This is a genomic window from Nostoc sp. UIC 10607 (assembly GCF_047228265.1).
GTDB lineage: Bacteria > Cyanobacteriota > Cyanobacteriia > Cyanobacteriales > Nostocaceae > Nostoc > Nostoc foliaceum_A.
Genome location: NZ_JBIQNW010000003.1, coordinates 1 through 57,671 on the forward strand (window position 1 = coordinate 1; position 57,671 = coordinate 57,671).

Below are 57,671 nucleotides of genomic sequence, written 5' to 3' on the forward strand. Positions count from 1 at the left end.
TGTACCGTATTTGCTGTGCTGTTTCTTAAACCCTTTGCCAGCAAGTCTTTCAAGACTTAACGGGAAAAGTCAGATCCTACCAGAGGTTCAAAAACGGAGTGGTCACAGTGTTCTGTCATACCACCACTTGGACAATAATGGCAGAGTAAGGCACAATTCCATCCTGGAAGAATGCGATCGCCAAGTCGATTAACCCTCGCATCCCAATGTCCTTTCTTGATTTTCGCATTAGGCTTTAGTAGTATTACCTCGTATCCAAACCATTTGTGAGTTCGATCAAAAGCAACCCGACTAGAAGACATTGACTTCATGGCAAATTGATGATTAGTCCAATCATGAAGACTTTGAAGGTCACGACGAACGTATCCAATAGTTTTAGTTGTAACTAAATTCATTATTAACTCCTAAATTTTTAAACTCTGAAAATCAAACTAATTACACCTACCTTTCACGCGAAGCGTTTGAAAAAAATATTTAAAGTTTATTCCACTCCACGACTATTGGAGTACAACTCTTTAATTTTTTTCTTCATTCCCAGGCGTTAGCCTATTCTTTCTCTAACCTAAAAAGCACAAAAAAATAAAAACCAGTCACCCAACAAGGGGATGACTGGTTAAATTGCCTTTACTTGAAGCGAGTAAATAGCTTCGATGATTTAGTTGTAAAATCTCAAAATAGATTGGGAAAAATAACAATGATTAATCCAAAGCCTATTCGCACAGTTCGTCGGGGAAGAATATTCTCTGATATTCAGTGGTCAGAATAAAAAAAATCTCAATGGAAAGCTCAACAAGAGGCTTTTTACCAACGTGGTAAAGTTATTTTTGACCGAGTTAAACCAGAGTTAATCAAAAATCACTACAACTGGTATATGGCTGTTGAACCTGAGAGTGGAGACTATTTCATTGATACAGATGAATTAGCTGCTATAAATAAAACTCACCAGCACCACCCGAATGCTCCGGTGTTTATATTTCGGATTAATGAAACAGGAATAAGTAGCAAAATATGATTCAAGGTAGCTTTGGTGATGAAGAACAGCTATTTTTTGAAATAGATTTTCGAGTTATTGAAACGAATAATTAAATTTTAGCTAGCCAGATAAAAAGCTTCTGCAACCGCTTTTGGTAATTCAATCAACACAAAATAATTACTAGGATATAAATAGTCTTCGCCTGATTCATCAATAACTCTAATCATTTGGTGCTTAACAGCATCAGAATCAGGAACAGTCTGGTAAATTTTCCGAATTTCTAAAGAAGCAGGATAATCTTTGTTGTTAATGCAAACAACATATTGAGTTTCTGTGTTCGCTGACTCCATAACGACTCCTATAGAAAACGTTTTATTTTGATTTCTTTCTTACCAATTCCGTGGGCTTCATACCATTCATACCAGTGTAACTCAGCTTCATAAATACTTCTGTCGTCTAAGCTAATGGTTGCAAAGCCTTTAAGTTTCCGCTACCGTCCTGAACCATAAGTTTTACGCAAGCGTTCTACTTCACGAATGGAGTTACCAACAGCAATTATTTCAATATTGGTGATGTCTCCGATAATTTCAAAATTCAAGTAAGCATTACTCCTAGTAAATATTGCAAAGAACTTTTAACCACAACCCACCGCCAATCTTTGACTAACCAATTCAGCCGCTAAATGTATTGCTGCTTTCATACTCGTAGCATCAGCAATTCCCTTACCCGCAATATCAAACGCTGTTCCATGATCCGGTGAAGTCCTAACGAAAGGAAGGCCAATAGAAGTATTAACTGCCCGATCAAACGCCATCAGCTTCACAGGAATTAAGCCTTGGTCGTGGTAAAGTGCCAAGTAGCCATCAGCAGGATTTTGTACTAAAGAATTTCCATACCAAGCTTGACCAGGTTTAACCCACATCGTATCTGGTGGTATTGGCCCATCTAGCCGTAATTGTGGTCTTTTTTGCCGCTCTTGCTCTAACCAGGGAATTAACCAATCTTGTTCTTCATGTCCCAATTGCCCCTGTTCGCCACTGTGGGGATTCAAACCTGCGATCGCAATTCTCCCATTTTCTATGCCAAAATCTTTCTCCAAGCACTCCACCAGCAAATCCAGTTTTTGTGTCAACAACTGCGGTGTCAATGTATCGGCTACTTGACGTAATGGAATATGTGTGGTGGCAAGTAAAGCGCGGAGTGTCCAATTAGTATGGGGCGATCGCGCTACAAATAACATCCCAAAACGGTCAACACCTGACTTGTGCGCCAAAAGTTCCGTTTGCCCTGGATAATTATACCCTGCGGCTTTCCAAGCAGATTTAGCGATCGGCCCTGTGACAATAGCATCAAATTTACCAGCAAGTGTTTGAGCGATCGCACATTCCATATACGCAAAACTAGCCGCACCACTCGCCGCATTACCTATTCCAGCGATAATTTGACCTTGAATTTCTCTATCCCACTGCACATCAATCACTGACAACTCGTCTGGACTTGCTAAAGATGCTAAATTCTCGATTAAATTCAATTGTTGATAAGTCTTTAGTAGCAAATCCCGGTTACCCACAACTGTTACGTCGTATTTTTTACTAATTTCCGGATCTGCTAAAGCTTTCAAAATTACTTCCGGTCCAATCCCCGCAGGATCTCCCAACGTCAGCGCCAAACACGGGCGATTCTTTTTGCTAAAATTCACTAAGTCAGCTTGATTATTTTGATACATAAAATTTATTCATAATTATTAGCATCAAATTTTTCCCCATTTCCCCATCTTCCCCGCTCCACAGTAGGGATTGCCCCCCAAACCAGTAGGGATTACTTGCTAAACTAGTTTAAAATTATTTACACAGGTCTAATCCTACAGCAACTATTGAAAAGCTTCTGCTAGACCTAGTTTACACACACTAATTTGCATAAGGAGAATCACACCAATGGGCGGCGAAATTTTGAATGCAGCTCTATTGTCCTTCGGTTTAATCTTCGTGGGCTGGGGCTTAGGCGCTTTGTTACTGAAAATTCAAGGCGGAGAAGAGTAATCCCTACGGTAATAGGCTATTGAGAGGGAAGAGGTTTTCCTCTGCCTTGAAAAGTTCTGTTCGTCCCAAGTCGGCGTTCATACTTTTCGCTAACTGGGAAAAAAGCTTGTCCGTTTACCGGACAGCCATTTTCCCATGAGTCTCTCCAAAAAAATTCATTTTCTTAGAAAAAATGTAAAGTTTTGTTTGCATAGGTTATTCTGATAACATTCTTTTCATAAAACATTAAAATTTATTACAACCCTCATGACATTATTAATCGTCGGTGCCACTGGCACCTTAGGAAGACAAGTGGCTCGTCGTGCAATCGATGAGGGATATAAAGTACGCTGTCTTGTTCGGAGCAGTAAAAAAGCAGCTTTTCTCAAAGAATGGGGTGCGGAACTCGTACCGGGAAATTTGCGTTATCCCGATACACTAGCCGAAGCATTAGAAGGTGTAACTCAAGTTATTGATGCGTCAACATCTCGCCCTACAGATTCACTGAGTATCAAACAAGTGGATTGGGACGGCAAAGTAGCATTGATTCAAGCAGCAAAAGCAGCGGGTGTAGAGCGTTTTATCTTCTTTTCAATTTTAGATGCTGATAAATACCCAGAAGTGCCGCTCATGGAAATTAAGCGGTGTACAGAACTCTTCCTGGCTGAGTCTGGCTTGAATTACACCATCTTGCGGCTAGCTGGATTTATGCAAGGATTAATTGGCCAGTATGGAATTCCTATTTTGGAAGGACAGCCAGTTTGGGTGACTGGTAATTCTTCTCCCATTGCCTACATGGACACTCAGGACATTGCTAAATTTGCAATTCGTGCATTGAGTGTACCAGAAACAGAAAACCAAGCTTTTCCTGTAGTAGGTACTCGTGCATGGAGTGCAGAAGAAATCATCAACCTGTGCGAACGCTTATCTGGAAAAGACGCGAGGGTAACGCGGATGCCAATAAACTTGCTTCGTGCTGTTCGGGGCTTAATGCGGTTCTTTCAGTGGGGATGGAACGTAGCGGACAGGCTAGCGTTTACAGAAGTATTAGCCAGTGGTAAACAGTTAAATGCTTCAATGGATGAAGTCTATACAGTCTTTGGTTTAGATCAGCAACAAACCACAACCCTAGAAAACTATCTACAAGAGTACTTCAGCCGAATTATGAAGAAGCTCAAAGAGGTAGATTACCAGAAAAATAAAAATAAAAAACAGAAACCTAAAAAAACTCCTTTTAAACAGTCTTCAAAAGCCAATAGTCAATAGTCATTACAAAACAGATATTAGTAGTTAACGGATTGCTGAAGTCCCCACTTTCTCTGCGTTCGCGCAGCGTGTCGCAGACAGACGCTAACGCGAACAATGTACTCATAAGCTAGGGATTGTGATGGTAGGGTCGGTTTAGTATCTTGACCATCAATGCCATAAGCGAAAACCAACCTGATCAGGTATGTGTTGCAACAGGAAGATTTGGGCCTTGGAAACCAGGACTCCTGACAAGAGGAGGGAATGTCAGATCAATAGAACTACGGAGACAAGAGAGGCTATTTCCGGTGAATTGGGAAGCCCCGTCCGTTGAGAGATTGGGGTAGTTCACACTCTAGACTCTGGATATTTGACTCTAGATTAATGACTACATGACCAAAATGTGTAAGGATTACATAATACAAAGCACCGCCTAAACTTGGATATTTAAGTGTGCCGAAAGCAGGCATTATCTACAATGACGTTAAACCGATAGCGGGTCGTGTCGCTATCGAGTTGAAAGACAAGCTAACCGCTGCCGGTTGGGATGTGTGTATCACATCAAGTATCGGTGGAATATTGGGCTACTCTAACCCAGAGAGTCCTGTATGCCACACCCCCATTGACGGTCTAACGCCCCCTGGTTTTGACTCAGATATGGAGTTTGCAGTGGTGTTAGGGGGAGACGGCACTGTTTTAGCAGCGTCTCGTCAGGTAGCCCCCTGTGGTATTCCACTGCTAACAGTGAACACCGGACACATGGGATTTTTGACGGAAACCTTCCTAAATCAATTGCCCCAAGCACTAGAACAGCTGATGGCGGGTGAGTATGAAATTGAAGAACGAGTCATGCTCACCGTCAAAGTGTTTCGGGGAGAAGCAGTGCTGTGGGAAGCCCTCTGCTTGAATGAAATGGTTCTGCACCGAGAACCTTTGACCTCTATGTGCCATTTTGAAATTGCCATAGGGCGTCACGCACCAGTAGATATTGCGGCAGATGGTGTGATTGTTTCTACGCCTACTGGTTCTACAGCTTACTCATTGAGTGCTGGTGGCCCAGTAGTGACTCCTGGCGTACCTGTTTTACAGCTAGTACCCATTTGTCCCCATTCTCTAGCTTCTAGAGCATTGGTATTTCCCGATACTGAATCGGTCAACATCTACCCAGTCAACATTCCTCGGCTGGTGATGGTAGTCGATGGAAATGGAGGGTGCTATGTTCTACCAGAAGATAGAGTATATATGGAGCGATCGCAATATAGTGCCCGATTTATTCGCCTGCAACCACCTGAGTTTTTCCGAATTTTGCGAGAAAAATTAGGTTGGGGTTTGCCACATATTGCTAAACCAACTTCGGTAGAATTGCCGTAGTTAGTAGAAGGCAGGAGGCAGGATAGTGCAGCGGTAGCGAGTCCGCGTACCCTTACAGGGATCTTGCTACGCGCAGCGTCTCGTAGAGAGCGTCGGCAGAAGGCAGAAGGCAAGAGTTCCTGAATTTTGAATTGATTTCTCCCCTCTACCCAGTTTGGTGATTTCCTTCCAGAATTACTGGTGTAGGGATGGTATTTGGATTTAGTTATTAAGATTGCATCTGAGAATTAGATGGCTGATGCCTGAACGTGCTAAAAGATCCTTAGCAGCACGTCAAATCAGGATTGCTCCATCACTAAAAACTCGTAATTGCACTTTTAACTGATGTAAAGATTTTCGCTGGAATATCTTTACAATCCCAAATCCAATATCCCAAATTGTTATGACAGTTGCTCAAAGTCCCTGTGTTTTGGTGATTGAAACCGATGAGAGCCTAGCAAATCAGCTTTCTTGTGATTTGCAAGAAGCCGGCTATGAATCAATTTTGGCTCATGATGCGACCAGTGGTTTACAACACTGTCGCGATCGCCAGCCTGCTTTAATTGTTTTAGACCGGATGCTAGCAGGAGAATCAGGACTCTCATTGTGCAAAAATCTGAGAGGCACTGGTATGCGATCGCCTGTATTGATTTTAATGGCAAGGGATACAGTCGATGATCGTGTAGCTTGTCTAGAAGCTGGAGCGGATGATTACATCCTCAAGCCTTACCGCTCAGAAGACTTTTTGAAGTTAATTCGCCTCTACTTAAAACCCGATGTGGATACCACGGAGCAATTACGCTTTGGGGATCTGATTTTAGACATAGCAACTCGCCGTGCCATACACAACGGACGGGCAATTGACTTGACAATGAAGGAATTTGAACTATTAAAATTCTTAATGGAACATCCCCGTGAGGTGTTAACCCGCGAACAAATTTTAGAAAATGTTTGGGGTTATGACTTCCTGGGTGAATCGAATGTAATTGAAGTGTACATCCGCTATCTGCGCCTAAAAATTGAAGATGAAGGTCAAAAGCGCCTCATTCAAACAGTGCGAGGCGTAGGATACGTTTTGAGAGAATCTTAGTACAGTAAGGCGGAAGTTTGCCTATTTTTAACAAGGGAATTTTGCCCCTTGTCTAATTGGGGTTGAAAACAGCTATGTATTACGGTACGAATAAAAGCCGTGGGTTTTCTAGCTTAAATTCTGTAAAATTAAAATCTAAATTACAAAATCAGAAATAACTATGAGTCGTAGGCTAAGTTTGCTCTTAATGTTGCTGAGTATTTTTCTGATGGGCTGTTCCGCGCCAACAACAGCTAAACCTCCCAGCCTCATATCTGGTTCTCAAAATCCAGCACCAGAGAGTTTAGGTCAAAAACTACCAATTTCTGCTAAAGCCATTGTTCCTAATGGCACAACAATTCAGTTAGAAGTGGCGCAGACGCCACAACAGCAAGCGATGGGGTTGATGTATCGACCAGCTTTGCCAGATGACCGGGGGATGCTGTTTGGGTTCCCTTCACCACAACCAGTTAGTTTCTGGATGAAGAATGTACCTGTGCCCTTAGATATGGTATTTTTACATAACGGTGTAGTTAAATATATTCAAGCTGCTGCACCTCCTTGTGCAAGTGAGCCTTGTCCGACCTATGGTCCCAATACACCAATCGATAAGGTGATTGAACTTCGCTCTGGAAGAGCTGCCGAATTGAAGTTGAAAGTGGGCGATATAGTCAAAATTGAGTTTTGAGGCTCTGGTACTTGTGGGGATAAATATCTGGGTGGTTACTCTGTTAAGAACCTAGACTGTCTAAGTATGTGTTTTTTTTGTAAAAAATGTCACTTTATGTGGTAAAACAGTCACTTGTAACGCTACTATTTGAAAACTGTGGTAATAATGTAAAATTCTACTGTCTCTAACCTGAAATCGCGGTCTTAAGGTTTGGCAAAAATATTCCCTTGGGCGTAAGTGTAAATAGTCGTCAATAAGAGAGTATAGGCTATGGAATCTTTGTTACTACATGTGTGATTAAATAAAGCACAAAAGTAAACAAGATGAAACCAATTTAACTAGGTAAAAATACTGCTTGAAAATAGAGCAGGTGATCTGTACGAAAATTCTGATTTCTCAGACCTTCTATGAGAAGCCTCTCTTGAAGGCAAATCAAAAAAAACTGTGCTGGGGTATATAGCCGAGAACGGCACAGTGACAGATGAAATACTGGCTACTGGCTACCTAGCAATGGTGAACTAATATATGACAATACATTCTGCACAAGGAGGTGAGATACAAATGTCACCATCAAAATATTCTCGACTGATTCATTTTTTGCAAGAAGATTTGGCAATTTCTACGGCATCGCTGGCAGTGGCGCTTCGTCATCGGGAGCAAGACCCAGGGCCTTTGGCAATGATTCTTTGGCAGTATGGGTTAATTACTTTAGAGCAGTTAGAACAGATTTATGATTGGCTGGAAACGGCATAGGTCGTACCAATTTTGGATTTTGGATTTTGCATTAAAAGTCTCTACCAAAAGGCTATTCTCAGAATCTCAAATAATACTATTTATATCAATTTAGTTAGTATCATACTAAGTTGCCAAAATTAGTCTTGTTTTGTGTCAAAGAAGCTATCCGACTGTCTCCAGAGCAAATAATACTATTTAGAGCAACTTAATATAATTTAGGAGAATTGGGGCATGTCACATCCACTCTACCTTGTGAAAAGGTTGATTTATAGATTTATTACTTTGGCGGTTTCTACTCATTTATATACAAATTAAAAGAGCGAGTTGATAATTTAACTCGCTCTTTTAATTTGTCTTTTGCAAATGACCAATAACCAATGACTATTGTGTAAACACTCTAACTGCTGCCGCTATACCAGATCCAGGCGTGAAGTCTTCGTAGCCAAGTTCTTTTAGGGTAACTTCTAAAGATGCTATACAGCTAAGAATATCGCGATCGCTCACAAAACCCAAGTGACCAATGCGGAATATTTTGTTACTCAAATGATCTTGACCACCTGCCAGGGCAATATCAAAGCGTTTTTTCATCAATGACCGAATCTTATCCGATTCAATTCCCTGTGGTGCTACAGCCGTAATCGCCGGACTGGCGGAACTATCTGCTGCAAACAGGGGTAAATTTAACCCTTGAATGGCGGCACGGGTAGCATTCTTAAGCCGTTCGTGTCGAGCAAATATTGACTCCAAACCTTCCTCTTTCATGATTCGTAACGTGGTGTGCAGCGCTACAATCAAGTTCACAGGCGGAGTAAATGGAGTTGTATTCTTGGCTGTGGCTTTGCGATATTTGCCTAAATCCAAATAATATTTCGGTAGCTTTGCAGTTTTGTATGCTTCCCAAGCTTTGGGGCTGACAGAGACAAAACCCAATCCCGGTGGAATCATATAACCTTTTTGGGAACCGGAGGCGACTATATCCAAGCCCCAAGCATCCACGGGTAGATTGAACGCACCCAAGCTGGTTACGGCATCAACGATTATTAAAGCTTCACCGTGTTCTTTAACGTGGCGGTTGATGGTTTCTAGGTCATTCAACACACCTGTAGAGGTTTCGCTGTGGGTGATGATTACGGCTTTGATTTGCTTTTGGGTATCTGCTTGGAGTTTTTCAGCAAATACTGCGGGGTCTAAGGGTTTTCCCCATTCCACCTTAACTTCTTCTACATTTAAACCGTAGGCTTGACCAACTTCTACCCAGCGTTCGCCAAATTTACCATTAGAACCAACTAAAATGCGATCGCCTGGAGAGAGAAAATTAATTATTCCAGCTTCTACAGCACCCGTACCACTGACATTCAGTGTCAGTACATCACTTTGAGTTTGATGCAGCCACTTGAGGTTTTCCGTCACCTCTGCCAATATATTGCTAAATTCACTGGTACGGTGTCCAATCGGATGCTTGGCTAATGCCAGTAAGGCAGCTTCTGGCACTGGGGTTGGGCCTGGAATCATTAGCATCAGCTTATCGTTCATGTGTCTATCCTAAAAGTCAAATAAAAGTCAAAATTGTGTGAAGTTGGTTTATTCTGGTAGCAAATTCTAGATATTTATCTAAAAATTACACCCAGATTGTCACCAGACTTGTTGTATATTTTCCAAATCCATAGGAAAAGTATCGTGGGAGTTAATGAACGGTCAGCTTGACCTTTGCAATTTATACGAGACTCCAACTTAAATAAAACCTCTGTTCCAGGCAATCTTACCACACACCTAGACGCAAGATTAAGGCTTGTGCTCGTAGGGAAGTGGCTATTTTAGCTAAGGGTGAAAGGTCTATCTAGATGAGGCACAGGTATGATAAATTCTTAAATCTTACCCATAATCTGCCTCTATTGTTTTTATAGAAACAAGCGAAATTGTTCTGAATATAGCGGGAATCGTTGGTGAAAAAGCTGTGTTTTGCTTCAACGGAGGAAGTAACCGCCTATACTATGCGGAAGGTTTGGATGTCACCGTTTGCTAAGAGATAGAAGATACCTAACCCAAACTTTTCAATCTGCTTCGGTCGATAATTTTTTCTTAAGTTGCCATCCTCTAAATAATACTAAAGAATACCTTTATCCATTGAGGAGGTGATGAATTATTTTAGTCTAAATCGCTTCTATGGCGATATCCAAGGCATCTTTCACTTACTTAATGACAATTATCTACTGATGGTTTACAGTGCATTTTCGCCAAAATTGAAATATTTATGCTACTAATTGCTGCACATTTTGAAACTGCACTCAGCCGTAGGCAATGGCTAATAAACCATAAGTTTTTATACTATACTTACAAAATCGCTACAATCATGCTTAGTCTTTTTAGTTACCATTCATGGTGAGTCGTTTTTAACTAGTGTCAGTTCATAAACTGTCACTCACCAGATCCCCGATTTTCTTGCAAAAGAGATATTCTTAGTTAGTGCAAGGAGTGATACCATTTCACAACATGTTTGTCACAAGTTATCCCCGCAATACTCCCTGCCAAGGGAGTGTTGCAGATTTCAAATGTTGCATCAAACGAGTGAGTTGGTATAAGCTTTTACGGGGAAGCGCTTGAGTGAGCAAAACTCTCAAGCGCTTTTTCGTGTATAAATAAAACAGTATTACTCTCTGGACAATAATACAGTTGTTTTTAAATACACATACACTAAAGAAAAAAAACTATTGTTACAATACTTTTTGCAACACATGCTTCATGGCTTTAGCATCAGTGCCGTCATAAATGCGAGCCTATAATTAAAGGTTTGCATGTGTGAGGAGTTAGGACTTTAGTCTTCAAATGAAGGCTGGAGCCGCTCTCTATGAGATGCTATGCATAGCTTTCTTCCCCAAATGGAAAGGGGTAGACTATAAAACAATACGGTTGAGTTAAGCATTTGCTTCTTCTCTCTGCGTGCTCTGCGCCTTGGCGGTTCGTTAAAAAATTGACTTTAATAACAGAGTTTTAGCCTTAACTGAACTGTATTACACTATAAAACTCATCTCAAAATTTTTACATTACTTAACCTACTTTGATTTATTCTCGCCTACTTACTTAGTTGCTAAAGAGCGGATTAAAAGGATAATCCTCCCTTAAGCAACTTGCGTAGGGCTAGAGGGAATAGACGTTTCAGATTTTCAGTACGTCATATCAGACTGTGTTCTCTCCCCTCTACTATTAGCTGACTACAAAATTCACTAACTTCCCAGGTACCACAATTACCTTTTTAATCTCTTTGCCTTCAATGTAACGTTGGGTAATCTCTGACTCACGGGCGTATTTCTCCAACGCTGCTTTATCTGCTTGTGCTGGTACTTGAATCGCACCGCGAGTTTTGCCCATAATTTGAATCACTAAAGTGATTTCATCAGCTATCAAAGCAGCCGAGTCAAATGACGGCCAAGTTTGAGTGTGAACTGAATCACTTTCACCCAATAAATGCCACAATTCATCAGCAATATGTGGTGCAAATGGTGCTAGCAATACCACCAAAGTCCGAATACCCTCTGCGTAAATTGGTGAATTTTTCCCGTCGGCATCATTTAGGGCATTACTTAACTTCATCAATTCTGAAATAGCTGTGTTGAATTGATATTCGTCGTCTACATCTTCCGTAACTGCTTGAATAGCTGTGTGAATCGCCCGCCGCAATTCCTTTTCTGCCTTAGTTAAATCAGCGAGTTGGGCTTTCTTACGGGATACCCCAGCAGCAACATAATCTGTTACCAAACGCCAAAGCCGATTTAAAAAGCGGGATTGTCCTTCCACATCGGCTTCATCCCATTCCAAGTCTTTTTCTGGCGGCGCTTTGAACAAGATGAACATTCGCGCTGTATCTACACCGTATTTAGCAATTACATCTTCTGGTGCTACACCGTTACCCTTTGATTTAGACATAGTGGCGTAGAGACGTTGTAATGGTTCGCCTGTCTGAGGGTCACGGGGGTCGGCTGAATTTACTAAATTAGAAGGAATCCATTTATCTTTACCACCCTTATTCGGATTTAGGTAAGTTAAACCCTGTACCATACCTTGAGTTAACAAGCGTTGAAATGGTTCATCAAAGTTTAACAAGCCTCTGTCCCGCAAAACCTTAGTAAAGAACCGCGAATACAACAAATGTAAAATCGCGTGTTCAATCCCACCTACATACTGATCAACTGGCATCCAGTCGTTTATTTTACTGGAATCGAAAACCTGTTGTTCATTCTTCGCGTCAGGAAACCGCAAGAAATACCACGAGGAATCAATAAAAGTATCCATCGTGTCAGTTTCCCGCTTCGCTGGAGTGCCACAAGTCGGACAAGGCACATTTACCCAGCTTTCCAACTGAGTCAAAGGTGAACCGCCACGTCCAGTAAATTCCACCTCTTCTGGCAACTGTACTGGCAAATCTTTATCAGGAACTGGTACTATCCCACAGTTAGGACAGTGAATTACAGGTATCGGTGCGCCCCAATACCGCTGCCGTGAAATTAACCAATCCCGCAAGCGATATTGCACCCGCACTTTACCAAAACCTTGTTGTTCGGCGTATTCAATTATTGCTTGTTTAGCATCTGTGGAAGTCATACCAGTAAAAGACCCAGAATTAATTAAAATTCCTGGTTCAGTGTATGCCTGATTGTATTCAATTTGGATGAGTTGTGTAACTTCATCAATCTCTGATGTTGGAGTTAAGTCAAAACCTGCAACATCATCTGGAGAAACAATGACAAAATCAACTGGCAAATCGTAATTTTTGGCAAACTTAAAATCCCGGACATCGTGTGCTGGTACACCCATCACTGCCCCAGTACCATACTCATACAGTACATAGTCAGCAATCCAAATGGGCACTTCTTCCCCTGTAAATGGGTTAATTGCCACTCCACCTGTGGGGATACCCCGCTTAGGTTTGTCTTCAGCAGTACGTTCCAACTCACTTTGATTGGAAACCTCTTTAATAAAAACTTCTACCGACGCTTGTTGTTCTTTTGTGGTGACGCGCTTTGTTAAGGGATGTTCTGGCGCTAAAACTAGGTAGCTGACACCATAAACGGTATCTGGGCGCGTGGTATACACGGCGATTTTTTCATCTATCCCAATTATGGGAAATTCCAAGTAAGCGCCTGTGGATTTGCCAATCCAGTTTGCCTGCATCAATTTGACGCGTTCCGGCCAACCTGTCAACTTATTCAAGTCATTGAGTAATTCTTCAGCGTAGTCGGTAATCTTGAAAAACCACTGCCGCAACAATTTGCGCTCAACTATTGCCCCACTGCGCCAAGAACGTCCTTCGTTATCGACTTGCTCATTTGCCAATACAGTTTGGTCAATTGGGTCCCAGTTCACTGCTGCTTCTTTTTGGTAAGCCAACCCCGCTTGCAAAAACTGCAAGAAAATCCATTGTGTCCACTTGTAATAATCTGGTGAACAGGTAGCAAGTTCACATTCCCAATCAATGGATAAACCAAGACGCTGCAATTGCTGCCGCATCTGGGCCATATTCTGATAAGTCCACTTTGCTGGCGGTACACCACGGTCAATGGCGGCGTTTTCTGCTGGCAAGCCAAAGGCATCCCAACCCATTGGGTGTATTACCCGATACCCTTGCATTCGCTTGAGACGGGCAATCACGTCCGTAATAGTATAATTACGGACGTGACCCATGTGTAGGCTGCCCGATGGATAAGGGAACATGGATAAAGCATAAAATTTTGGCTTTTTGCTAGCTGTAGGTGTCTTATCTAAGCCAAGTTCTACCCATGTTTTTTGCCATTTTTCCTCAATTGCTGCTGGGTTATATCGGGAATCCACCAAAAATTCTCCTACTGGGTCTGTCTAGGTTAACCTGTTAGGTCAACCTATATTGTAGGTCAACTACTCACAGATTTATATATAAGTAAGTGCGAGGGAGCATCAGCCTGATTAGGCGCAAACTGCGAGCCTTTCAGGTATAGCAAGAGTCATTTGATGAAGGTTTATATGGCTGAGTTAGATATAAAATTTTCTGGTTTAGTGCCGGTTTTTGTCTACGGCACACTGAAACCAGGTGAAGCTAACTATAAAAAATATTGTGATGGCAAAGTAGTTGATGTCAAATTAGCTCTTGTACAAGGTAAATTGTTTGCTATGCCAATGGGCTACCCAGCAATGACGCTAGGGGATGGACAAGTTCACGGTTATTTACTCTCTTTTCCCAACCCAAGGATTTTAAATGAGCTAGATGTGCTGGAAGATTACCAGCCCAATAGACAACCAGTAGAAAACCTCTATAATCGACAAATTATCGAGGTTTATGAGCCACAGTCGCTCTCTCTGGGTTGGGCTTGGGTTTATTTAATGACTTTAGACCGAGTTGACCAATTAGGGGGCTTCCTCCAACCTGACGGCTGGTGGAGTGGCTGTGGTTTAACCACAAAGTACAGCTATGATCTGTGAACTGTTAACTATGCGATTAGTTTATGTCCTGTTTGGAGTCGTGCCGTTGCGGCTGTACCGGATAGATTGAATTTTTTGGAGAAGCTACTGCTGCTTTAGGAATTTCAATTACCGGGTTATTTAGTCCCACCATCAGAGTGGAAGGTGGAATTATAGACGCTGAGGACGTTTGGATCGGTTCTTTTTGTGGTCGTTGTGCCAGTTGTGTCGGACTCGAACCAATAGGTAATAAACCTGATACTGCACCGATTACACAAGCAGCAACAGCTGTACCTCCGACCATCCAGTTTAAACGGGAACGGCGGCGCAAACGTGCCAATACTTGCTGAACTGTTTCTTCTGGTGACTGTTGGGCTGTTGGCACTGGGAGAGTCCGTAAGCCTTGGCGCAGTTTTAACAGTCGGGCATACAAGCATTGAACTGAGACATCATTTGCCAGCCATTCTTCTACTTGCTTGCGTTCGGGGGCTGTGACTTCACCATCGAGGTAAGCACTCAATAACTCGAAGCGATCGCGCTTCACCATATCCATAAGACCCGTTGATTCATTGGTATGCTTGGCCATTCCATCTGACAAATCTTGAGGAAGTTGCAAAGGAGAACGGTCGTAAAACTGAGAATCAGTAGTCATCTTAACATTATTACCAATTCATACACGGGTAAACTGGGCGGGAAATTCGGATAAATTAGCCAATTTTCCTCCTTAGGGCAGAAGCGATCTACATCTTTCTGGGAATTCTTAATCAATGCTTAAATTCTGCCATTGGACAGAGGCAAGATACTGTAAATTAGGAGTCTAGATAATTCTGCAAGTGAGCTTGCAGTCTCGATCTAGCTCTGGCTATTCTTGACTTCACAGTTCCTAAGGAAACTCCAGTGATTTCGGCAATTTCTTCATATGCCATGCCTTCGATTTCTCTGAGGACAATGGTAGTACGAAAGACTTCTGGTAAATCCGCGATCGCTTCCCGCAGTTGCTCATAAAATTCTCGAGTTGTCAGCTCTTCTTCAGGTCCTGGGGTATCGCCAGCGATTTCCCAATCCATCTCGCCATCTTCTAACGAGCGGGGAGCATCTAGTGACAAAGGACTCATAACCCGCTTGCGTTTCCGCAACTCATCGTAAAACAAGTTGGTGGCAATGCGGCTTAACCAGCCCCGAAATTTAGCAGGCTCTTGTAATCGGTTAATATTCCGATACACTCGAATCCAAACTTCTTGAGCCAAATCGGCTCTGTCAGCCCAATCTGGAGCTAGGTGATATAGAACTCTATCAACTTGACTTTGATAGCGGCGTAATAGTTCTGCAAACGCAACACGATCTGGTCGCAGTCCCGCTTGACAGCGCAAAATTAAATCGTGATTAGGGAGTTTGTCAACTTGCACTGATGCTTCTGGATACTTTGCATCAACCGTTGACCAGGATACAGTAATCGACTGACTCATAGATCGTACTGGCTCTAAATCATCCCTATCTATTAGACCTGCTAATGGGACAGAAGTTCCATGCTAAGGTGACGGATTTATGACTGGAACACTGAGGCATATAATTTTGGATACATTTATAGCAATAAGGGGAGCCACTTTTTCCTTATACTGTTCGCATAGTTGCCCTTGCACCCATCAACGAATAAAGGCGCAGCAATATGCACATTTTGGTACTTTTCGCAACTGAGTATATACGCTTGATAAAGATAATTAAATCTGGTTATAAGGATGAAGATAAAAATTTTGTAATTCTAACTTCTTGATACCTTTAAAATTCAGGTAATAATTTCTGGAAGTTGGGTTGCTGTGGTTACTATAATGGTGATTTATTTTTTTGATTTTGTTACCAGAATAGTTACTGATTGTTCTGGTTGTAACCCGTAGGTAGCACCAGAGGTATGTTGCTCTGGTACGCGAACTTGAAAAAATAAATTAAGGGAAAATGTAATTGTGACTGCTAGCAAAAGTTTTTCAAACATGGTTTTTCTCCTACCTACACCACTAATGATTGATTGCTACATTTCAAAAGTTCCACCAGAAAGTCTAAGTATTGGCTTACAACCTCCAGAACTTTTGAGGAATGAGGTTGCTTACTTGAAGTTTTGCCGCTGGGACAATTCGCATAGTCTTAGTTTGCCCAGAGGTGTTGGCAGATTTATAACGGAAATGATAAGTATTGATAAATTTTTGATAATAGGATGATGAACACATCCAATTGCTCGGCTGGATATGTCAGGGATAAACAATAGGCAATGGCAATGGTAAGAAATGAATCTGTAGGGCGGATGGTAATGTTACTCTGTTTTGGCACAGCATTTTTATCTTTAGGTGTCCATTGGCGCATTACTACGGCGGAACGGCAGTCTGATAAGTCTGCATCTACTTTGATGCGGCGAGATTCTACCCGAACCAATCCCAAGGGAAGCCGCCCTAAGGGAGTCTACACGAATCTTTCTCAAGTGAGTTTAGGGGAAATTGCGCTGGGTGCATCTGTGCCACCTGATGAAGTTACCCAAGGCTCAACTGCCCAGAGGGCGTTTACACCAAAATCCTCTGCTATTAAGCCTCAAACTAAGTCGAAAATAATTAAGAAGAATGTAACCAAAGCAACTACTCGCAGGGCTTCTAGACTCAAGTCTTCTACTATTAAGCCTCAAACTAAGTCGAAAATAATTAAGAAGAATGTAGCCAAAGCAACTACTCGGAAGGCTTCTACACTCAAGCCTTCTACTATTAAGCCTCAAACTCAGCCCCAAACCATTAAGAATAATGTAGCTAAAGCAACCAACCTACCAACTAAGATGCGGGTGGTGGCACAAGCAGAAAGACAAAATCCAGTTGTGGATAGTTGGCCAAAAGCTTTATGGTCTCAAGCTTCAGCCCAACAAATACCATCTAATAGGCTTGCAGATGCTAAGACGCAAGTAGTAGTTGATTTAAGCGATCGCCGCACCTATGTATACGCAGGAGATGAAGTGATAGCAAGCTACCCAATCGCTATAGGTAAGAAAGGTTGGGAAACGCCCACAGGTTCTTTCCAGGTGATCCACATGCGACACTATCCAATTTGGCGTCACCCAATTACAGGCAAAGTCTTTGAGGCTGGTACGGATAGTCCCTTGGGAGACAGATGGATTGGTTTTTGGTCAGATGGACGCAATGAAATTGGTTTTCATGGCACACCAGAGATTGATCTAGTAGGAACGGCTGTGTCCCACGGCTGCTTAAGAATGCGTAATTCTGATGTTAGATTGTTGTATGAGCAAGTAAGTTTAGGTACAACAGTGTTAGTACGTGATTAATTATAGAGTCATTAGTCATTTGTTTTAGACTAATGACTAATGACTAATGACTATTAAAGTTATAATTTTTGCTCAAAGCTAGGTGCGTATGTTTGAAGTAAAGCACTAACTTGGCGTACAACCTCATTGCCAGTGTTTTTGCCTAAGGCTTGCCGTTCTGGGAAGAAATTGGGTCGATCCAGGTAACGATTAATCGCCTCACTTACTTGCTGAGAAATTAAGTCTTGCAGTTGTGCCTGAGCCGTTTGGCGCTGGAAGTTAGCACCTTCTTCTGTAGTAGCATACAAAGGTGGTAGACGATTGAGAGCGTAAGCGGCAATATCTCCAACATCTAGAGAACTTTCACTGGTGGCTTCAATTTCTGCGACTCGTGCGATCGCTTCCGTCAGTACCAATTCTTCCATAACGTTAATGAATTGTTTCCGAGGTACCGCCACTACCTCACCAGTTAATAGCGCACCCATCAGGCGATCTAGCGCCATATACTCTTCAATTGAGAGTTCTGAGGCGTTGTCACAGATTCTACCGACTTCTGCTTCCATTGCTGGTGTCAAATAACCATCCTGGAGAGCTTGTTCTACAATTTTTTCGATACTCATAATGCTTATCATCATTTATGTTAGCCAAGCAAGGTAGGGACGGTATCAATCCAATTTATTTTGCCTAATTCTCAGCAAAAAAAACACAAATCATGCACAGACGCGATAACTCCGTCTCTACTAATTAACGACCTTAGTTCGCCAAGGTGTTGGATCTACAGATTGTCCGTTGACATACAGACCCCAGTGTAAATGTGGCCCAGTGGAAGCACCTGTTGAACCTACTGCACCAATTAGTTGACCAGCTTTCACAACATCACCTTCTTGAACGTTAATACGACTCAGGTGCATGAAAATACTGGTTACTCCTTGACCGTGGTCAATGCCAACTACGTTACCATGAACCCGAAACCCTTGGGATACCCTACCTACCAAAGCAACTCGTCCAGCGGCTGGGGCAATTACCGATGAACCGGCAGCACCAGCGTAGTCAAGACCACGATGATAGTAGTCCTTTGCAAATGTACCATTATAGTAGCGACGTACACCATAGGTTGTACTCATCCGCCCTGCATTTGGTTTCAGAAATACTCCATTCCAATACTTTTCTGGTGTTTGTAACGCCTTAAAAGCTGCCACCCGCTTAAGTTCAAGCTCTGTGGCACCCACTCCGGCTTTGCCAGGTGGTAAAGTAATGCGTTGTACGGGGAATTTGCGATTAAGCACATTCACTGCCAAGTTTTGCACCTGACCATCTCCCGTAACCCTAAGTGTTCTAGTTCCAGCTTTTTCTAGTGGTGTTGTGGGAACAAAGGCCCGATACTGATTGGGCGCAATTTCAAAAGCTGGGTATGTATTATTACCACTTGCTACTGTTGGATTTGTACCATTCTCAGGATTATCTAGATTAATCTCCACCGAGAGTGTATCCCCTAATTTAGGATTAGTTGGAGTCACCTTTACTTGTAAAGCATCTACAGGCAATGCCAAGGTGAGAGGGAGAACAGCAAATATTCCCTTTAACACATTTATTGCACGGCGATTCGCTGTCAAACTTTTTACATCAAAACCGAGCAACTTTTTGTTTGAACTACTAGTGCTATTCTCAATAATCATAGAGCTACAAAAATCCCTTGTTTGTGTTGGAAAATAGACTAGCTTATTTTTACTAGTGTTTCCTGTTTGCAGCAGATGTTGATGAAAACTATAAATTTTGGAAATCCTCCAGGAAATTATGGTTAGGACAGGGGTAGGGGGGAAAAGACAAGGGAGAATGATTTGTAACTGTAATTTAGTGAATTGGTGTTTTAATAACCAAGGTGTATTCCATTGGCAATAATCTTAAAATTTAACTAGATTGATGGCAAAGACGCTCTCGTGGCTTGCCATAGGTATATCATTTGTTAGGCAACAAATGAAACTTCCTGGAGTTTAGCCATTACATAATAATACTTGAAGAAAATCTTGGAATCAACTGGACACTTGTTCAACTGGACACTCGTACTACGCTGTTAGGCAAAAGTTGGTGTAGGAAAATCACCTAAACCAGTTAACCCAGCAGGAAAGTGTCATAAATAACCCCATAAAATTTAGGTAAAACTAACTTTAGTAAGCTGGTGAACATTTAATAGCACAAGTAGGGCGGATAAGATGCCCACCCTATGATAAGTTTTATTGATATATAGTGTGAAATTATAGGATTTTCGGTTTATCTAATTCTTAATCGCCGTTTATACACTCGTAACAGATATTACTAGTGTTGGTATAGATGTAAAATAACAGTGATTTTACCTAAAATTTTTTCGTTCCGAGTTTTGAAGCTCATAAAGACTATCAACTCTAAGCTGATAGTTTTACTTTTGACTTGAGCTTACCATCTTCCATGTCAACGATGCGATCGGCAATGTCTAGGATGCGGTTGTCATGAGTAACCATCAAGATGGTACAGCTTTGTTCTTTTGCCAGTTTTTGCATGAGATTGACTACATCTCGTCCCGATTGACTGTCAAGGGCGGCGGTGGGTTCATCCGCTAGGATTATTTGAGGATGAATGACTAAGGCGCGAGCGATCGCTACTCTTTGTTTTTGTCCCCCAGACAGTTTATCAGGATAGTAATGCAAATGATTTCCTAATCCTACCTGCTCTAGCATTTGGGCTGATCTAGCTAGCATCTTTTTTAAGTCAAGATGTTGGTGCAATTCCAAAGCTATTTTGACATTTTGGAGCGCTGTTAAACTACCATGCAAGTTATGCCCTTGGAAAATATAACCGTTACGCCGTCGCGCCTGTACTAGTTGTTCAGCACTAGCACCACAAAGTTCTCGTCCCAACACCCGCAAACTACCAGATTGGGCAGAACGCAACCCACCCACCAAGGTCAGCAAGGTTGTCTTTCCAGAACCAGAGGGCCCAGTCATAATAATAATTTCGCCGGCGTTAATCTCCAAGTTGATATTATATAAAACTTGCTTGCGGAGTGAGCCGTAACCAAAGTGGTGGTCGAGATTTTTAATAGAGATGACGGGAAGCATATTTGGGGAGTGGAGGAGTTTGGAGTTTGGAGTTGTAAAAATTCTTGCCTGTTTCTTGTCCCCCAGTTTTAGAACATATCAGCGGGGTCGGTGGCTTGGAGTTTGCGGGTTGCGATCGCACCGGAAATTGTACACATAATGATAGTCAGCACTAATACCTGCAATGCCCGAATTGCAGTCATGTACATGGGTAAATTTGTGGCACTGCGAGTCAGTTGGTAAAGTGCTAAGGATACTCCCAAACCGGGGAAAAAACCCAGTGCTGCTAATATCAACGATTCTTCAAGCACCACACCTAGCAGGTAATAATTGCGATATCCCATTGCTTTGAAGGTGGCGTATTCCCGAACATGGGCATTAACATCAGTGGAAAGGACTTGATAGACGATAATCACGCCCACCACAAAGCCCATCGATACACCCAGGCTGAAGATAAATCCAATTGGAGAATTTGTTCTCCAGAAGTTGTTTTCAAATTCAATAAATTCTTTGTGGGTTAAAACTCTGACATCATCTCTGAGGTAAGCTTTCAATGTTGCTGCTACCTTTTTCGGGTCATAGCCTGGTTTTACCTTAATCAAACCTAGACTGACACTACTTGACTGTCGCCCGGAAAATAGCCGCAAAAAGTTTTGATCGCTGGTAATCAGGTTGCCATCAGCGCCAAAGGAAGCCCCGACTTGGAATAAGCCACTAATGGTAATTGTGCGCCGTTCTATTTCAGTGGTTAGGGTTTTACCTTGGTCAATTTGAGCGATCGCTTTTTGATAATCTCCTCTTGCACCACGATCAAACAAGACGGTATTCGGCATTTTGATCGCTTGCAATTGCTGGTTAACATCTGGTAAGTCAAAGGCTGGCTTGTCTGGGTTAAAGCCGATAACTAACACCCCCGTCTCACGGTGTGTTTGAGGATTTTTCCAGATTGTGTTGTTGAAATACATTGGTTCTGCCGACTTCACCCCTGGTATATCCATTGCTTGGTAAAGTCGCCGACGAGAAAATGTAGACAAGCTTGGCAGGTTACGGGCTTGGGGACTCGTTAAAACAATGTCTGCTTGCAAACTGCGATGCAGTCTCGTGTTACTGTCATACAGCGCAGTCTGAAAGCCCAGTTGCATGAACATGAGAAGATCCGCAAAGGCAATGCCTGACAATGCCACCAAAAGACGGCTTTTTTCATGACTCAGTTGCAGCCATCCAAGAGGGGTTCGCCGTCGCAGTTGTTTGATCAATCCCATAATCTAGGTACTGGGGGTTAGGGACTGGAAATTGGGGACTCGTTCATCCACCTCAGAACCCTATGGTTTCACCAAGGCGGTGGGAAGCACACTTCTTCTCTACGAGACGCTGTGCGAACAAGGGGTATCCGGGATAGCTGCCCCGCCGTTAACTGTTGACTGATGACTGTTAACTGTCAACCGTCATCAGTCTTTTGTGAAATCCCATCCCCTTTTAGGGGTGGGATGAGCTTAAAGTTCAATTACTGCCTTAACTTGCATATTGGTTAAGGTGGCAGCTTTTCGGCTGGAGGCTTCATCTAGTCGGATATGGACTTCTACTACTCTGTTGTCGATATTACTGACGGGATCTGTGTTAATCACATTCTGCCGTCGCACTTGCAAGCCCTTGTGATCTACGATTCCCTGCAATTCAATTGGGAGGTAATCACCAAGTACTCGCACTTGCTGCCCTGAATGCACTTTGCCAATATCGCTTTCGTAGACTTCAGCGATTACATACATTTGGCTAGTTTGTCCGATATCAGCAATGCCATCATTTGATACTAATTCGCCAGGATGGGTATGGATCTCGAATACCTGTCCATTTTGGGGCGATCGCACCTCGGCCTGTTTAAGATTGACTTTTGCCAGATTCATGGCTGCTACGGCACGATTGATTTCTGCTTGGGCAGCTTCTACATCTACTCCGCGTATCTCAGCGATTTCATCGAGTGTGGCTGTGGCTTCCTTTACCTGTTGCTGGCTAGTTGATTGGGTACGATTTAACTGTGCCTGTGCTTCTTGCAGACTTTTTTGGGCAGTTTCCAAGCTTAAACGCTTATTATCCCGTTGGGAGGCAGAAATTGCGCCCTTTTGATATAGTTGCTGATAGCGTTCGTCTTCTGCTTGGGCGTTGCGCACTTCGGCTTGGAATCGTTCAATTGTCGCTACTTGGGTATTAATATTACCTTGGCGTTCTGCTTCTAGGCGAGCGATCGCAGCTTTTTGGGCAGCAATTTCACCACGTTTAGCACCTGCTTGGATGCGGTTTAGGTTTGCCTGGGCTACTTTTACTTGTTCGTGCGCCTCTTTTAATTCTGCTTGCAAGCGATCGTGGCTATTCAAAATCGCAATCACCTGTCCTGCTTTTACCCTATCCCCCTCCTTTACTAACAACTTTTCTACCCGACTTCCTTCCGTAGACACCGCAGCAGAGAGTTTAATTACCTTTCCCTCTGGTTCGATCCATCCTAAAGCTGTTACCGTTTTTAACTGTGGCAATTGTGTTGCTGGCACTTGGATCTCTAAATTTGCATAATTTTGCCAGCGTTTTACTATATAAAAACTTATTCCGCCAACCAATAAAGATGCAATTATACCTATAGCAACGGATGGACGCAGAATAGACTTAGGGAACGGTCTGTACCCTAGCTTTGAGTTTCGCACCATAGATTACCTCTTAACTAGTGGCGCAGAAAAAACTAAATAGATTAAGCTTTTCTCGTTACCTCTGTTAGTATTGTTAATTTATCGATTCAGAGTTCATAAAAAGTGGAATTCGTTGAGAATTTATCAACCTAGTGCAATTTAGCTGGATAGGATAACAAAAAGTCAATCTCGAATATTAAGAGATTTATGTTACTGACGAACTACTTTGTTTTTTTGAAAGTACTCAGGTATAGTAAACGGTTTCAAAATTACGGGTTGTAACAGTGCCAACAATCAGAGGTAAATTCAGTCAAAAGTAAAAGTTTTTTGTCATCAAAAACAAATAAATCGCAATTACTAAATATCTATTTAAATTTGATAATTTTATTATTTTTAGTGATATATTTCACTCCTAAAATTACTTTTTATGAATTGCTTTTTAAGTTTATTAACCCATTTGCTACCCAGAACTTCAGTGCGCGATCGTTATTAGTAGCATTATTAGTAACTCCAACCTTTACTCCTGTTAAAGAGATTTAAATCGTTAAATAAGATAGATAGAAACATTTTCTACTGAAAGGATCAGATTCTTGACTATCGGGCTGTAAACTACATTTAGGGACTTCTGAACAAAAAAGCTCTAAGTATCTCTTATGGGATCGAGAGAAGTCTCTGACATCAATGCAAGAGGCAAAATAACCATTGGAAAAATTATTAAGAATATCAAAAATTATTGATAATTGCACTGAACGCATTGGTCGATTTAGCAGTTGGCTGGTGCTAGTAATGATCCTACTTGGTGTGTGGAATGTTGTCGGGCGATATCTCGGACGAATTAGTGGTAATAATTTCACTTCCAACGCTTACATAGAATCTCAATGGTATATTTTTGATTTAGTTTTCTTATTGGGAGCAGCTTATACCCTCAAGCATAACGAACACGTCCGTGTTGATATTTTTTACAGTAATTGGCCGCCTCGGCGAAAGGCACTTGCAGACTTACTAGGGACGATACTTTTTCTCATCCCATTCTGCATCATCGTAATCATTTTTTCTTGGGATGCCGTTGTGGCTTCATGGCAAATCAAGGAAGCCTCATCTGATCCTGGTGGGTTGCCTCGTTACCCCATTAAAGCGATGATTATTGTCGGCTTTGTGCTGCTGATTTTCCAGGGAATTTCTCAGGCGATCAAAAACTTGGCAATTCTCCAAAGCAGAATAGAACCTCAGGAGGAAAATCATGACATTGGCTTATGAATGGTTGGGGCCACTGATGTTTGCTGGTGCTTTGGTGCTGTTGTCGCTGGGATATCCGGTAGCATTTTCATTGGGTGGTGTGGCAATTTTATTTGGAATCCTAGGAATTAGCTTAGGTGTATTTGACCCAGTATTTCTTACTGCCATGCCACAGCGGATTTTTGGCATCATGGCAAACTATACCTTATTAGCTATCCCTTACTTCATCTTCATGGGGGCAATGCTGGAGAAATCTGGGATAGCAGAAAGGCTGTTAGAAACGATGGGGATTTTGTTGGGACGCTTGCGTGGTGGACTGGCTTTAGCTGTGATATTGGTAGGTGCAATGCTTGCAGCTACAACTGGTGTAGTAGCGGCGACAGTGGTAGCAATGGGTTTGATTTCTCTGCCAATTATGCTGCGCTATGGGTACAACAAAGAATTGGCTACTGGTGTCATAGCTGCGTCAGGAACCTTGGGGCAAATTATCCCGCCGAGTGTGGTGTTAGTAGTACTGGGTGATCAGTTAGGTGTGTCGGTGGGCGACTTGTTCCTCGGTTCAGTGATTCCCGGTTTGATGATGGCAAGTGCATTTGCCCTACACGTGCTAATTGTGGCATTTTTGAAGCCAGATTTAGCACCAGCCTTACCTGCTGATGTCAGAGAAATTGGTGGGAAAGCTTTGGGAAGGCGAGTAATTCAGGTGATGATACCACCTTTGATACTGATTTTATTGGTGCTGGGAAGTATATTTTTTGGCATTGCTACGCCGACAGAAGCGGGTGCAGTGGGTTGTGGTGGTGCGATCGCACTGGCGGCTGCTAACCGTAAACTTACCTTAGAATCTCTACGTCAAGTTTGTGATGCCACTTTGCGAATCACCAGCATGGTGGTTTTTATCCTGTTTGGTTCCACAGCTTTTAGTTTAGTCTTTCGGGGATTAAATGGCGATCGCTTCATGTTCGATGTTCTCGCTAATCTCCCCGGCGGTAAAACCGGCTTTTTGGTTATCAGCATGGCTGTGGTATTCATCCTTGGCTTTTTCATCGACTTTTTCGAGATTGCCTTTATTGTCGTCCCCCTATTTGTACCAGTTGCCCAAAACTTGGGTATTGACTTAGTTTGGTACGGCGTAATTTTGGGCGCAAATCTGCAAACTTCTTTCCTCACGCCTCCCTTTGGCTTCGCCCTGTTTTACCTGCGCGGTGTCGCACCACCGGAAGTAACTACAAAGGATATCTATCGCGGTGCAATACCGTTTATTTTGTTGCAACTTTTGGTACTGATGTTAATTATTATTTTTCCGGGAATTGTCAGTTTTTTACCATCTTTGGGAAGCTAGTTGAATAGTTAGGAGTTAGGACTATAAAAGTGGGTAAAATTGGCAAATAATTTCTCTTTCCTCTGTGTCCTCTGCGCCTCTGCGGTTAAATAAATTGCTTTTGAACCGCAGAGGCGCAGAGAGCGCAGAGAGAAAAGCAAAGAATTTTCTAAGTTACCTTGTTAACTTATGTTATTGGAAGTGACGAAGTTGGCATAACTTAATTCGTTAACGCGATTCCAATTAAAAATCTGCTGTCGAAATGCTTTCCACTGTTCGTAAACTTGTTTAAAAGCCACATCCTTGCTAGCATTTTCTTCAAACAACTCAAAGGAAGTTTTTTGGGCTGCTTGCATAATATCCTGACTGTAAGGAACTAGCTTTGTACCACTAGCCAGTAACCGTGTCATTGCTTGCCCATTCAAAGAATCGTACTGACTAAGCATATTCAAGTTTGCTTCAATAGTCGCTGTCTTCAAAACCTCTTGGTATTCTTTGGGTAGGCGATTCCAAGCAGTTAGGTTAACTAACACATCTAAGGTTGGCCCTGGTTCCCACCAGCCGGGGTAATAGTAAAATTGGGCAGCTTTATTTAAACCGAGTTTCTCATCATCGTAAGGGCCTACCCACTCAGCAGCATCAATTGCTCCCCTATCCAATGCTAGATAAACTTCGCCTCCAGGTAATACTTGCACATTCACCCCTAAGCGGGACATGACTTCTCCGCCTAATCCTGGAATTCGCATTTTCAACCCTTTAAGATCAGAAATAGATTTGATTTCTTTTTTGAACCATCCCCCCATCTGTGCGCCAGTACTACCAGCAGGAAAACTAATCACGTTGAAGTTGGTATAAATTTTGTGTATGGCTTCCAATCCACCACCGTTATAAAGCCAAGCATTTTGCTGTTGGGCGTTTAAACCGAAGGGTACGGAGGTGGCGAAGGCTAATGCTGGACTTTTACCAATGTAATAGTAACTTGATGTGTGACCGCATTCAACAGTCCCGGCTTGTACAGCATCCAAGACTTGCAATCCTGGTACTAACTCTCCGGCGGCAAAGGGCGTAATCTGGAAACGTCCATTGGTCATTTCCTCAACTCGCCGAGAAACTGTTTCTGCGCCGATAAAAGTACCCAAAGATTTGGGCCAGCTAGTGGCCATGCGCCAACGGATATTTGGTAGCCCTGCTTGCACACTAGGGGATTTACCAGTTTGGCTACAAGAAACTATGGTAGCAGCAGTTGCGGTGGCGATCGCAGCTGTGTTGAGAACCTCTCGGCGTTTCATAATTGTTAATGATTTAAATTGCGGAAAATTTAGGCTGATAGAGAATATTTATCAGGTTTTTGGCAATTTTTTAGTTTTAGGTATTAAATTCAACGCAGTAGGGGCACATAGCTATAGCTGTGCGCCCCTACTGTGTAATTGAGTTTTAGATGCTGAAACTGAGATTTTTATCAAGAACAGAGGGCAGTTTTCCTTCTGCCTCCTTCAATACTTCCAGTGTTGGGGTATCTTAAAATTTTCCGGTAAGATTGTGGTGCGATCGCCAATTGCCTGTTCAATCTGCTGTAATTCTAGGTTTTCACAGCCGTTCAAGTTTGCCCTAGAGAGGTTAGTTTCTTGGAGGTTAGCATCTTGCAGATTGGCTGTACTGAGTAACACACCTTCTAAGTTGGCTCCAGCAAGTTTGGCGTTTTGCAAGTTACTGCCAATCAGGTTTGCATCTTGGAGGTTGCTATCTTCAAAGTTTACTCTTTCCAAGTTGGCATCACAAAGAATTGCTCCTTCTAAGTTGGCACCGCAAAGGATTGCTTCTTCTAATTTGGCATCACAAAGGATTGCCCCTTCCAAGTTGGCATCATAAAGGATTGCCTTGGAAAGGTTTGCCTTTCTGAGGACTACGCCTTGGAGATTGGCTTCTGGGAGGATTGCTTTTTGCAGGTTGGCTTCATAGAAAATTGACCCACAAAGATAGGTGATTGATAAGTCTGCCTCAGACAGATTTGCTCGTGTAAAATTGACCCATTGCAAGTTAGCGCCTACGAGGATTGCCCTAGAGAGGTTAGCGTCTGTTAAATCTGCATTACTGAGGTCTGTATTGCGTAAATCTAGTTTCTGGTTTACCGGATCTTTATGTGAATCACGTCGTCCAATGACAGTCAAAGCTGTTTGAATATCTGTAGGAAGTTTTGATGAGTTCTGTGACTCGTCCTCATATTTTGGATTCACCGGGGCATTTTCGCGGATAAAAGCAGCGAGAATTTCCATAATTGTCCAATGGTCTTTGTGAGAATCCTTGGCAATTCGTTCTAAAGCATAAATTGCGGCAAACCGCGTTTCAATTTTTTCATTGCCCAACTGTTCAATTGCTTTAGAAAAACGTTCTGGAACAATTTCTTCTAGAGTTTTTTGGGTGTTATTAATGCCAGTTTCGATGTTGTTGTCCCAAGCTAGTGTCGCACCCAGGAATTTGGTTAATACACTCTGATTTTCACCAAAAGAAAGTCTGGAAGTATAGTAAGCATTAATAATTAATGCCAATCCCCCAATGATTATTGCGAGAGTTGTTAATGCTTGATTAATATATTCTAGTTTTTCTTGATTTGAAAATCCTGCAATATTTTCAAAGAATGAGAAAATTAGAGTTAATGAAAAAAGAAATATAATTGAGATAAATACCAACAAAGTCGTGAGTCCATTTGCCTTTATGAAAGACATGTCATAAGTCTTCATATCTGACTCCTTACGTAAATAAATTTAGGTCGATTTTAAGAGCAACTGTAAATATCTGATAGCGTACAAACACGGAAGTACTTGACAGATCCCTGAATCTACTTCATAGCGATCATCTATAAAATCTATGACACCTTATTTATCAAATATCCCCTGAACTGTGGGGTTTAGCGGTGGTAACACAACATTGTTGTGCATGAAACGAAGCTATTTCACGCAATTGAAAACGCCTGTATTACCTGTAAAGAATAGTTTAAAATCTGTGGTGTTAATGAGGTTTATATAATGATTCAGATTTATAATAAACACCTAAGCACAAGTGACTAAATTGGAAATCGCCATAAGCAATTCTTCTGGTGCTACAGGTTTAACGATGTGCTGTTGAAAGCCTGCTTGAAGTGCTTGCTGCTGATTGATTTCGCCTGCATAAGCAGTCAGAGCGATCGCTGGAATCTTTTTTCCCCCTGCTTCTGCTTCCAGAGCACGCACCTGTTTTATCAGCATATAGCCGTTCATCTCTGGCATCCCAATATCGCTGAGTAAGATATCTGGTTTTGACTGTGTTAGTGCTTGTAACGCTTCATCTCCTGATGCTACTGCGGTGACGATCGCTCCAAACTGTTCCAAGACAAAGCTGAAAAAGTCGCGGGTATCAGCATTGTCATCTACAATCAGGATTTGTATACCCATCAGGGGAGAAGAGGCAAAAACGGCAGTTGAGGAATCAGCATTCGGGTCATCGTCGATGGTTACACTTTCCTTGAGCAGGGGTAACCTAACTGTGAAAATAGCTCCTTGATCCTCGCCAAGACTTTGGCCCCAAACCGTTCCACCGTGCATCTCAACCAAGTGACGAGCGATCGCTAAACCTAACCCTAGCCCACCAAACTTTCTAGTTGTTGTACCGTCACCCTGACGGAAATAGTCAAACACATGAGGTAGAAAATCGGGGTGAATGCCTTTACCTGTATCGCTGACGGTAATCTGCACATGAGCGTCGATGCACTCCAATTGCACATTTACTTTTCCCCCAGCCGATGTAAACTTGACAGCATTCGATAAAAGGTTCCAGAAGACTTGCTGTAAGCGGGCTGAATCACCCAAAACTTTCCCCTTCAAATCAAGCGTCGTCTCAATCTGAATGGTTTTAGCCTCTGCTGCTAAACGCACTGTTTCCATTGCCGCTTCAATGGTGGATGCCAGATTGACTGGTATCATGTTGAGATTGAGTTTACCTTGGAGAATGCGAGAAACATCTAACAAATCTTCAATTAGTTGAGCTTGTAATTTGGCATTGCGTTCAATGGTTTCAAGGGCTTTTTTGAGCGATATATCATCAAATTTACGGCTCTGCAACAGTTTTGCCCAACCAAGAATCGGATTCAGCGGCGATCGCAATTCATGAGAAAGTACCGCCAAAAACTCATCTTTTATCCGGTTAGCAGCCTCTGCTTCCTCCCTGGCTCTTTGCTCAAGTTGCAAAAGGCGATCGCGTTCTGATTCGGTGCGTTTGCGATCGCTGATATCAGTTAGCATAGCGATCGCGCCCAAGAACTCATTTTGTTCACTAAAAATAGCTTTAGCAGAAATCAGTGCCCAGATGTACGAACCATCTTTGCATCTCAATCGACCTTCTTTAAGATCACTCCCTTCTCGCTTGTGCCACTCTACTTTCTCTTGGGCTGCTACTCCATCAATCTGTTCGATAAAATCAAACATAGAACGACCGAGTATTTCTTCTGCCGGATAACCCAACATCTCACAGAGCCGTTGATTCACGAACTCTGTTTGTGATTGAGAGTCAATCATCCAGATTCCCTCATAAGAGGTATCAACAATTCTGCGATACTTGGCTTCACTCTTCTGTAGCGACTCCTCTGCTTGCTGGCGCTCCCGGCGTTCTTTGGCTTCCCGTAATGCCCGTTGTACTGAGGGAACTAACCGCCCTAGTCGTTGCTTTAACACATAATCAGTTGCACCGTTCTTCAGGGCTTCGATCGCTAATTCTTCACCCAACGCCGCAGAGACAAAGATAAAAGGAATTTCTGGAGAGCGATTTCGGGCAATTTCCAGAGCAGAAATGCCATCAAAAGAAGGCAGGGCATAATCGGCAAGAATTAAATCAAAAGTCTCTTTTTCCAGAGCAGCCAAAAAGTCAGCACCAGTTTCAACTCGGATTAGTTCGCAATTAATTCCCCCTTCGGTTAATATCACTTGGACAAGCTCTGCATCTAACAGACTGTCTTCCAAAAGCAGGAAACGGAGGAAATTCATCAGTTCCTCTCCTGTTGACGATGAGGTACAGAAGGTAGAGCGCCAAGGGGTGGCTGATTAATCACTGCCCAAAACAGTCCCACACCTTTGATAGCATCAGCAAACTCATGATAATCAAGAGGCTTGACGACATAGGCATTAACGCCTAACTCGTAGCACCGAACTAAGTCTGGCTCCTCACGGGAAGAAGTTAATACCACGACTGGAATCACTCGCATGATTGGGTCAGATTTTATTTCTGCCAACACTTCTAGTCCATCGATTTTAGGAAGTTTCAAATCGAGAAGCACCACTACAGGATGCCCCTCCATCCGCAACCGGAATAGCCCCCGGCGATAGAGATAATCTAGTGCTTCCTCTCCATCACGTACCACCACCACTTCGTTGGCAAGATTATTTTCCGACAAGGCAGCCAATATTAATTCTGCATCGTTGGCACTGTCTTCAATCAGCAGAATTCGCTTGAGTTCTTTCATTCGCCCTCCTTCTTCGTCAACTTAGGTAGTGAAAAATAGAAGGTGGCTCCACTGTCAACTATGGCTTCTGCCCAGACTCGACCATTATGCCGATGAATAATCCGTTGCACGTTTGCCAATCCAACACCTGTGCCTTCAAATTGTGGGTCGCTATGCAGGCGTTGAAATACTCCGAATAGCTTGTGAACATATTGCATATTAAAGCCTACGCCGTTATCTTGTACAAAAAAGACAACTTCGTTTTCATTGTCAGTACTGCCAACAGTAATTTCTGCTGGGTTTCGAGTCTGCGTATATTTTACGGCATTGTCTATGAGGTTGCGAAGAACGAGCCGCAGCATGGAGGGGTCACCTTGCACTTCTGGCAGTGACTCTATGTGCCAATTGATTCTGCGTCCTGGGATTTGGGGTTGCAAATCGCGTTTTATTTCTTCCACTAGTTGCTCCATATTGAGGTCGATGTAGCGCATTTCGGTGCGCCCCATGCGAGAAAATGTGAGCAACTCATCGATTAATGTTCCTGCTTGTTTGGCAGTTTCTGCAATTATTTTCAAATAGCGCTGACTCGTTTCATCTAAGGTTGTTGAGCTATGTCGCTTCTGAAGCAATTCTATAAATCCGGCGATGTGGCGAAAGGGCGATCGCAAGTCGTGAGAGACTGAATAGGAGAAGGATTCGAGTTCCTTATTGGCGGCTTCGAGTTGCATGGTGCGCTCTTGAATCCGTTGCTCCAGCATTTCGTTTAGTTGTTGCAGGGCGGCTTCAGCAACTTTGCGATCGTGAATGTCGCTAGCGACGCCCACCCACTTGATAATCTGTCCGGCTGCATCTCGAAATGGCAAACCCCGCACAAGATGCCAACGATAGCTACCATCAGAAACTCGACGGAAGCGAATTTCTGCTTCGTAGTTTGTACCGTTAGCAACAGCCTGCATCGAAGTTTTAAAAACGCGATCGCGGTCTTCAGGGTGAATGATATCAATCCAGCCATACCCAGCAGTCTGCTCCATTGTCAATCCACTGTAATCAAACCAGTATTGATTGCAATAAGTAATACCATTATGGCGATCGCCCATCCAAATAGCCTGCGGTGACACCTCTGTTAAAATTCGGTATCGCTCCTCGCTATCACGTAGCGTTTCTTGTGCCAGATTGCGATCGTGGATATCAACACAGGAGCCGATATAGCCGAGAAACTCTCCCGTTGGTGCAAACCGAGGCACACCACTATCGAAAAGCCAACGGTATTCGCCATCATTGCGTTTGAGGCGATATTCCATTTGAAAATTCTGTCGGGCATCAAAGGCATTGGTGTATGTGTCTAAGCAACGCTGAAAATCATCAGGATGAACACCTTCAGCCCACCCATTGCCCATTTCTTGCTCTAGAGTCCGCCCGGTAAAATCTAGCCAGGGTTTATTAAAGTAGTTACAAAGTTTGTCAGTGCCGGACATCCAGATTAGTATGGGAGCGGTATCTGCCATCTGGCGAAAGCGGGCTTCACTTTCACGCAACGCTGCTTCTGCCTGATTGCGATCGCGCAGCGCAGCTTGCTGTTCGCTGATGTCAGTAATCAATGCCGCATACCCTTCAATGGTTCCCTGTTGATTAAACTGAGGAACACAAATAGCATGAATGTAGCGTGTGCCAGCATCTTTATAAGGAACTTCAGTTTCATAAGTGACCTGCTCTCCTGCAAGTACTCGTTCCACATAGGGACGAACTACTTCATAAGCGGATTCACCCAAAACATCCCAAAGATGCTTTCCATAAACTTCTGCCGTCGAATGCCCAAACCACTCTTCATAAGCTCGGTTATTGAAGCGGTAGCGTTGTTCTGAATCTACAAAGGAAATCAGAACTGGCAACGTATCTGTAATTAAGCGAAGTTCTGTTTCTCGTTGCCGCAGTGCCTCCTCGATGCGCTTGCGGTTGGTGATATCCCGCCAGCAATTGATTGCACCGATAATTTGACCTTGGAAATCCAGAATGGGTACTACATTAGCGCTGGCTGTAATCCGGGTTCCATCAGGACGTTCAATGATGCACTCCTCATCGCGGATTGTTTCACCGTAGCGCGTAGCACGGTACAAAGGGAGTTGTTCTGGGGTAGGGCGCGTTACACCATCAGCTAGAAACAGACCGTAGGACTGGGCGTAGTAGCTGGAAGTCATGCCAACGAGGGATTCACTAGGTCTACCCAAAAGCTCTTGGGCGAGTTTGCTGTTGGCGATAATTGGGAAATCTGGGGGGCCGGCGGTAATTGTAATTCCCTCTGGGACGTGTTCTAAGAGCATTTGCAGGATACTCTGGGCTTCTTCGGCTTGGCGGGTGCGATGCCGGGCTTCTGCTTCGGCTTGTTTGCGATCGCGTAGTGCAGCTTGCTGTTCGCTCAAGTCAAGCACAAAACCAATGATTGTCCTATCTCCCTGTTTAGCAAAGCCAAGTAGGGCGGGGACTAGAGAGCCGTCTTTGCGGATGTATTCCTGCTCAAAAGGCTTACAACTCCCAGTAATCATAAGTTCTTGAATTGATCGCTCACTCACCTCAATGTATTCGAGTGGAGTGATCTCGCCCCAGCGGATTCGACCAGAGCGCAAATCCTCGCGGGTATAATTGAGCATTTGCAAAAAGGCATCATTGGCTTCAATGATTAAGCCATTGAGATCAGCCACAATTACCCCGATAATATTGGACTCTGTTAAGCGACCAAACCTTGCCTCGCTTTCGCGTAGTGACTTCAGACTTGCTTCAACTTTCCGTTGGGCTGTGCGGTGTGATTCGTTGAGCGAACTGATTAACCCTGCTGCCAGCATGAACACAATTAATGGTACTAATCTACTTAGATTTGTAATATTCTGCGGATAGAATGGCTTAAAAAAGAAGTAGTTGATTGCCAAAGTAGACAAAACGGTAGCAAGTAACCCCGGGCCCAAGCCACCGTACCAGGCACTCACCATCACCGCAACATAAAACAGCGCAGCAGGTGTTGGAGCAAGATATGGATTAAGCAGCAGGGTTCCCCCCAGTGCTAAGGCAACGGATAGCAAAGAAATAACATAGTACAGCAGTTGCTCCCGAATGATTGCGCCCTTCTCTCTACCGCCAGCAAAGGTGTTTTTAGATTCAGGTGCCCTCATTTTATAAGCCATAATTCTACTCTGCTTCTGGAAAATACTGGTTCAGCAGGCTTTTGCCGGGTTCACCCATCTGGCGTAACATTTCTTCTATTAGTTTTAGGGCTATCCGTGAAGGCACTGTATGCCTATTTTCCCAACGATTGACTGTTTTAAATGAAACCCCTAATTTAGCAGCAAACTGTTTTTGAGAAAGATTGAGTTGCTGCCGAAGATCCCGAATTAAATCTAAACTTTCCAGCCGCTTTATTACAGGCATCTCCTTTTCCTATTTTCATAGAATGACTAGGATAGGACACCTGTCCTATCTTTTATCTCTTGCTTAGGGAATATTTCTAAGGTATAGCAGTAAGCTGGGTTTTGCTGTTAGTCTAGCTAACCTTGTATCGTTAAAAAGATCAACGTTCAGGTTCAGAAGGTCAACGTTCAGGTTCAAAGGCTCAACGTTCAGGTTCAAAGGCTCAACTTTGAGGTTAAAAGGGTGAAACTTAAGCTTTCCAATGTTTAGGTGGTTGAAGATTTTCCGGTAAGATTGTTGTGCGATCGCCAATTAACTTTTCAATCTGCTCTTGTCCTAGATTTTCGGCTTCAAAAAGGGACGATTTATTTTTTTATTTAGACACGCAGCGGCTTGTCGCAGGCTAACGCAAAGGAAAGAACAAGAGAGAGGGTTTAATGAATTAATTAAAAGTACATAGAATAATTATTACGAGAACTTTTGGTAAAAACTATAGCATTAAGTGAAACTGGTAGAATGCGCCCAAATAACTAATGATGCTGTGATACTCAACCTGATTGTCGCCAATCTGTCGGTGCTTCTATATAATCAGGTAGACGAGTGGTGCGATCGCCAAGTGCTTTTCTAATCTGCTGCAACTCTAAGTTTTTAGCCCCTGTTAAAATTGTCCCTTCCAGTTTGACATCACTGAGGTCAGCTTCTGAAAAGTTAGCTCCCATAAGGTTTGCCTGAGTCAGGTTAGCTTGATAAAAGGTCGCCCTATACAGATTGGCTCCGATGAGGTTTGCTTGATGCAGGTCAGCTTCCGTTAAGCTGGCTTCTGAGAGATTGGCAAAATAGACTTCTGTTTGGTGGAGTTTGGCTGCATTCAAGTTAGCCCCAGAAAGGTTTGCACCATTCAAGTTAGCCCCAGAAAGGTTAGCACCAATCAAACCCGTTAGGTGTAGGTTGGCTTTACCGAGTTTTGCCCCTTGCAAATTAGCTAAAAACAGCTTTGCCCCAGAGAGGTTGGCTAATTTCAGGGTCGCTTGCTGCAAGTTAGCTTTATAGAGATTTGCTCCTTGCAAATTAGCTACACGCAGACTTGCTCCAGAGAGGTTGGCTGAACGCAGGTTTGCCCCACAGAGATTAGCGCGGTTGAGATTAGCCCAACAGAGGTTTGCTCCACATAAACTGGCTTTTGGTAATTTGGTTTCATAGAGAATAGACTTAACAAGTTTAGCGCCGTTCAAGTCCGCTTCACTCAAATCGGCTCCACGCAGGTCAGCCCCACTCAGGTCAGAACCACGTAAGTCGGCTTGTTGCAGATTAACTCCTAGCAGGTCTGCTCGTCTGATGTTGATATGACGTAAATCAAGTTTCTGATTTTTTGGGTCTTCGAGTAAATTACGCCTACCGATGACAGTTAGGGCTGCTTGAATATCAGTGCGGATTACTGGCAATTCTTCATGGAGGTTTTGCTCCAACTGCTGTGTCGGACGCGACCCACCTCTACGCCTACCTGAGTAGGGTGCTGGTGAATATTCCGACTGTTGTTGCTCTACCCTCACCTGCTGGATAGGTGCATTCTCTCGCACAAAGGCAGTGAGGATTTCCATGATTGTCCAGTGTTCTTTAGGAAAATCCTGAGCAACTCTTTCTAATGCATAAATTGCCCCTGTTCGGGTTTCAATTTTATCATGCCCAAGCTGGGCAATTGCCCCCATAAAGCGTTCTGAAATCAATCTGTCTTGATTTAGTTTGGCATTCAGAATGCCAATTTCGAGGTTTTTCTCAGCTGCGATCGCATTTTTCTGCATCGCTTGGGCACGCTTTGCTGCATAGTAAGTATTAAACATTGCTGCCGATGCGAGAAAAACTATTGCAGTAGTTGTTAATGCTTGGTTTCTATACTGAATTTTTTCTTGAATTGACAATTCTTTAATACTGGACAATACAAAGAAAATTACAGTCAATGAGAAGCCAAATATAACTGTTATAGTTATCAACCAATTCAACAGAGCGTCTGTCTTTTTAGAAGACATGGTAAAGATTTTCCTTACAACCTAGAATTATTACTTAGATGTTGCGGAAAAATAGTATAGCACTTAGCAGAAAATTATAATAGGTGTCATGCAACCCATTTAACTAGGTAATGACATCGAATATACTATTAAAGTAGGGCGAAAATTGAACAATCATTTAAAATCGCTCAAAAGCTTACTTTTTCACCTTGCGGGATTAATATTTTACTCAGAGAATTTAGCTTCTCTGAGGTTTGCCCCATCGAGTATGGCATCATTGAGAACTGCTCCATGCAGCCCAGCTAGATATAAGCTTGCACAATGCAGGTTAGCTCCTTTTAGGTTAGCTCCTTTTAGGTTAGCTGCACTAAGAATTGCCCCTTCTAAGTTAGCTAAATATAAGTTAGCGCCTTCTAGATTAGCTGCACTGAGAATTGCTCCCGCGAGATTGGCTTCTGTGAGGTTAGCCCCAGACAGATTAGTTTGATAAAGATTTGTCTGTTCTAGGTTCGCCCTATTTAGGTTTGCTCCTCTCATATCCGTGTGACTCAAATCAAGTTGCTCATTTTCTGGGTCTTTGTTTATATCTCTTCTGGCGATAACAGTAAGGGCTGCTTGAATATCTACACAAACTTTTGTTGGCAGGTTGCTGGTTATTTCCGCTTGGGGTATATAAGGAGCATTCTCTCGGACAAAATTAGTAAGAATCTCTATGATTATCCAGTGATACTGTGGAAAGTCATGGGCAATTCGCTCTAAATCATTAATTACAGCTAAGTTGGTTTCTCTTGTGTTATCTCCTAGTTGTTCAATTGCTATTCTTAAACGTTGTTTTGGCGAATAATTCGGAATTTTATTAACTTTTTTCTGAAAATCCTGTATCTTCAGATATATTTTTGATACCTGACTGTTATTTGTCGGTAAAATATTTTTTATACCATGAAAAGCATTAATAATTACTGTCAACATTTTTAAGTGGTCGAGGTAGGGTTAAAAAAAGTCGTGTATGTTATTGTTTCATGCATGGTCAGTATTTGAATATGCTAATGCAACAAACAAAATATAGAACATAACTATTGAGTAATTAGACATCAATATATATGCTGCCAACCTTCCTCTATCATTAGTTGTACTCACCACTCTTCATTATTCACAATCAATTAACCCTAATCATGATGATTTTGATTGATACCTAATTAGTGATAGAGCAGTCATAAATCATTTGTGAAAAACCATTAATGATCAAGCAATACAGTTGAGTTAACTCAAATAGGATTGTTATTAAGTAATTCAATGCAGCAAAACTTACAACCGATAGTTAAAGACCTAGTGCTGATTGGTGGCGGTCACAGCCATGCGATTGTCCTGAAAATGTTTGGGAGAAAGCCTTTACCCGGTGTCCGTTTGACGTTGATTACCGCAGCCGAAAAGACAGCCTACTCTGGAATGTTACCAGGACACATTGCTGGATTTTACAGCCACGATGAATGTCATATTGACTTGCGACCTTTAGCGAACTTTGCTCAAGCCCAGTTGTATATTGACAAAGTAGTTGCCCTAGACCTAGAAAATCACAAAGTTCTCTGTGCTAACGGACTGGTGGTAGATTTTGATGTGCTGTCTATTGATATTGGCAGCACTCCGGCCACAGTGTCTGTATCAGGTGCAGCAGAATATGCGATCGCAGCTAAACCAGTATCGCAGCTATTGGAACATTGGGATGAACTAATTGAGGCTGTAGGTAAAAATCCTCAAGAACCAATTAGTATTGCGATCGTGGGTGGTGGCGCTGGCGGTGTAGAATTGGCATTGTCGATGCAATCTCATTTAGATCAGATTTTACGTCAAACTCAACAACCAATTCAAAATCTGGAAGTTCATTTATTCCAGCGTGGACAAGAACTGATGCCCAATTACCATCAATCAGTGCGGCATCAAATTCAGCAAATTCTCACTGAGCGAGGTATTAAGCTCCATCTTGGAGAAACTGTGTGTAATATCGCACCTATAAACCACAAGGAAACTAAAGAAATATTTGAGATTAAATGTGAATCTGGTTTGACTGTAGAGTGTAATAAAATTTTTTGGGTAACACAAGCTTCAGCACCTGAGTGGTTAAAAATCACTGGACTAGGAACTGATGAGCAAGGTTTTATTCTGGTAGAGGACACGTTGCAATCTCAAACCCACCCGCAGGTATTTGCTGCTGGTGACATTGCCACAATGGTAAATTATCCGCGTCCAAAAGCTGGGGTGTTTGCTGTTAGGCAAGGTAAGCCTTTATTTGAGAATTTGCAGCGAATTTTATTAGGTAAGCCGCTCAAACCCTATAGACCACAGCAACAATATTTGAGTTTAATTGGTACGGGAGACGGACGAGCGATGTCTGCGACGGGCTACGCCTACGCAACACGAGCTATGATCACTTTACCACCTCACAAACTCTTGTGGCGTTACAAAGATTGCATTGACCGCCGCTTTATGGAACGCTTTCGGTTTGAGGAGTAGGGACTGCGGACTGGGGAGATGAGGGAGACAAGGGAGAAATATTGAACAAGTTTCTTCCTTATCTTTTTCCAATCCCCAATCCCCAATCCCCAATCCCCAATCCTCAATCCCCTCATCAAAGCTGTTCAATTAGGTCAATAATTTGTTGATAATACTGGATATTTCCTTCTTGGTAATACAAGTCTGCGGATTTTTGGAAATCGGCAATTGCTGCTTGAGAGTTTCCCAGATTTTGATAGACATCTGCCCGAAGGATGTAAGCTGAAGCCCAATTTGGCTGATGCTGTAAGGCTTGGTTTAAGTCTGCAAGCGCTCCTTGTAAGTCTCCCAACAGAGAACGGCTACGGCCTCGATTGTACCAGTCTTCAGCAAAGCTGGGGTCGATCGCGATCGCTCGACTGTAATCTTCTATTGCCCCTTGATAATCTTCTAGGGCATAGCGAGCATTAGCGCGATCGCTGTAAAATGCAGCAGATTGGGGATTTATTTGCAAAGCTTGGGTGTAATCTGCGATCGCACTTTCATATTCTTCTAAAGCATAGTGGGTAGAACCTCGGTTGTAATATGCTTCAATTAAATCAGGATTAATTTTTAATGCTTGATTATAATCTGCGATCGCTCCGTGTTCATCCCCCAAAAGACGACGAGCATTACCTCGATTGCAGTACGCTTGAGAAAATTCAGGAACAAGCTCTATTGCTTGGCTATTATCATCAATTGCTCCCTGTAAATCTTGCAGGGCTTCACGGGCAATACCCCGACCATAATAAGCTGCGGCTAAATTATCATTAATCTCTAATGCCCGATCATAATCTTTAATTGCTCCTTTATGATCTCCTAAAGAACGACGAGCCGCCGCGCGATCGCAATATCCTTCAGCTAAACTAGGATTGAGTTGTAATAGGCGATTGCTATCTTCAATTGCACCTTGATAGTCTCCTAGTCGGCGACGAGCATTGGCCCGAAAGCCATATACTAAAGCTAAAGTCGGATTTTCTTGTAAAGCTTGGTCATAATCTGCGATCGCACCTTCATAATCCTCAAGAGTACTACGGACAAGACCCCGTTCACAATAGGCTTGCACATCATCAGGATTCAACTTTAGTGCTTGGTTAAAGTCTTCAATTGCTCGGTGATATTCTTTGAGATGAGCAAGAACCAGACCCCGATTGTAATATGCCTGGGCAAAGCTGGGGTTTATTTCTAGGGCGCGGTTGTAATCTGCGATCGCATTTTGATAGTCTGCTAAAGCGTAGTGGGCGTTACCTCGATTATGATAAGCCTCCGTCAAGTTAGGATCTAATTCTAATGCCCGGTCGTGGTCAGCGATCGCTTCGGGATAATTTTCTAAGATATGGTGAATATTACCCCGATTGCTGTAAGCTGCGGCAAAATGGGGATGCCACTGTAAAGCTTGCTGGAAATCTGCAATTGCTCCTTGACGATCACCTTGTTCAAAACGAGTTACACCCCGATTATGATAAGCATTAGCAATATCAATATTGATATTATTAGCTAATTGAGTAGTAGTTTCTATCGTGTGGATATAATCAGCAATCGCTTTGTCGTAATCTTCTAAGGCAAAGTAAGCATTACCCCGACTGTGGTAAGATTCGGCCAGATTGGGATCGATTTGTAATGCTTGGTTATGATCAGCGATCGCTCCTTGATAATCGGCTAAAAAGTAACGTGCATTACCTCGATGACAGTAGGCTGTGGCAAAATTGGGATTGATTTCTATAGCGCGATTAAAATCTGCGATCGCACTGCGATAATCTTTGAGTTGACCACTTAGAATAATCCCTCGATTATGGTATGCTTCGCCATAGTTAGGATTGAGCTTGATTGCTTGGGTGTAAGCTGCGATTGCTTCTTGATAATCCCCTTGCAAATTGTAGTTTAATCCTTGGTTTAAGAAGTCTTCAGCATTCATGTAATTTTTTTGGATTTCGATATTCCCTAGCTTTCAGGCAAAGAGATTCTTGTTTAATGCTTTTATTTTATCCGTGACCTAAATTGAAGCATTTAAGCTCATCCCACCCTTAAAAGCGGATGGGATAACACAAAGGTTAAAATCGGGCACCACCATCCACTTCTATGACGCTACCAGTAAAGTAATCACATTCAATAATAAAACGCATCGCCTGCCAGATTTCATAAGGTTCAGCTATGCGGCCGATAGGTATTTTGGCAGTCATCTCTGCTAAGGCTTCTGGAGATACCCGACTGAGGATTGGGGTATTCGTCAATCCAGGTGCTATGCCGGCTACCCTAAATCCGAAGGATGCCAATTCTAAAGCCCATGTCCGTGTGTCTGCATCTAATCCCGCCTTGGAGGCACTATAATTTGACTGTCCGGGATTGCCTGACCTAGTTACAGAAGAGATATTTACTATTAAAGCTGGGGAAATATTTTTCTCAATAGCTACAGCCGCAAATTCCCGCGACATGAAAAAAGCACCGGTCAAATTCACATCAATTACCCGCTTCCATTGTGCCGTCGGCAGTTTACGTAACCACCCCTCTTCGTCGCGTGTAACTAGTAACCCATCACGAAGGATACCCGCATTATTAACTAAGGTATTAGCATCTCCAATCTTTTCAAAAGCGAGAAGAATAAATTCTTTAACAATTGATTCATTTGCTACATCAAGCTGTAACCCGTAGATATTTCCTGGTAAACCAATACCTTCTGCTTCCAAGGCTTTCAGCCCATCCACATCCAAATCCCCGCCAACCACTTGGGCACCAGCACGAGCCAACTCTAGAGTGATGCAACGTCCGATTCCACTGGCAGCCCCGGTCACTATTGCTTTAACATTTTTTAACTGCATAGTATTTTACAGAACATGGTATGATGAGCAACTGAGATGTCATTAGACGCCTTGCAAAAGTCCAAAAATCAGAAATGATATTCGGAGCCAGATATAAGTTAACAAAGAAAATCGCAAGATAATTTAACATTTTGCACCAATCTGGGTTTAACTTCACGCTCTACATAAACATTCCAGCTTTTTGAGTATTTTTCCAAGAAGTCTATAAAAATATAAACAAATAAAATCAAGGAACAAGATACTGCAAAATGTTTTTTGAATCAAATCAGTTTGCATTTATCGCAGATTTAGAAGCCAACTGGCTACTAATTCGAAAAGAATTAGAGCAACTCCAGCCGAAAAATTTTATTGATTGGCCAGAAAAAAATATTTATAACCAAGGATGGGAAGTTTTTGGACTATATGCTTTTAGCAATAAGATTGAGGAAAACTGCCAATTGTGCCCTGAGACAACTCGGTTAATTGAGATGATACCAGGGATGACAACGGCGGGTTTTTCTTCTTTAGCTCCAGGAACCTATATCGGCCCTCATTTTGGCGCAACTAAAGCTGTTTTGCGCTGTCATTTGGGCTTAGTTGTGCCCGATGAATGTGCGATTCGGGTAGACAGTGAAACTAGAAGTTGGCAAGAAGGTAAGTGTTTAATTTTTGACGATACATTTGAGCATGAAGCCTGGAATAAATCTGATAAAACTAGAATCGTCTTACTTATCGACTTTAATCGACCAGAGTCAACTTTAACCGAGCCATTAGAACTCAACCAAACTGTTGATGAAGAGTATTGGTTAAAGATTTTATCCCAAAGTGAAACCTCCGCTAATTATTAATATCAATTCTGTTCTTCACAAACGAATTTGATTTATGGAAGTTTATGTATTGCCTCTATCTCTCACTCAAAGGCAACTTTGGTATCAGGAAATAGTTTCTTCTGGTAACATTGCATATAATATTCCGATCGCCTTGCGTTTATTGGGTAATCTTGAACGAGTAGCCCTAGAAGATTCTTTCCGTAAAATTATCAATCGGCATGAAATTCTCCGAACAACGTTTGCTCTAGAAAATGGGGAACCTGTTCAATTAATTCATCCAGAACAGGAATTTTATCTCGAATATCAAATAATAGAATCACTTTTAGATAAACAAGCAGAAAATCTCAAAATAATCTTAGAAACAGAATCGCGTCGCCCTTTCAACCTCGTCAAAGGGCCATTGATGAGAGCGATTTTGTATCAAATATCAGCACAAGAGCATATTCTCTTGGTGAATCTGCATCATATTATTAGTGATGGCTGGTCTTTAGGAATATTTGTTAAGGAACTGACCGAATTTTATAGTGCTGCTGTTCAAGGTTCACAAGTTTCTTTGCCAGCATTACCAATTCAATACGGTGATTATGCTGAATGGCAACAAAATTGGCTGCAAGCAGAGTCAATCCAACAACAATTAGCTTACTGGGAACAAGCACTAAAATCACCTCTGCCGGTGCTTGATTTACCTTTAGACAAATTACGTCCAGCATCACAAACTTTTAATGGCGCAGTGTTGCGCGAACCTCTGTCAGCATCGCTCACTGCTTCTTTAGAGGCATTAGCGAAATCAGAAGGTGCTACCTTTTTTATGGTAGCATTAGCAGCTTATCAAGTTTTACTATTTCGTTATTCTGGTCAAACCGATATTATAGTCGGTAGTGCGATCGCCAATCGCAAACGTAATGAAATTGATCACCTCATTGGTTGTTTTGTTAATACTTTACCCCTACGCGGCGATCTTTCTGGTCAACCTTCATTTTGCCAATTTCTGCGCCGAATATCCCAAACCTGCGTTGAAGCTTACACTCATCAAGATGTCCCTTTAGAACTCCTGATAGAGAAACTGAAAATTAAGCGTGACCCTAGTCGTTCACCCATTTTTCAAACCCTTTTCGCCCTGCAAAATGCACCCATCGGCGAAATTCAGTTACCAGGAATCATCGTTACACCTATCTATATAGATAATGGTGGTGCTAAATTCGACCTCAGTTTGATGTTAGAACCTGCTGCTGAGGGATGGCTAGTAGCACTGGAATATAATACCGACTTGTTCACACCGGAAACAGCCCAGCGGATACTAACTCATTATCAACAAATATTAATCGCTGCCGTTAATACCCCTGATATTAGCATTAACGCTTTACCGCTGTTAACAACCAGCGAACGACAGGAACTTTTAGCCTTAGGTTATACATCAGAATATACAAAATTCGAGCCAACAAATTTAGTTGAACTTTTTATTAAAAGCGCCCGCACTCATAGCGATAGAATTGCTCTGATTGCATCAGACAAAAAATTAACGTATCAAGAATTAGACCAACGCTCCAACCAACTAGCTGCTGTTTTACAACAAAAAGGAGTAACTAGCGAAACACGAGTAGGCATTTTTCTAGAACGGAGTGCAGAGTTAGTAATTTCCTTACTTGCAGTCCTCAAAGCAGGTGGTACTTATGTACCGCTAGACCCTCAATATCCGAGCGATCGCCTACGTTTTATTGCGGAAGATAGTGGTATTATTTTGTTGTTAACAACAGAAGCTTTGGTATCTGCAATTCCGGTGGTGGGAACCGAATTATTGGTGATTGACAAGATAGAAATCTCACCAAATGTAAACTTTGCTTCCCAAATTATCCCTAATCAAGCAGCCTACATTATTTATACCAGCGGTTCTACAGGAGAGCCAAAAGGTTGTGTAGTAACTCACAACAACGTTGTCAGACTCATGCAAAATACAGCAGCGTGGTTTGACTTTAATGAAAATGACGTATGGACACTGTTTCACTCCTTCGCTTTTGACTTTTCCGTTTGGGAAATTTGGGGAGCCTTGGTATATGGTGGCAAATTAGTTGTAGTTCCTTATTTAGAAAGTCGTTCTCCCGAAGCCTTTCGCACCCTTTTACAACAAGAAGGCGTTACCATCCTCAATCAAACTCCTTCCGCCTTTCGCCAACTTATTCGAGCTGATAGAGAATTTGCAGACACACTCGCTTTACGAGCAATTATTTTCGGTGGGGAAGCATTAGAATTACAAAGCCTCAAGCCGTGGATAGAACGCTATGGCGTTCGCAATCCGCGTTTAATCAATATGTATGGGATTACAGAAACCACCGTTCACGTTACTTATCGTCCCATTCTAGAAGAGGATATTTTACAAAATCGCGGTAGCGTCATTGGTGTACCCATCCCAGACTTATCTCTCTATATACTAGATGATGTCTTAGAACCCTCACCCTTTGGTGTCCCAGGAGAAATCTATGTGGGTGGTATGGGTGTCTCTAGAGGATATCTCAACCGCACAACATTGACAGCAGAAAGGTTTATTCCCGATCCATATAGCCAACAACCGGGAGCTAGACTCTATCGTACAGGGGATTTGGGTCGACGCTTGCCGAATGGCGATATTGAATATCTGGGACGCTGCGATTTGCAAGTGAAAGTACGCGGTTTTCGCATTGAACTAGGGGAAGTTGAAGCCGCTTTAGCCGCACTCCCACAAGTCACAGAGGCGGTAGTTATTGTCCACTTAGAAGCTGAAAACGATCAGCGTTTGGTGGCTTATATTGTACCGAACGGTCAAACCGAGCAAAATCAGTTGCGGACAGCCCTAAAAGAGCGTTTACCCGATTATATGATTCCGGCGGCCTTTATGTTGTTGGATGCTATGCCCTTGACCGCCCAAGGTAAAATTAACCGCAAAGCATTACCTGCACCAAATTGGAATCAAGCTACTGTTAGACGCAGTTTAATACCACCACAAACTGATGCTCAAAAGGTAATTTGTCGCGTTTGGGAGCAAGTTTTAGGTTTAGATTCTATAGGGATTGAGGATAATTTTTTCGATTTAGGTGGTGATTCCATCTTGGCGTTGCGAGTCGTCACCGAAATGCGCCGCCAAGGTTGGATATTAACGCCAAAAGAAATATTTCAGGAACAAACAGTCCAACGGTTGGCTATTGTAGCGCAAATGATGCGATGGCTTCGCCCGCCGCAGGCATCGCCAGCACTACCAACTGCGATCGTTGCAGGTGAAGTTCCCCTCAGTCCCATCCAAAAATGGTTTTTTAACCTCAATCTTCCCAATCCTCACCATTGGAATCAAGCCATACTTTTGGAAGTCCATCAATCCCTAGAAGCGCCAACAGTTGCAGCCGCGATTCAAGTTATTTCCTCACATCACGATAGTTTGCGATTACGGTTTCAAGAAGAAAAAGGAGTTTGGCGACAGTTTTATACAGAAAACGAAGCCGCCTTTTCTTGGGAAATAGTTGATTTAGCTCTCGAAACAGAGTCTGAACAAAATATTACCATGCGGGAAGTTGGGGAACGAGTACAGCGATCGCTTAATTTAACTAACGGTCCCCTGGCTCGTGCTGTTTGGTTTAATTTGGGAGAAAATCGCCTATCTCGACTCTTAATAGTTATTCATCACTTGATTGTTGATGGTGTTTCTTGGCGGATTTTACTTCAGGATTTAGTAGAAGCAATTAGTGGTAGCCAAATTTCATCACCTCCAACATCTTTCCAACAGTGGAGTCAATTTCTCCACACCTTTGCCAACTCAACAGATATCCAAGCAGAAACACAGTTTTGGCTAGATACTATCAAAGGAGAAACGGCAAAATTACCTCTAGATTTCGCCAACTCTTTGACAGACAACTTAGAGTCATCTGTTAAAACAGTTTCCTTGAAATTAACCAAAGAACAAACTCAGATATTTCTTACTAAAGCCAATAAAGCTTACCGCACCCAACCCCAAGAATTATTAATCGCCGCTTTAGGTAAAACTTTGAGGAATATTACCCAAGGGCAAACATTACAAATTATCATGGAAGGGCATGGGAGAGAAGAATTATCCTCAGATTTAGATATTACTCGCACCCTTGGCTGGTTTACTACTCTTTATCCTCTGCGTTTAGAATTGCCAGCCAGTAATCTAGAGACAGATATAATTAAAACCGTCAAAGAACAACTGCGTTCCATTCCCCAGCGAGGGTTTGGTTATGGTCTTTTAAAATATCTCAATAACGAAACTGCTAATAGTTTTGCTGAAACTTTCCCAGCACCCATTAGTTTTAATTATCTTGGTCAAGTGCGAAGTGAAAGTGGCAAAAATACGTTATTCCGCTTACTGAATGAAGAGATAGAAGTAATACGAAATCCAGAAGGCTTGCGCCCCCACATCATTGATATTAACAGTATTGTTGTAGAAGGAGAATTGCGCGTTGATTGGTTGTATAGTTCCAGCTTGCATAACCAAGAAACAATTGTTAAATGGGCTGGTGAATTTCAACAAAATCTTCTAGATATCCTTAACCATTGTACAAAAATAGGTATAGGTGGATATACACCATCAGATTTTCCTTTAGTTAGAATTCCCCAATCTTATATAGACATTCTGCAAGAGAAATATTCCAAGTTAGAAGATATTTATCCCCTATCTCCTTTGCAGGAAGGGATGCTATTTCACACTATATATAACCCAGAAGAGGGAATTTACTTTGAACAAGTAACAGGCAAAATCATTGGTAAATTCAATGTTGAAAATTTTAATTTTGCTTGGCAAGCCGTTGTAGATAGACATCCAATTTTACGTAGCGCCTTTGTTTGGGAAAATCAAGATTCGCCTCTGCAAATTGTTAGTAAAGCTATCCAATTCTCCATTTTACAACAAGACTGGCGCGATTTCTCACCTGCACAGCAAGAGGATAAACTTCAGCAATATCTGATAGAAGATCGTCAAAATGGATTTTTATTGGATAGATGCCCATTGATGCGGTTTAGCGTCATTCAGTTAGATAATTTTACCTGGCAGTGGGTTTGGAGTCATCACCATATCATCCTTGATGGCTGGTCACTACCATTAATATTTAAAGAAGTTCTCGCTATTTATCAATCAACCTGTCAACGAGTTCCCCATTCCCTACCTCCCGTTCCACCTTATCGCAATTATATTCAGTGGCTAGCAACTCGAAATCGTGAAGAAGCCAAGCAATTTTGGCAGGAAACTCTGGATGGTATTAATACATCCACTCGCCTATCTTGGCAACTGCCAGAAGAGGAATTAGTAACTAATTTAACTGCCTATGCAGAAGTAGAATTACGCCTAAGTCAGGCAGAATTTGCCAAATTACAAAAGATGGCAAAAAACCATCGATTAACATTGAATACTCTAGCTCAAGGTGCTTGGGGACTTTGTTTACAAAAACATGGTGCGGGAGAAGATGTACTATTCGGTGTAACCGTTTCTGGACGACCGCCGGAACTTGCAGAAGTCGAAAATATGGTGGGGTTATTTATCAACACCTTACCAATGCGAGTTCGCCTCAATCCAACAGTAACCGTCGCCGCTTGGTTAGAAAATATTCAACAGCATCATGTGCAGATGCGAGAATATGAATATAGCAAGCTGACGGATATCCAAAAAGGAATTCCACTGTCGGCGGGAGAATCATTATTTGAAAGTATTTTAGTCTTTGAAAATTACCCCGTTGACCAAAGTTTAAAAGAACAGGGACAGAATTTCCGAGTTGATGATATCCAGTTTTATGAACGAACTAATTACCCCTTAACAGTCGGTGTAATTCCAGATGATGGATTGCTGTTAAAGCTGAATTACCAAACAAAATTACTGTCTGCAACAGCTGCGAAAATTCTGCTGTCACGCCTGCGAAATATTATGATAAATCTGGCTGAAAACCCGGATTTTGTCTTAGGTAAAATCCAGGCTTTATCAGCACAAGAGCGGATGATAAATCAAGGAAATACTAATGCTATTGCTTTGGGAAATTTCCGCACGGCTCATCAGTTGTTTGAAGACTCGGCGGATTTACATCCTAATGCTGTGGCGTTAGTTTGTGGCGATGATGCAATTACCTATGGTGAATTAGAAAAACGTGCCAATCAATTAGCTGCTACCTTAATCTCAACCGGCATTGGCTATGAATCAATTGTCGGTTTATATTTTCACCCTGACCTAGACTTTATTATTGCCCTGCTGGCCGTGTTGAAAGCGGGGGCGGCTTTTCTCCCCCTGGATCGCAGTTATCCCGAAACGCGCCTGCAATTCATTGTAGAAGATAGCCAAACTCGTCTGATTCTCACAAAAGAAGCCCCACCACCAGGATTATTTCCAGGTGATATTAAATTGATAATTATTGGAGATGAGGGGAAATTATCAATACCTCATGTTTCTAATCGTCCTAATTTAAAAGTTAGACCAGAAAATCTCGCCTACATTATTTACACCTCTGGTTCCACAGGTAAACCGAAAGGCGTTTTAGTGTCTCATGCAGGTATTCAAAATCTGGTATGCAATCAAACTGCGAGTTTCGGTGTCACAGCCGAGAGTCGCGTTTATCAATTTGCTTCTCTGAATTTTGATGCTGCAATTTCTGAGATTTTTATGGCTTTGGGTAGCGGCGCAACTCTATATCTGCAAGAAAAGGCAAATCGTTCTCCTAGTTCTGCTCTTTGGGAAGCGTTAACCAATTGGCAAATTACTCATGTCACCCTTCCCCCATCGCTGCTAGCCGCCATTGAACCTGCAAATTTACCGCAATTGCAAACCCTGATTGTGGCTGGGGAAGCGGCTTCTGGAGATTTACTCCGGCGCTGGGGTGGAGAGAAACGCGCCTGTTTTAACGCCTACGGCCCCACAGAAGCAACAGTCTGCGCCAGCTTGATGAATTGTTCCCATTTACTCGGTGAACCCAGCATTGGGAAAGCGATCGCTAATGTCGAAATTTACCTCCTAGACTCCTTTTTAGAACCAGTGGCTTTGGGTGTAACTGGAGAAATCTATATTGGGGGAATCAGTTTAGCACGAGGCTACTTACATCGCCCCAGCTTAACAGCAGAGGCATTTATACCCCATCCCTTAGCCAAAACACCGGGAGCTAGACTTTACAAAACAGGCGATCGCGGCGTTTACGACTTGCAAGGAAACATCCGCTTTATGGGTCGGCAAGATGCTCAGGTAAAATTTAACGGTTATCGGATTGAATTAGGGGAAATCGAAGCTGCTTTAACCAGATACGCCACGGTAGACAGTGCAGTGGTAATCCTGCGCCAAGACCTCCCAGGACGCAAGCGGATAGTAGCTTATGCTCTCACACCCAAGGAAAACCCACCTACTACCAACGAATTACGGGATTATTTAGCAGAGGTTTTACCAGCTTATATGATTCCCAGTGCTGTGGTGTTAGTCACACAATGGCCCCTCACCCCCAACGGCAAAATTGATCGTCAAGCCCTTCCCGCACACGAAATACCAACAACCCCAACCATACCGAAAACTCAAACAGAGGAGATATTAGCCCAAATCTGGACAGAAGTGTTGGGGTTAGAAACCGTCAATCCCGATGATAATTTCTTCGGGTTGGGGGGAGACTCGATCATTAGCTTGCAAATCGTTTCTCGCACCCGTGCTGCTGGCTGGGAGATTAGCCCCAAAGACATATTTGAAGCTCAAACCCTGTCCCGACTAGCGGCGAGAGCTAAACCATTAGCACCCGGTGAGTCGCGCCGCCCTGATGAGCCATTAACTGGTACTGTTCCTCTGTCACCCATCCAGCATTGGTTTTTTGCTAAAAATTGGACTCATCCGCATCACTGGAACCAAGCGATCGCTTTGAATATTAAGGAACCATTGAAAATCGATGCATTAGTGATCGCATTAAATGCTTTGGTTGCTCACCATGATGTTTTGCGATTAAAATTCTCTGAACATCAAGGACAATGGGAGCAATCTTACTCTGGGCTGGCTGAAAGTCCCCCGTTGCGACTCGAAGACCTTAGCAACTATCCGCCCCAAATACAGCAAAATACTTTAACTGCGATCGTGGAAGCAGAACACAGGAGTTTCCAATTAGACCGCCCGCCGTTGTTACGAGTGTTATATGCCACAAATATCACCGAATATGGAAACGTTCTGTTTCTCTTCGGACATCATTTAATTGTAGACGGCGTATCCTGGCGGATTCTGCTGGAAGATTTAAACCAAGCCTACCAACAAGCTATAGATAACCAGCCTATTTCCTTACTTCCGAAAACATCCTCTTATCGAGAGTGGACTACATCTTTGCAAATTCTGGCTGACTCAAATGAATTCATCAAAGACATTCCATTTTGGCAAAATATTCTCTCTACTTCTGTCACCCCATTACCTGTTGATTATCCAGTCATCCCTGGAAGCAACACAGTAGATAGTACAGCCATAATATCTTGCCAATTGTCCCCAAAAGAAACAAATACTCTTCTCAAACAAGCAACCGCCACCTATCATGCTGGCGTGCAAGAAATCATGCTAGCTGCATTACTAAAAACGCTAACCGACACTTACAAATCGGATAGTTGGCTGATCGATTTAGAAGGACATGGACGAGAAGAACTAGCCAGTGAATTGGATCTTTCCAGAACAGTTGGCTGGTTTACATCTCTCTATCCAATTATTCTAAAACAACCGATCAAAAATGCAGATCAGGATGTGTTGCTTAAAGAAATTAAAACCCAATTACGAGGAATTCCCCATCATGGTATCAGCTTCGGGTTGCTGCGTTACATCAGCCAAAATCAAGCTTTACAGGAAATGCTACACACTGTACAACCAACTGGCATTAGTTTCAATTATTTAGGGCCAACTGACAACGTGTCAAAAAGCAATAACCTATTCAATATCAGCAATGCTCCTACAGGAACAGGATTATTTGCTGAACAAGAACGTCCCCACTTATTAGCAATTAATGCTCGCATCCAAAATGAATGCTTGCAAGTAGACTGGTCTTACAGCCAGCAGATTCATCATCGACAGACTATCAATAACCTTGCAGAAATTTATCTGAACAACCTCCGCTTATACTTAACAGATTCAACATCCACCAATTCCTCATTTTATAGTGCTACTGACTTTCACTTAGTTGATTTATCGGAAAATGAACTAGATTCAATTTTAGAAGATTTAGAATAACCGCTCCGCATCTATATAAAAAACAATCCAGTTCAGTGAAGTATTATTTTTTTATTAAAACAGGATTATTATAATATGAACCTAAAAGATAAAATTGAAGATATTTTTCCCCTCACACCCTTACAAAAAGGATTATTATTTCATTCCCTATACGAACCAGAATCTGGCATTTACTTTGAGCAATTCCATTGCCGTTTAGAAGGAAATGTTTCTGTAGTTGCAGTCCGCCAAGCATGGCAAACTTTAGTTGACCGCCATCCAATTTTACGGACTGCGATTATCACCAAAGGGCAAACTGAACCCGTACAAGTTGTATTCCGCAATCTCGTATTTAAGATAGCAGAAGAAGATTGGCGTGGTTTAAGTAACTCCGCCCAAAAAACCCGCCTGAGAGAATTTCTCGAATCAGATAGACGACAGGGATTTATTCTTAATCGTCCGCCTTTGATGCGGGTAACCTTAATTCGTCTAGGCGAAGACTGCTGGGATTTAGTTTGGAGTCACCACCATCTAATTTTGGATGGTTGGTCTTGGCCGATACTACTACGTGAATTCTTGATGTTGCACAAAGCAGCTAAAGAAAATGTAGAAATTTCCCTGCCAAATGTGCGCCCTTACGGTGATTTTATTGCTTGGTTAAAACAGAAAAATCCCCAAGAAGGTGAATCCTTTTGGCGTGAATATATGAGTGGCTTTGAAAGTGCTACTCCCTTATTAATGTTGTCCAAAGCAAAGCTAAGTAGTGCTTTTGAAAGTGGAGAAATAAAACATCAATTATCGCCCGAAAATACTGATTTATTGCAGAAATTAGCCCGTAATTGTAGCGTCACTCTCAACACTGTGATTCAGGGGGCTTGGGCAATATTACTTAACCGTTATAGCCGCAATACAGACATAGTTTATGGAATTACAGTAGCGGGACGACCCCCAGAACTACCAGATGTAGAAGGGATGATTGGCCCTTTTATTAACACTTTGCCGTTTCGCGTCTTAATATCTGGCGAAAAAACCCTTGATTCTTGGTTGCAAAACCTGCAAGCACGCACAGCTTTAATGCGTCAGTTTGAACATTCCAGCCTATCAGATATTCAAGGATGGAGTGATGTTCCACGAGGACAACCACTGTTTGAAACTTTGCTGGCTTTTGAAAATTTTCCGGTTGATAAATCGTTAAAAACAGCAGATTTTGGGTTGAATGTTCCTGAGTCGTCTTTCTTTGAAACTACCCATTATCCCTTGACTTTAGTGGTTGTTCCGGGGGATGGACTCTCACTCAAATTGAGTTACAATGCGAGTCGCTTTGATGCGGTGGCTATGGAATTATTGCTAGAGCAATTCTGCCATCTACTGTTTAACATGGCAAATAATGCTCAAGCACCTTTGCAGTCTTTATCGTTAATTGGTCATAAGGAATCGGTAATTAATAACAGGCTAATTACCAATTACGAATCACCAATTACCATCAGGGAAATGTTTGCAGAAACTCTAAGCAAATATCCAGACCGCATTGCTTTGACATTTGAGAATGAAAGCTTTACCTATGAAGAACTAGACCGTCGTTCTCACCATCTTGCTCGGTATCTCCAAAAGCAAGGTATTGGTGCAGATAAACGCGTGGTGATTTGTCTGGAGCGCTCTCCAGAACTGATTATAGCTATGTTGAGTGTAGTTAAGACAGGGGGTGTTTATGTTCCTGTTGATCCAACTTATCCTCGCGATCGCATCGAGTTTACCATTTCTGACTGTGAAGCGGAATTAATTCTCACCACAACTACCATCAGTCCCCAACTTCCAGAATCCACACTCAAAATTTGTCTGGATGGGGAAGATGCGCCCTATTTAACTGAAAGCAATGAACCTTTGATAGAAGATACTCTTGACCCTGACTCAGGAGCTTATATTATCTACACATCTGGTTCGACAGGGAAACCCAAAGGCGTGTTAGTCACCCAGCACAACGTTACCCGACTATTCCGCAGCACCCAGCAATGGTTTGAATTCAACGAGCAGGATGTTTGGACATTCTTCCATTCCTTCGCCTTCGATTTTTCCGTTTGGGAGATTTGGGGAGCTTTGCTTTATGGCGGGCGACTGGTAATCGTTCCTTATTGTGTCAGCCGTAACCCCCAAAGCTTCCTTCAGCTGCTTCACAATGAGCAAGTTACTGTCTTGAATCAAACTCCCTCTGCTTTTGTTCAATTACTAGCAGCAGAATCGAGTGTGAGAGAGATTGTCTCGCCCCTACGGTACATCATTTTTGGCGGCGAAGCCCTGAATTTACCAAGTTTGCGTCCCTGGTTTGAACGTCATGGAGAAAATCAGACGCGCTTGGTGAATATGTACGGAATTACAGAGACAACAGTCCACGTCACCTATAGAGTTATTAGCAAAAAAGATATAGATGACTCATCTGGTAGCTTAATTGGTCAACCAATCCCCGATTTACGTCTCTATATCCTGGATTCTGATGGTAATCCCCTACCAACTGGAGTAATTGGTGAAATTTATGTTGGGGGGGCTGGAGTGGCGCGTGGTTATCTTAATCGACCAGAATTAACCGCAGAACGCTTTGTGGAAGATGCTTTTTCAGTAGATTCACCATCTCGTTTGTATCGTACTGGTGATTTAGGGCGTTTTCTCCCTAACGGCGATTTGGAATATCTAGGACGCATAGATTATCAAGTGAAAATTCGCGGTTTCCGCATTGAAATTGGCGAAATAGAAGCCGTTATTTCCCAGTTCCCTGACGTGCAGGAAACTATTGTTTTAGTTCATTCTGAAGCCCAAAGCAATCTTGACAATTCAGGTCATGTGGAAAAGCTAACGCGAAACCTAACCCCCCACCTACAAGGGAAGGGGGAGAATTCAAAGCCTCTCTCCTTGCAGGAGAAAGGTTTGGAGAGAAGTTTTCCAGAATCCGTGAAAAGTCTGGAAAGCAATCAACAACGCTTAATTGCTTATGTAGTTTGTACTCCTGGAAAGCAACCAACCATCGAAACACTGCGAAATTATTTGCAGCAGCATTTGCCAGATTATATGATACCGTCGCAGATTGTTTATTTGGAACAATTACCACTGACAGTCAACGGTAAAATTGATCGCAAGGCGCTACCCGCACCAGAAATTAAACGGGAAAATCTTGAAGTTGCCTTTGTTCCTCCCGCTACACCCATCGAGGAAATTTTAGCTGACATTTGGCAACAAGTTTTAGGTATAAATCGCATCGGACGATTTGATAATTATTTTGTTTTGGGTGGCGATTCTATCCGCAGTATTCGCGTTGTTTCGCTCGCACAAACTCAAGGATTGAACTTAAAGTTAGAGCAAATTTTTGCCCATCCTGTGCTGTTGGATTTAGCCACATTGTTGGCAGAATCAGAAGTAGTAGACAGCGATAAGATTGATGAAGAACCCTTCGCTTTAATTTCACTTGCAGATAAAGAAAAGCTCCAAAATTGGGCTGAAGATGCCTATCCTTTGGCACAACTGCAAGCAGGAATGCTCTTTCATGGTGAATATTCACAAAGTTCTACAACTTACCATGATGTTTTCAGCTTCCGAATTCGTATACCTTTTGATCTCAAAGTTTGGGAAACAGCTTATACCCAAATGTTTGCCAGACATCAAATATTACGGACGGCATTTTATTTAGCTGAATTTAGTCAACCGATTCAAGCAGTTGTTAAAGAAGTAACTCCTAAAGTTGTTTTTGAGGATTTAACTAATTTATCGCCCTCTGCACAAGATGATTATGTAAAAACATTTATTGCCAACGAACGGGAAAATCGCTTCGATTACAAGAGTGCGCCATTAATGCGTTTTCATATTCATCTACTCGATGAAAATGTGATGCAAGCATCTTTTACTTTGCATCATGCCATCATGGATGGATGGAGTTTAGCTAACTTTTTATCAGAATTAACAGGCTTATACCTATATCTACTTGATCGGGGTGTACCTGCGCCACCAACTCCACCAGCTTTGAAATACTCTAGGTTTATTACCTTAGAAAAACAAGCTTTGGTTGATAGTAATCAGCGAGAGTTTTGGCAAAATAAACTGGCGGAAATTCCCTTCACGAAAGTACCAAGGTGGCCGGGTGTCGTTCCCCTAGAAACAAAAATGGGGAAATTTGATCTCACTTTATCAGAAACAATTTCCCACAACTTAAAAGCTTTATCTAAACAATTGGGTGTTCCTCTAAAAACGTTATTACTAGCAGTTCATCTCCAAGTTATTGGTTTTTGCTCTGGCGACACAGAAGTGGTTACTGGATTGGTGAGCAGTGGTAGACCGACAGAAACTGATAGCGATCGCGTTTTAGGACTATTCTTAAATACATTGCCATTACGCTTGTCTTTACCAAGAGGTTCTTGGGTTGATTTAATTGTAGAAACTTGGCGGGCTGAACAAGAGTTAATGCCAAATCGTCGGTTTCCTTTGGCAGAATTGCAAAGGTTAAATGGGAATCAACCTTTATATGAAAGTTCCTTCAATTTTGTTCATTTTCACGTTTATCAAGGACTGCTCAATTGGCGGGAAGTAGAATTAATCCAGGCGGAGTCTTTGGATGAAACAAATATTCCTTTTGCTGTCAGTTGGAGTGAGGAAGTAGGAGCGGGACTTCTTTCGTTTAATATCACCTATGATCGTCAACAATTTGATGATGAGCAAATCAATAATGTTGCTAAATATTGCCAAAAAAGTTTAGAGTTGCTAATTGCAAATCCACAGGCTCATCGTGAATTAAGTATAGATAGCTCAATTGAAAATTCGCAATTCCTAATTACTAATTCCCAATACCAAATACATGAAATTTTCGCCCAACAAGCAGCAGAAAATCCTGATTTTATCGCTGTTATTTGTGAGGGAGAAAGTTGGAGTTATGCCCAATTGAATCAAAAAGCTAATCAGTTGGCGCGATTTTTGGGTGAGTTTGGTATTAGTGTAGAACAGCCTGTGGGTATTTGTTTGGAACGTTCTTTAGACATGGTTTGCGCTATGTTGGCGGTTCTGAAGGCAGGTGGTTGCTATGTGCCAATTGACCCTGATTATCCGGCTGTGCGTATTCAGTCGATGTTGGAGGATGCTAATGTTAGTTTGCTGCTGTCTCGTTCTGATTTAGAAATTTGGAATGGGAAAAACGAACCGCAGAGGACGCAGAGGGCGCAGAGGAATAAGAGTACAGCAAAGTTTTTGGATGATTTTTGTCAAGTTATCTGTGTTGATATTTATAGGGAAGAAATTGCAGTTCAATCTGTTGAAGATTTACAAATTCAGGTTTTGGCTGACAATATCGCCTATATCATATTTACATCTGGTTCTACTGGACGACCGAAAGGTATTGCGATTTCCCATCGGGCTTTGGCCCAGCATCAAGCTTGGTTTTTAGAGA

At 42.4% G+C, this 57,671-nt stretch carries 37 protein-coding genes (1 of these 37 running past the window's edge); 14 read left to right on the top strand and 23 right to left on the bottom strand.

The window, feature by feature from the left end:
- Positions 1-56 precede the first annotated feature (56 nt).
- The 3 genes from ACEYW6_RS03625 to pdxA form a co-directional block, all read right to left on the bottom strand.
- Positions 57-395: a hypothetical protein gene (locus ACEYW6_RS03625; RefSeq protein ID WP_412978659.1), complete on the bottom strand. Its 339-nt coding sequence runs from the start codon at positions 393-395 to the stop codon at positions 57-59.
- Between the two features lie 694 nt (positions 396-1,089).
- A complete protein-coding gene (locus ACEYW6_RS03630; RefSeq protein WP_412978660.1) occupies positions 1,090-1,323 on the bottom strand; it encodes a hypothetical protein in 234 nt (77 codons plus the stop codon).
- 284 nt (positions 1,324-1,607) lie between these two features.
- Positions 1,608-2,699, bottom strand: coding sequence for a 4-hydroxythreonine-4-phosphate dehydrogenase PdxA (gene pdxA, locus ACEYW6_RS03635; RefSeq protein ID WP_412978661.1), 1,092 nt, complete (start codon positions 2,697-2,699; stop codon positions 1,608-1,610).
- 208 nt (positions 2,700-2,907) lie between these two features.
- On the opposite strand from pdxA, the gene ACEYW6_RS03640 reads away from it, so the two are divergent.
- The 6 genes from ACEYW6_RS03640 (at position 2,908) to ACEYW6_RS03665 (ending at position 8,078) form a co-directional block, all read left to right on the top strand.
- The gene (locus ACEYW6_RS03640) at positions 2,908-3,012 is read left to right on the top strand and encodes a PetM family cytochrome b6-f complex subunit 7 (protein ID WP_109009093.1); all 105 of its coding nucleotides are present in this window, start codon (positions 2,908-2,910) and stop codon (positions 3,010-3,012) included.
- 246 nt (positions 3,013-3,258) lie between these two features.
- Entirely contained in the window at positions 3,259-4,257 is a 999-nt protein-coding gene (locus ACEYW6_RS03645) for an SDR family oxidoreductase (RefSeq protein ID WP_196511802.1), read from the top strand.
- Positions 4,258-4,689: 432 nt separating this feature from the next.
- Positions 4,690-5,607: an NAD(+) kinase gene (locus ACEYW6_RS03650; protein ID WP_190889878.1), complete on the top strand. Its 918-nt coding sequence runs from the start codon at positions 4,690-4,692 to the stop codon at positions 5,605-5,607.
- Between the two features lie 382 nt (positions 5,608-5,989).
- Complete coding sequence (nblR, locus tag ACEYW6_RS03655) at positions 5,990-6,676, top strand: response regulator transcription factor NblR (RefSeq protein ID WP_190889880.1); 687 nt, start codon at positions 5,990-5,992, stop codon at positions 6,674-6,676.
- Between the two features lie 160 nt (positions 6,677-6,836).
- The gene (locus tag ACEYW6_RS03660; protein ID WP_412978662.1) at positions 6,837-7,343 is read left to right on the top strand and encodes a DUF192 domain-containing protein; all 507 of its coding nucleotides are present in this window, start codon (positions 6,837-6,839) and stop codon (positions 7,341-7,343) included.
- A 507-nt stretch (positions 7,344-7,850) separates the two neighbouring features.
- Positions 7,851-8,078: a DUF2949 domain-containing protein gene (locus ACEYW6_RS03665; protein WP_012410503.1), complete on the top strand. Its 228-nt coding sequence runs from the start codon at positions 7,851-7,853 to the stop codon at positions 8,076-8,078.
- 363 nt (positions 8,079-8,441) lie between these two features.
- Here ACEYW6_RS03665 and ACEYW6_RS03670 read toward each other — a convergent pair whose 3' ends face one another.
- Together ACEYW6_RS03670 and leuS are read right to left on the bottom strand one after the other, a co-directional pair.
- Positions 8,442-9,593 carry a pyridoxal-phosphate-dependent aminotransferase family protein gene (locus tag ACEYW6_RS03670; protein WP_412978663.1) on the bottom strand — a complete coding sequence of 384 codons (1,152 nt, stop codon included), beginning with the start codon at positions 9,591-9,593 and terminating at the stop codon, positions 8,442-8,444.
- A gap of 1,668 nt (positions 9,594-11,261) precedes the next feature.
- Complete coding sequence (leuS, locus tag ACEYW6_RS03675) at positions 11,262-13,883, bottom strand: leucine--tRNA ligase (protein WP_412978664.1); 2,622 nt, start codon at positions 13,881-13,883, stop codon at positions 11,262-11,264.
- Between the two features lie 168 nt (positions 13,884-14,051).
- On the opposite strand from leuS, the gene ACEYW6_RS03680 reads away from it, so the two are divergent.
- Positions 14,052-14,507, top strand: coding sequence for a gamma-glutamylcyclotransferase (locus ACEYW6_RS03680; protein ID WP_412978665.1), 456 nt, complete (start codon positions 14,052-14,054; stop codon positions 14,505-14,507).
- 16 nt (positions 14,508-14,523) lie between these two features.
- Here the strand turns inward: ACEYW6_RS03680 and ACEYW6_RS03685 are convergent, their stop codons facing one another.
- From ACEYW6_RS03685 to ACEYW6_RS03695, 3 genes are all read right to left on the bottom strand, one after another.
- Entirely contained in the window at positions 14,524-15,138 is a 615-nt protein-coding gene (locus ACEYW6_RS03685) for an anti-sigma factor family protein (RefSeq protein ID WP_196511798.1), read from the bottom strand.
- A gap of 157 nt (positions 15,139-15,295) precedes the next feature.
- Positions 15,296-15,952 carry a sigma-70 family RNA polymerase sigma factor gene (locus ACEYW6_RS03690; protein ID WP_181928358.1) on the bottom strand — a complete coding sequence of 219 codons (657 nt, stop codon included), beginning with the start codon at positions 15,950-15,952 and terminating at the stop codon, positions 15,296-15,298.
- 368 nt (positions 15,953-16,320) lie between these two features.
- Entirely contained in the window at positions 16,321-16,473 is a 153-nt protein-coding gene (locus ACEYW6_RS03695) for a hypothetical protein (protein ID WP_412978666.1), read from the bottom strand.
- A 690-nt stretch (positions 16,474-17,163) separates the two neighbouring features.
- Between ACEYW6_RS03695 and ACEYW6_RS03700 the strand changes: the two genes are divergently transcribed.
- Entirely contained in the window at positions 17,164-17,796 is a 633-nt protein-coding gene (locus tag ACEYW6_RS03700) for a L,D-transpeptidase (RefSeq protein ID WP_313889927.1), read from the top strand.
- A gap of 59 nt (positions 17,797-17,855) precedes the next feature.
- Here ACEYW6_RS03700 and ACEYW6_RS03705 read toward each other — a convergent pair whose 3' ends face one another.
- From ACEYW6_RS03705 to ACEYW6_RS03725, 5 genes are all read right to left on the bottom strand, one after another.
- Positions 17,856-18,395, bottom strand: coding sequence for a late competence development ComFB family protein (locus tag ACEYW6_RS03705; protein ID WP_190889903.1), 540 nt, complete (start codon positions 18,393-18,395; stop codon positions 17,856-17,858).
- Positions 18,396-18,515: 120 nt separating this feature from the next.
- On the bottom strand, positions 18,516-19,451 hold the full coding sequence (locus tag ACEYW6_RS03710; RefSeq protein WP_412978667.1) for a M23 family metallopeptidase: 936 nt from the start codon (positions 19,449-19,451) through the stop codon (positions 18,516-18,518).
- 723 nt (positions 19,452-20,174) lie between these two features.
- Positions 20,175-20,867 (bottom strand): DevA family ABC transporter ATP-binding protein, encoded by a 693-nt coding sequence (locus ACEYW6_RS03715; RefSeq protein WP_412978668.1) that lies wholly within the window; start codon positions 20,865-20,867, stop codon positions 20,175-20,177.
- Between the two features lie 68 nt (positions 20,868-20,935).
- A complete protein-coding gene (devC, locus tag ACEYW6_RS03720) occupies positions 20,936-22,108 on the bottom strand; it encodes an ABC transporter permease DevC (RefSeq protein ID WP_196511129.1) in 1,173 nt (390 codons plus the stop codon).
- A gap of 231 nt (positions 22,109-22,339) precedes the next feature.
- On the bottom strand, positions 22,340-23,539 hold the full coding sequence (locus ACEYW6_RS03725) for an ABC exporter membrane fusion protein (RefSeq protein ID WP_412978669.1): 1,200 nt from the start codon (positions 23,537-23,539) through the stop codon (positions 22,340-22,342).
- A gap of 681 nt (positions 23,540-24,220) precedes the next feature.
- On the opposite strand from ACEYW6_RS03725, the gene ACEYW6_RS03730 reads away from it, so the two are divergent.
- Together ACEYW6_RS03730 and ACEYW6_RS03735 are read left to right on the top strand one after the other, a co-directional pair.
- Positions 24,221-24,775, top strand: a complete 555-nt coding sequence (locus ACEYW6_RS03730; protein WP_412978670.1) for a TRAP transporter small permease subunit — start codon at positions 24,221-24,223, stop codon at positions 24,773-24,775.
- Positions 24,759-26,096, top strand: a complete 1,338-nt coding sequence (locus ACEYW6_RS03735) for a TRAP transporter large permease (RefSeq protein ID WP_412978671.1) — start codon at positions 24,759-24,761, stop codon at positions 26,094-26,096. Before ACEYW6_RS03730 ends, ACEYW6_RS03735 begins: the two co-directional genes overlap by 17 nt.
- Before the next feature lie 161 nt (positions 26,097-26,257).
- Here the strand turns inward: ACEYW6_RS03735 and ACEYW6_RS03740 are convergent, their stop codons facing one another.
- From ACEYW6_RS03740 to ACEYW6_RS03775, 8 genes are all read right to left on the bottom strand, one after another.
- The gene (locus ACEYW6_RS03740; RefSeq protein WP_412978672.1) at positions 26,258-27,364 is read right to left on the bottom strand and encodes a TRAP transporter substrate-binding protein; all 1,107 of its coding nucleotides are present in this window, start codon (positions 27,362-27,364) and stop codon (positions 26,258-26,260) included.
- A gap of 204 nt (positions 27,365-27,568) precedes the next feature.
- Positions 27,569-28,813, bottom strand: coding sequence for a pentapeptide repeat-containing protein (locus ACEYW6_RS03745; protein WP_412978673.1), 1,245 nt, complete (start codon positions 28,811-28,813; stop codon positions 27,569-27,571).
- Between the two features lie 309 nt (positions 28,814-29,122).
- Entirely contained in the window at positions 29,123-31,087 is a 1,965-nt protein-coding gene (locus ACEYW6_RS03750; RefSeq protein ID WP_412978674.1) for a response regulator, read from the bottom strand.
- Positions 31,087-31,563 (bottom strand): response regulator, encoded by a 477-nt coding sequence (locus tag ACEYW6_RS03755; protein ID WP_190889919.1) that lies wholly within the window; start codon positions 31,561-31,563, stop codon positions 31,087-31,089. Before ACEYW6_RS03755 ends, ACEYW6_RS03750 begins: the two co-directional genes overlap by 1 nt.
- On the bottom strand, positions 31,560-34,715 hold the full coding sequence (locus ACEYW6_RS03760) for a PAS domain S-box protein (RefSeq protein ID WP_412978675.1): 3,156 nt from the start codon (positions 34,713-34,715) through the stop codon (positions 31,560-31,562). The genes ACEYW6_RS03755 and ACEYW6_RS03760 overlap by 4 nt, the downstream gene beginning before the upstream one ends.
- Before the next feature lie 4 nt (positions 34,716-34,719).
- On the bottom strand, positions 34,720-34,959 hold the full coding sequence (locus tag ACEYW6_RS03765) for a helix-turn-helix domain-containing protein (RefSeq protein ID WP_412978676.1): 240 nt from the start codon (positions 34,957-34,959) through the stop codon (positions 34,720-34,722).
- Positions 34,960-35,486: 527 nt separating this feature from the next.
- Positions 35,487-36,962: a pentapeptide repeat-containing protein gene (locus tag ACEYW6_RS03770; protein WP_412978677.1), complete on the bottom strand. Its 1,476-nt coding sequence runs from the start codon at positions 36,960-36,962 to the stop codon at positions 35,487-35,489.
- A 204-nt stretch (positions 36,963-37,166) separates the two neighbouring features.
- Positions 37,167-37,910, bottom strand: coding sequence for a pentapeptide repeat-containing protein (locus tag ACEYW6_RS03775; protein WP_412978678.1), 744 nt, complete (start codon positions 37,908-37,910; stop codon positions 37,167-37,169).
- Between the two features lie 324 nt (positions 37,911-38,234).
- On the opposite strand from ACEYW6_RS03775, the gene ACEYW6_RS03780 reads away from it, so the two are divergent.
- Positions 38,235-39,449 (top strand): FAD-dependent oxidoreductase, encoded by a 1,215-nt coding sequence (locus tag ACEYW6_RS03780; protein ID WP_412978679.1) that lies wholly within the window; start codon positions 38,235-38,237, stop codon positions 39,447-39,449.
- 115 nt (positions 39,450-39,564) lie between these two features.
- Here the strand turns inward: ACEYW6_RS03780 and ACEYW6_RS03785 are convergent, their stop codons facing one another.
- Positions 39,565-41,382 carry a tetratricopeptide repeat protein gene (locus ACEYW6_RS03785; protein ID WP_412978680.1) on the bottom strand — a complete coding sequence of 606 codons (1,818 nt, stop codon included), beginning with the start codon at positions 41,380-41,382 and terminating at the stop codon, positions 39,565-39,567.
- A gap of 136 nt (positions 41,383-41,518) precedes the next feature.
- Positions 41,519-42,283 (bottom strand): SDR family oxidoreductase, encoded by a 765-nt coding sequence (locus ACEYW6_RS03790; RefSeq protein ID WP_196510156.1) that lies wholly within the window; start codon positions 42,281-42,283, stop codon positions 41,519-41,521.
- A 248-nt stretch (positions 42,284-42,531) separates the two neighbouring features.
- Here ACEYW6_RS03790 and ACEYW6_RS03795 point away from each other — a divergent pair, with 248 nt between their 5' ends.
- From ACEYW6_RS03795 to ACEYW6_RS03805, 3 genes are all read left to right on the top strand, one after another.
- Positions 42,532-43,110: an aspartyl/asparaginyl beta-hydroxylase domain-containing protein gene (locus ACEYW6_RS03795; RefSeq protein WP_412978681.1), complete on the top strand. Its 579-nt coding sequence runs from the start codon at positions 42,532-42,534 to the stop codon at positions 43,108-43,110.
- 34 nt (positions 43,111-43,144) lie between these two features.
- Positions 43,145-52,276 (top strand): amino acid adenylation domain-containing protein, encoded by a 9,132-nt coding sequence (locus tag ACEYW6_RS03800; RefSeq protein ID WP_412978682.1) that lies wholly within the window; start codon positions 43,145-43,147, stop codon positions 52,274-52,276.
- 75 nt (positions 52,277-52,351) lie between these two features.
- On the top strand, positions 52,352-57,671 hold the 5' portion of the coding sequence (locus ACEYW6_RS03805) for an amino acid adenylation domain-containing protein (RefSeq protein WP_412978683.1). The gene runs 5,807 nt beyond the window's last position; 5,320 of the gene's 11,127 nt are visible here — the first part of the coding sequence; its start codon is at positions 52,352-52,354; its stop codon lies beyond the right edge, outside the window.

What these genes read in the sequence shown, in the direction of transcription:
- ACEYW6_RS03665 (WP_012410503.1), top strand. Translation starts at nt 7,851, where the DNA reads ATGACAATACATTCTGCACAAGGAGGTGAGATACAAATGTCACCATCA.
- ACEYW6_RS03645 (WP_196511802.1), top strand. Translation starts at nt 3,259, where the DNA reads ATGACATTATTAATCGTCGGTGCCACTGGCACCTTAGGAAGACAAGTG.
- ACEYW6_RS03685 (WP_196511798.1), bottom strand. Translation starts at nt 15,138, where the DNA reads ATGACTACTGATTCTCAGTTTTACGACCGTTCTCCTTTGCAACTTCCT.
- ACEYW6_RS03695 (WP_412978666.1), bottom strand. Translation starts at nt 16,473, where the DNA reads ATGTTTGAAAAACTTTTGCTAGCAGTCACAATTACATTTTCCCTTAAT.
- ACEYW6_RS03750 (WP_412978674.1), bottom strand. Translation starts at nt 31,087, where the DNA reads ATGAATTTCCTCCGTTTCCTGCTTTTGGAAGACAGTCTGTTAGATGCA.
- ACEYW6_RS03660 (WP_412978662.1), top strand. Translation starts at nt 6,837, where the DNA reads ATGAGTCGTAGGCTAAGTTTGCTCTTAATGTTGCTGAGTATTTTTCTG.
- ACEYW6_RS03705 (WP_190889903.1), bottom strand. Translation starts at nt 18,395, where the DNA reads ATGAGTATCGAAAAAATTGTAGAACAAGCTCTCCAGGATGGTTATTTG.
- ACEYW6_RS03765 (WP_412978676.1), bottom strand. Translation starts at nt 34,959, where the DNA reads ATGCCTGTAATAAAGCGGCTGGAAAGTTTAGATTTAATTCGGGATCTT.
- ACEYW6_RS03770 (WP_412978677.1), bottom strand. Translation starts at nt 36,962, where the DNA reads ATGTCTTCTAAAAAGACAGACGCTCTGTTGAATTGGTTGATAACTATA.
- ACEYW6_RS03715 (WP_412978668.1), bottom strand. Translation starts at nt 20,867, where the DNA reads ATGCTTCCCGTCATCTCTATTAAAAATCTCGACCACCACTTTGGTTAC.
- ACEYW6_RS03775 (WP_412978678.1), bottom strand. Translation starts at nt 37,910, where the DNA reads ATGTTGACAGTAATTATTAATGCTTTTCATGGTATAAAAAATATTTTA.
- nblR (WP_190889880.1), top strand. Translation starts at nt 5,990, where the DNA reads ATGACAGTTGCTCAAAGTCCCTGTGTTTTGGTGATTGAAACCGATGAG.
- ACEYW6_RS03745 (WP_412978673.1), bottom strand. Translation starts at nt 28,813, where the DNA reads ATGAAGACTTATGACATGTCTTTCATAAAGGCAAATGGACTCACGACT.
- ACEYW6_RS03785 (WP_412978680.1), bottom strand. Translation starts at nt 41,382, where the DNA reads ATGAATGCTGAAGACTTCTTAAACCAAGGATTAAACTACAATTTGCAA.
- ACEYW6_RS03725 (WP_412978669.1), bottom strand. Translation starts at nt 23,539, where the DNA reads ATGGTGCGAAACTCAAAGCTAGGGTACAGACCGTTCCCTAAGTCTATT.
- ACEYW6_RS03755 (WP_190889919.1), bottom strand. Translation starts at nt 31,563, where the DNA reads ATGAAAGAACTCAAGCGAATTCTGCTGATTGAAGACAGTGCCAACGAT.
- ACEYW6_RS03640 (WP_109009093.1), top strand. Translation starts at nt 2,908, where the DNA reads ATGGGCGGCGAAATTTTGAATGCAGCTCTATTGTCCTTCGGTTTAATC.
- ACEYW6_RS03760 (WP_412978675.1), bottom strand. Translation starts at nt 34,715, where the DNA reads ATGGCTTATAAAATGAGGGCACCTGAATCTAAAAACACCTTTGCTGGC.
- ACEYW6_RS03790 (WP_196510156.1), bottom strand. Translation starts at nt 42,283, where the DNA reads ATGCAGTTAAAAAATGTTAAAGCAATAGTGACCGGGGCTGCCAGTGGA.
- ACEYW6_RS03740 (WP_412978672.1), bottom strand. Translation starts at nt 27,364, where the DNA reads ATGAAACGCCGAGAGGTTCTCAACACAGCTGCGATCGCCACCGCAACT.
- ACEYW6_RS03630 (WP_412978660.1), bottom strand. Translation starts at nt 1,323, where the DNA reads ATGGAGTCAGCGAACACAGAAACTCAATATGTTGTTTGCATTAACAAC.
- ACEYW6_RS03625 (WP_412978659.1), bottom strand. Translation starts at nt 395, where the DNA reads ATGAATTTAGTTACAACTAAAACTATTGGATACGTTCGTCGTGACCTT.
- ACEYW6_RS03795 (WP_412978681.1), top strand. Translation starts at nt 42,532, where the DNA reads ATGTTTTTTGAATCAAATCAGTTTGCATTTATCGCAGATTTAGAAGCC.
- devC (WP_196511129.1), bottom strand. Translation starts at nt 22,108, where the DNA reads ATGGGATTGATCAAACAACTGCGACGGCGAACCCCTCTTGGATGGCTG.
- ACEYW6_RS03680 (WP_412978665.1), top strand. Translation starts at nt 14,052, where the DNA reads ATGGCTGAGTTAGATATAAAATTTTCTGGTTTAGTGCCGGTTTTTGTC.
- ACEYW6_RS03735 (WP_412978671.1), top strand. Translation starts at nt 24,759, where the DNA reads ATGACATTGGCTTATGAATGGTTGGGGCCACTGATGTTTGCTGGTGCT.
- ACEYW6_RS03670 (WP_412978663.1), bottom strand. Translation starts at nt 9,593, where the DNA reads ATGAACGATAAGCTGATGCTAATGATTCCAGGCCCAACCCCAGTGCCA.
- ACEYW6_RS03780 (WP_412978679.1), top strand. Translation starts at nt 38,235, where the DNA reads ATGCAGCAAAACTTACAACCGATAGTTAAAGACCTAGTGCTGATTGGT.
- ACEYW6_RS03710 (WP_412978667.1), bottom strand. Translation starts at nt 19,451, where the DNA reads ATGATTATTGAGAATAGCACTAGTAGTTCAAACAAAAAGTTGCTCGGT.
- ACEYW6_RS03690 (WP_181928358.1), bottom strand. Translation starts at nt 15,952, where the DNA reads ATGAGTCAGTCGATTACTGTATCCTGGTCAACGGTTGATGCAAAGTAT.
- ACEYW6_RS03800 (WP_412978682.1), top strand. Translation starts at nt 43,145, where the DNA reads ATGGAAGTTTATGTATTGCCTCTATCTCTCACTCAAAGGCAACTTTGG.
- pdxA (WP_412978661.1), bottom strand. Translation starts at nt 2,699, where the DNA reads ATGTATCAAAATAATCAAGCTGACTTAGTGAATTTTAGCAAAAAGAAT.